Annotated in this window: 58 protein-coding genes (1 of these 58 cut by a window edge); 25 read left to right on the top strand and 33 right to left on the bottom strand. The window is 31.6% G+C overall.

The window, feature by feature from the left end; genetic code table 11:
- Window positions 1-783: the 5' portion of a tyrosine-type recombinase/integrase gene (locus GGR97_RS09485; RefSeq protein WP_167898271.1), read on the bottom strand. It extends 453 nt beyond the left edge of the window; the window shows 783 of its 1236 coding nt (coding positions 1-783); its start codon is at window positions 781-783; its stop codon lies beyond the left edge, outside the window.
- A gap of 505 nt (window positions 784-1288) precedes the next feature.
- Here GGR97_RS09485 and GGR97_RS09480 point away from each other — a divergent pair.
- From GGR97_RS09480 to GGR97_RS09455, 6 genes are all read left to right on the top strand, one after another.
- A complete protein-coding gene (locus tag GGR97_RS09480) occupies window positions 1289-1984 on the top strand; it encodes a hypothetical protein (protein WP_167898270.1) in 696 nt (231 codons plus the stop codon).
- Between the two features lie 141 nt (window positions 1985-2125).
- Complete coding sequence (locus GGR97_RS09475) at window positions 2126-3595, top strand: sulfatase family protein (RefSeq protein WP_209272353.1); 1470 nt, start codon at window positions 2126-2128, stop codon at window positions 3593-3595.
- A gap of 24 nt (window positions 3596-3619) precedes the next feature.
- Complete coding sequence (locus GGR97_RS09470; protein ID WP_167898269.1) at window positions 3620-4843, top strand: putative glycoside hydrolase; 1224 nt, start codon at window positions 3620-3622, stop codon at window positions 4841-4843.
- 211 nt (window positions 4844-5054) lie between these two features.
- Window positions 5055-5372 carry an Hpt domain-containing protein gene (locus GGR97_RS09465; protein ID WP_167898268.1) on the top strand — a complete coding sequence of 106 codons (318 nt, stop codon included), beginning with the start codon at window positions 5055-5057 and terminating at the stop codon, window positions 5370-5372.
- An 11-nt stretch (window positions 5373-5383) separates the two neighbouring features.
- The gene (locus GGR97_RS09460; RefSeq protein WP_167898267.1) at window positions 5384-6118 is read left to right on the top strand and encodes a LytR/AlgR family response regulator transcription factor; all 735 of its coding nucleotides are present in this window, start codon (window positions 5384-5386) and stop codon (window positions 6116-6118) included.
- 496 nt (window positions 6119-6614) lie between these two features.
- A complete protein-coding gene (locus GGR97_RS09455) occupies window positions 6615-6812 on the top strand; it encodes a DUF4366 domain-containing protein (protein ID WP_167898266.1) in 198 nt (65 codons plus the stop codon).
- A gap of 39 nt (window positions 6813-6851) precedes the next feature.
- On the opposite strand, the gene GGR97_RS09450 is transcribed toward GGR97_RS09455, so the two are convergent.
- Complete coding sequence (locus GGR97_RS09450) at window positions 6852-7442, bottom strand: riboflavin synthase (RefSeq protein WP_167898265.1); 591 nt, start codon at window positions 7440-7442, stop codon at window positions 6852-6854.
- Window positions 7443-7492: 50 nt separating this feature from the next.
- On the opposite strand from GGR97_RS09450, the gene pdxA reads away from it, so the two are divergent.
- The 12 genes from pdxA (at window position 7493) to eno (ending at window position 17373) form a co-directional block, all read left to right on the top strand.
- Entirely contained in the window at window positions 7493-8530 is a 1038-nt protein-coding gene (gene pdxA, locus GGR97_RS09445; RefSeq protein ID WP_167898264.1) for a 4-hydroxythreonine-4-phosphate dehydrogenase PdxA, read from the top strand.
- Between the two features lie 72 nt (window positions 8531-8602).
- Entirely contained in the window at window positions 8603-9127 is a 525-nt protein-coding gene (locus GGR97_RS09440; RefSeq protein WP_167898263.1) for a YceD family protein, read from the top strand.
- 12 nt (window positions 9128-9139) lie between these two features.
- Window positions 9140-9334 (top strand): 50S ribosomal protein L32, encoded by a 195-nt coding sequence (gene rpmF, locus GGR97_RS09435; protein ID WP_010135057.1) that lies wholly within the window; start codon window positions 9140-9142, stop codon window positions 9332-9334.
- A gap of 166 nt (window positions 9335-9500) precedes the next feature.
- On the top strand, window positions 9501-10496 hold the full coding sequence (locus GGR97_RS09430; RefSeq protein WP_167898262.1) for a beta-ketoacyl-ACP synthase III: 996 nt from the start codon (window positions 9501-9503) through the stop codon (window positions 10494-10496).
- A gap of 46 nt (window positions 10497-10542) precedes the next feature.
- Window positions 10543-11025 carry an acetyl-CoA carboxylase biotin carboxyl carrier protein gene (accB, locus tag GGR97_RS09425; RefSeq protein WP_167898261.1) on the top strand — a complete coding sequence of 161 codons (483 nt, stop codon included), beginning with the start codon at window positions 10543-10545 and terminating at the stop codon, window positions 11023-11025.
- A gap of 46 nt (window positions 11026-11071) precedes the next feature.
- The gene (gene accC / locus GGR97_RS09420; RefSeq protein ID WP_167898260.1) at window positions 11072-12418 is read left to right on the top strand and encodes an acetyl-CoA carboxylase biotin carboxylase subunit; all 1347 of its coding nucleotides are present in this window, start codon (window positions 11072-11074) and stop codon (window positions 12416-12418) included.
- Between the two features lie 70 nt (window positions 12419-12488).
- The gene (locus tag GGR97_RS09415; protein WP_167898259.1) at window positions 12489-13448 is read left to right on the top strand and encodes an asparaginase domain-containing protein; all 960 of its coding nucleotides are present in this window, start codon (window positions 12489-12491) and stop codon (window positions 13446-13448) included.
- A gap of 104 nt (window positions 13449-13552) precedes the next feature.
- Window positions 13553-14365 (top strand): MotA/TolQ/ExbB proton channel family protein, encoded by an 813-nt coding sequence (locus GGR97_RS09410; RefSeq protein WP_167898258.1) that lies wholly within the window; start codon window positions 13553-13555, stop codon window positions 14363-14365.
- 8 nt (window positions 14366-14373) lie between these two features.
- Entirely contained in the window at window positions 14374-14814 is a 441-nt protein-coding gene (locus GGR97_RS09405) for a hypothetical protein (protein ID WP_167898257.1), read from the top strand.
- Window positions 14815-14825: 11 nt separating this feature from the next.
- Window positions 14826-15443 carry an ExbD/TolR family protein gene (locus GGR97_RS09400; RefSeq protein ID WP_167898256.1) on the top strand — a complete coding sequence of 206 codons (618 nt, stop codon included), beginning with the start codon at window positions 14826-14828 and terminating at the stop codon, window positions 15441-15443.
- 7 nt (window positions 15444-15450) lie between these two features.
- Window positions 15451-15924 (top strand): ExbD/TolR family protein, encoded by a 474-nt coding sequence (locus GGR97_RS09395; protein WP_167898255.1) that lies wholly within the window; start codon window positions 15451-15453, stop codon window positions 15922-15924.
- Window positions 15925-16080: 156 nt separating this feature from the next.
- Entirely contained in the window at window positions 16081-17373 is a 1293-nt protein-coding gene (gene eno, locus GGR97_RS09390; protein ID WP_167898254.1) for a phosphopyruvate hydratase, read from the top strand.
- A gap of 644 nt (window positions 17374-18017) precedes the next feature.
- Here eno and GGR97_RS09385 read toward each other — a convergent pair.
- The 8 genes from GGR97_RS09385 to GGR97_RS09350 form a co-directional block, all read right to left on the bottom strand.
- Window positions 18018-19577 (bottom strand): T9SS type A sorting domain-containing protein, encoded by a 1560-nt coding sequence (locus GGR97_RS09385; RefSeq protein WP_167898253.1) that lies wholly within the window; start codon window positions 19575-19577, stop codon window positions 18018-18020.
- A 381-nt stretch (window positions 19578-19958) separates the two neighbouring features.
- Window positions 19959-20567: a superoxide dismutase gene (locus tag GGR97_RS09380; protein WP_167898252.1), complete on the bottom strand. Its 609-nt coding sequence runs from the start codon at window positions 20565-20567 to the stop codon at window positions 19959-19961.
- A gap of 116 nt (window positions 20568-20683) precedes the next feature.
- Entirely contained in the window at window positions 20684-22003 is a 1320-nt protein-coding gene (locus GGR97_RS09375) for a glycosyltransferase 87 family protein (RefSeq protein WP_245229487.1), read from the bottom strand.
- A 75-nt stretch (window positions 22004-22078) separates the two neighbouring features.
- Entirely contained in the window at window positions 22079-23641 is a 1563-nt protein-coding gene (locus GGR97_RS09370; RefSeq protein WP_167898282.1) for a cellulose synthase family protein, read from the bottom strand.
- Window positions 23642-23694: 53 nt separating this feature from the next.
- Window positions 23695-24387: a glycosyltransferase family 2 protein gene (locus GGR97_RS09365; protein ID WP_167898251.1), complete on the bottom strand. Its 693-nt coding sequence runs from the start codon at window positions 24385-24387 to the stop codon at window positions 23695-23697.
- On the bottom strand, window positions 24380-25246 hold the full coding sequence (locus tag GGR97_RS09360) for a toxin-antitoxin system YwqK family antitoxin (protein WP_167898250.1): 867 nt from the start codon (window positions 25244-25246) through the stop codon (window positions 24380-24382). The genes GGR97_RS09365 and GGR97_RS09360 overlap by 8 nt, the downstream gene beginning before the upstream one ends.
- Entirely contained in the window at window positions 25239-26855 is a 1617-nt protein-coding gene (locus GGR97_RS09355; protein ID WP_167898249.1) for a 4Fe-4S binding protein, read from the bottom strand. The genes GGR97_RS09360 and GGR97_RS09355 overlap by 8 nt, the downstream gene beginning before the upstream one ends.
- Window positions 26856-26885: 30 nt before the next feature.
- Window positions 26886-28217: an NAD(P)/FAD-dependent oxidoreductase gene (locus GGR97_RS09350; RefSeq protein WP_167898248.1), complete on the bottom strand. Its 1332-nt coding sequence runs from the start codon at window positions 28215-28217 to the stop codon at window positions 26886-26888.
- Window positions 28218-28382: 165 nt separating this feature from the next.
- Here GGR97_RS09350 and GGR97_RS15325 point away from each other — a divergent pair, with 165 nt between their 5' ends.
- Both GGR97_RS15325 and GGR97_RS09340 read left to right on the top strand, forming a co-directional pair.
- Window positions 28383-29948, top strand: a complete 1566-nt coding sequence (locus tag GGR97_RS15325; RefSeq protein ID WP_245229485.1) for a DUF547 domain-containing protein — start codon at window positions 28383-28385, stop codon at window positions 29946-29948.
- A 39-nt stretch (window positions 29949-29987) separates the two neighbouring features.
- A complete protein-coding gene (locus tag GGR97_RS09340) occupies window positions 29988-31244 on the top strand; it encodes a POTRA domain-containing protein (protein ID WP_167898247.1) in 1257 nt (418 codons plus the stop codon).
- A 38-nt stretch (window positions 31245-31282) separates the two neighbouring features.
- Here the strand turns inward: GGR97_RS09340 and GGR97_RS09335 are convergent, their stop codons facing one another.
- The 12 genes from GGR97_RS09335 to GGR97_RS09280 all read right to left on the bottom strand — a co-directional run bounded on the left by GGR97_RS09335 (window position 31283) and on the right by GGR97_RS09280 (window position 43570).
- The gene (locus tag GGR97_RS09335; protein ID WP_167898246.1) at window positions 31283-31588 is read right to left on the bottom strand and encodes a DUF1330 domain-containing protein; all 306 of its coding nucleotides are present in this window, start codon (window positions 31586-31588) and stop codon (window positions 31283-31285) included.
- A gap of 3 nt (window positions 31589-31591) precedes the next feature.
- Window positions 31592-32407, bottom strand: coding sequence for a purine-nucleoside phosphorylase (locus GGR97_RS09330; protein ID WP_167898245.1), 816 nt, complete (start codon window positions 32405-32407; stop codon window positions 31592-31594).
- Between the two features lies 1 nt (window position 32408).
- Complete coding sequence (locus GGR97_RS09325; protein ID WP_167898244.1) at window positions 32409-33017, bottom strand: TIGR04282 family arsenosugar biosynthesis glycosyltransferase; 609 nt, start codon at window positions 33015-33017, stop codon at window positions 32409-32411.
- 9 nt (window positions 33018-33026) lie between these two features.
- Window positions 33027-33890 carry a metallophosphoesterase family protein gene (locus GGR97_RS09320; RefSeq protein WP_167898243.1) on the bottom strand — a complete coding sequence of 288 codons (864 nt, stop codon included), beginning with the start codon at window positions 33888-33890 and terminating at the stop codon, window positions 33027-33029.
- The gene (locus GGR97_RS09315; protein ID WP_167898242.1) at window positions 33872-35209 is read right to left on the bottom strand and encodes a sodium:solute symporter family transporter; all 1338 of its coding nucleotides are present in this window, start codon (window positions 35207-35209) and stop codon (window positions 33872-33874) included. Before GGR97_RS09315 ends, GGR97_RS09320 begins: the two co-directional genes overlap by 19 nt.
- Window positions 35210-35216: 7 nt before the next feature.
- On the bottom strand, window positions 35217-36656 hold the full coding sequence (locus GGR97_RS09310; RefSeq protein ID WP_167898241.1) for a SusD/RagB family nutrient-binding outer membrane lipoprotein: 1440 nt from the start codon (window positions 36654-36656) through the stop codon (window positions 35217-35219).
- Window positions 36657-36665: 9 nt separating this feature from the next.
- Window positions 36666-39872, bottom strand: coding sequence for a SusC/RagA family TonB-linked outer membrane protein (locus GGR97_RS09305; RefSeq protein ID WP_167898240.1), 3207 nt, complete (start codon window positions 39870-39872; stop codon window positions 36666-36668).
- Window positions 39873-39943: 71 nt separating this feature from the next.
- Entirely contained in the window at window positions 39944-40624 is a 681-nt protein-coding gene (locus GGR97_RS09300) for a TIGR04282 family arsenosugar biosynthesis glycosyltransferase (RefSeq protein ID WP_167898239.1), read from the bottom strand.
- Between the two features lie 2 nt (window positions 40625-40626).
- Window positions 40627-41676, bottom strand: a complete 1050-nt coding sequence (arsS, locus tag GGR97_RS09295) for an arsenosugar biosynthesis radical SAM (seleno)protein ArsS (RefSeq protein ID WP_167898238.1) — start codon at window positions 41674-41676, stop codon at window positions 40627-40629.
- 90 nt (window positions 41677-41766) lie between these two features.
- Entirely contained in the window at window positions 41767-42102 is a 336-nt protein-coding gene (locus GGR97_RS09290) for an arsenosugar biosynthesis-associated peroxidase-like protein (protein ID WP_073122529.1), read from the bottom strand.
- A 15-nt stretch (window positions 42103-42117) separates the two neighbouring features.
- Window positions 42118-42825, bottom strand: coding sequence for a DUF547 domain-containing protein (locus tag GGR97_RS09285; protein WP_167898237.1), 708 nt, complete (start codon window positions 42823-42825; stop codon window positions 42118-42120).
- Window positions 42826-42877: 52 nt separating this feature from the next.
- Window positions 42878-43570 carry a queuosine precursor transporter gene (locus GGR97_RS09280; RefSeq protein ID WP_167898280.1) on the bottom strand — a complete coding sequence of 231 codons (693 nt, stop codon included), beginning with the start codon at window positions 43568-43570 and terminating at the stop codon, window positions 42878-42880.
- A 108-nt stretch (window positions 43571-43678) separates the two neighbouring features.
- On the opposite strand from GGR97_RS09280, the gene fabD reads away from it, so the two are divergent.
- Window positions 43679-44560 (top strand): ACP S-malonyltransferase, encoded by an 882-nt coding sequence (fabD, locus tag GGR97_RS09275; protein WP_167898236.1) that lies wholly within the window; start codon window positions 43679-43681, stop codon window positions 44558-44560.
- 58 nt (window positions 44561-44618) lie between these two features.
- On the opposite strand, the gene GGR97_RS09270 is transcribed toward fabD, so the two are convergent.
- The 4 genes from GGR97_RS09270 to GGR97_RS09255 form a co-directional block, all read right to left on the bottom strand.
- Window positions 44619-45122, bottom strand: a complete 504-nt coding sequence (locus GGR97_RS09270) for a cupin domain-containing protein (RefSeq protein WP_167898235.1) — start codon at window positions 45120-45122, stop codon at window positions 44619-44621.
- A gap of 58 nt (window positions 45123-45180) precedes the next feature.
- A complete protein-coding gene (locus tag GGR97_RS09265) occupies window positions 45181-45594 on the bottom strand; it encodes an MFS transporter (RefSeq protein WP_167898234.1) in 414 nt (137 codons plus the stop codon).
- A 74-nt stretch (window positions 45595-45668) separates the two neighbouring features.
- Complete coding sequence (gene galE / locus GGR97_RS09260; protein ID WP_167898233.1) at window positions 45669-46685, bottom strand: UDP-glucose 4-epimerase GalE; 1017 nt, start codon at window positions 46683-46685, stop codon at window positions 45669-45671.
- 1 nt (window position 46686) lies between these two features.
- Complete coding sequence (locus GGR97_RS09255; protein ID WP_167898232.1) at window positions 46687-47823, bottom strand: DegT/DnrJ/EryC1/StrS family aminotransferase; 1137 nt, start codon at window positions 47821-47823, stop codon at window positions 46687-46689.
- A gap of 102 nt (window positions 47824-47925) precedes the next feature.
- Between GGR97_RS09255 and GGR97_RS09250 the strand changes: the two genes are divergently transcribed.
- Complete coding sequence (locus GGR97_RS09250) at window positions 47926-50289, top strand: penicillin acylase family protein (RefSeq protein WP_167898231.1); 2364 nt, start codon at window positions 47926-47928, stop codon at window positions 50287-50289.
- A gap of 37 nt (window positions 50290-50326) precedes the next feature.
- On the opposite strand, the gene GGR97_RS09245 is transcribed toward GGR97_RS09250, so the two are convergent.
- Genes GGR97_RS09245 through panB form a run of 7 tightly spaced genes read right to left on the bottom strand, consistent with a single transcriptional unit; the run spans window position 50327 to window position 56001 of the window.
- A complete protein-coding gene (locus tag GGR97_RS09245) occupies window positions 50327-51130 on the bottom strand; it encodes a DUF6503 family protein (protein ID WP_167898230.1) in 804 nt (267 codons plus the stop codon).
- Between the two features lie 10 nt (window positions 51131-51140).
- Entirely contained in the window at window positions 51141-52025 is an 885-nt protein-coding gene (cysM, locus tag GGR97_RS09240) for a cysteine synthase CysM (RefSeq protein WP_167898229.1), read from the bottom strand.
- A 5-nt stretch (window positions 52026-52030) separates the two neighbouring features.
- Window positions 52031-52876: a phosphatase PAP2 family protein gene (locus tag GGR97_RS09235; RefSeq protein ID WP_167898228.1), complete on the bottom strand. Its 846-nt coding sequence runs from the start codon at window positions 52874-52876 to the stop codon at window positions 52031-52033.
- Between the two features lie 9 nt (window positions 52877-52885).
- Window positions 52886-53662 carry a serine O-acetyltransferase EpsC gene (gene epsC, locus GGR97_RS09230; RefSeq protein ID WP_167898227.1) on the bottom strand — a complete coding sequence of 259 codons (777 nt, stop codon included), beginning with the start codon at window positions 53660-53662 and terminating at the stop codon, window positions 52886-52888.
- A 40-nt stretch (window positions 53663-53702) separates the two neighbouring features.
- Window positions 53703-54644, bottom strand: a complete 942-nt coding sequence (locus tag GGR97_RS09225) for a 2-hydroxyacid dehydrogenase (RefSeq protein ID WP_167898226.1) — start codon at window positions 54642-54644, stop codon at window positions 53703-53705.
- Window positions 54645-54671: 27 nt separating this feature from the next.
- On the bottom strand, window positions 54672-55166 hold the full coding sequence (locus GGR97_RS09220; protein ID WP_167898225.1) for a hypothetical protein: 495 nt from the start codon (window positions 55164-55166) through the stop codon (window positions 54672-54674).
- 16 nt (window positions 55167-55182) lie between these two features.
- Entirely contained in the window at window positions 55183-56001 is an 819-nt protein-coding gene (gene panB / locus GGR97_RS09215) for a 3-methyl-2-oxobutanoate hydroxymethyltransferase (protein WP_167898224.1), read from the bottom strand.
- 157 nt (window positions 56002-56158) lie between these two features.
- Here panB and GGR97_RS09210 point away from each other — a divergent pair, with 157 nt between their 5' ends.
- From GGR97_RS09210 to GGR97_RS09200, 3 genes are read left to right on the top strand one after another with little or no spacing between them, the layout of a single operon-like run.
- Entirely contained in the window at window positions 56159-56731 is a 573-nt protein-coding gene (locus tag GGR97_RS09210) for a sigma-70 family RNA polymerase sigma factor (RefSeq protein ID WP_167898223.1), read from the top strand.
- Between the two features lie 8 nt (window positions 56732-56739).
- Entirely contained in the window at window positions 56740-57006 is a 267-nt protein-coding gene (locus GGR97_RS09205; protein ID WP_245229484.1) for a hypothetical protein, read from the top strand.
- A 1-nt stretch (window position 57007) separates the two neighbouring features.
- Window positions 57008-57649: an O-methyltransferase gene (locus GGR97_RS09200; protein ID WP_167898222.1), complete on the top strand. Its 642-nt coding sequence runs from the start codon at window positions 57008-57010 to the stop codon at window positions 57647-57649.
- Window positions 57650-57671: the final 22 nt, after the last annotated feature.

Below are 57671 nucleotides of genomic sequence, written 5' to 3'. Positions count from 1 at the left end.
GTTAAGATCACTGATTCTTAGTCCTGTAAAAGCTCCCATGCAGTAAAAGTCTCTTGCTTTGTCTAATTCAATGTCATTGAATTTATAGTTGTAAAGAATCATTAATTCTTCAGTAGTTAAATAGATAACATCAATATCGTCTTCAGGGGCTTTAAATTTTTTGAAAGATAAGTTGTCATGGTATTCTCTTTCAAGACTCCAATTCATAAAGGTTTTTAGTACCTTAATTAGTTTAGCGAAGTAATTGTTTAGCGTTTGCTTTTCAGTAAAGCAATATTTTCCAAAGGCTTCAAAAAATTGAATATCTATTGTGTCAAATCTCAATACATAATTTTTTCTTTCACTAAAGTCTCTAAAGAATTTACCACAAGATTTATATTTTGTAATAGTTCCTTTAGCATGTGTATGAGTTCTAGATTCTATAAACTCCTCATATTTGTCAAAGAAATTGTAAACTAATTTTTCTTTCCCAAAATCATGATCTTGGAGTTTTTTTAAAATAATATCTTTAGTAGGTAATATTTCATTTAAATGGATAAACCTGAATATTGTATTTACTTTAGTTTCAAGATCCTCAAGTATTTTATTATATTCAGTATGAAAGTTATACTTTTCACTTTTAAGGTTTGGTTTTATTCTTTCTTTTTTCCAGTCTTTTTCCAGTACTCTAACCTCCTTTACGGTTTGTCTTATTTTTTGATTGTTAAAAGTAATGTTTAGTTGTATTGGCATTAAACCATTTTTGTTTTTTTTGTCTTTTCGTAGCGAGAATGATAATTGCATTTTTAATTTTTTAACTTCGGTGTCAGAATTGGTGTCAGAAATTCTATTAATATTTTTTTTAATAGCTTAAAAATTGTGCCATACCTTTCTTTTATGACTAATAAACACTGTTAAATGCTATTAAATAGAGTTAAAAAATAAATGTTGCCCATGTGGGACCACTACTTAAAGCTTTTAAACCATCTCGGATAGAGATGGTTTTTTTTATGCCTTACGTTTACTAACTTCTCTAAATTACTAACAAGTATAATTGTATGAAAACAGTAATTTTTTAAGTTTTAAATTTGAATACTTTGGTGATTGCCTAGTAAAATAATTTTATTGTTTTTACAGTATAAGATCCATTATTTGTATCCTAAATTCTTTTCAATCTTTTGTTTTCTAATGTAATAATAAGTATTTGCAACATTTTACACCTTAGTGTGATACCGTTGACCCCTAAGTAAAGAAGTCCTTTTGTGTAGTTTTAGTTTTAAATATTATCAATAAATAAAACTTATTTAAAATGAAAAAAAAATACTTATTACTATCATTATTGTGTATTAGCTCATTAGGGTTTTCACAAGATTTTAAAATTGACTTTGAAGGTGTAGATCCTCTTAATAATTTACCAGCAGGTGTTACTCATGTACATGCTAGTGGAGATATTGTTGTTGTAAACAATCAAGACCCTAATAAAGGAGATAATAACTTAGTAAATATTAGTCAGGTTAATAGCGAAGTTATTGTAGATGCTAGTAATAGTGAAAACAAAGTTTTGTTAATGGATTATCAAGGGTATTTAGTTCTAGATGAAACGGCTTTAGGAACAGAAAGTTTTACTGTAGGAGGATACTATGATCCAACAGATAATACAGGTCAGTTTACTGGTTTTATGACTATTGCTGGTAATAATGGAGCAAGTTGGAATAGATATCAATTAATCCAAAAATATGCAAATGGTACTATGGATGGTATTGCTAATTTAAGAGGAGCTAATGACAAAATGAACTTTGTAATTGCTGAGGATAATACTATTACTATAGAAAGTGTTGCCGGAGCTGTTGTTGTAACAGATGATGGAGGTTCTTTTTTCAATCCTGAAACACGTACCATAACACTTAATTATTCTTTTGAATCTAATGGAACAACTTATGTTGCAAATGATGTTTTAGAATTTAGAAATAGAGTAGTAGATGGTGTAAATCAAATAGGAATATAGTTATTGGTAGATTATAATTGTAAAAACCTCTTAAAAGTTAATTAACTTTTAAGAGGTTTTTTGTTTTAAATAGTAATATAAAAACAGTTTTTATAAAGTTTATGGCAAGGTAGGGGCTATTCTCACGATTTCAGCAAAAGTATGATTGATAAGAGTGCCTTTTCTAAAAGGCTTCAGAATAAGTTTGTAGTAATTAAAATAATAGATCTAAATAGAATGAGTAATTATAGTACAGCTCTTGTAAAAAGTTTAATAGTTTTAGTTGCTTTTATAAGTAATTTTAATGCAAACGCACAAAAAAACACACAACCCAATATCATCTTTATTTTTTCCGATGATTGGGGTTATGGAGATTTGGGAATTCACGGAAGTACATTTTGCGAAACACCTAGTTTGGATAAAATGGCTTCAGAGGGAATTGACTTTCAGAATTTTTCAGTAGTAAATCAAGTTTGTTCACCAAGTAGAGTTGGGGTAATGACAGGGCAGTATCCTGCTCGTCATAGTGTACATGGTCACTTTGCATCTGTAGAGTCTCACATAAAAAGAAATATGCCAGATTGGTTAAACCCAAAGGCACCAATGTTACCAAGAATGTTAAAAGAAGCTGGCTATACTACAGCTCATTTTGGAAAATGGCATTTAACAAATACCCATGTAGAAGAAGCACCGTCTCCTTTAGAGTATGGATACGATGAATTTGGAGCTTTTAATCTACCAAATAAAATGCATCAAATGCAAGTAGATTCTACGTTATATAAAACTATTGAGTTTGCTAAACGTAATAAAAACAAACCATTCTTTGTAAATGCTTGGATTCATGCCACGCATACTCCTCATTATCCAAAGAAAAAATACATGGATAAATTTGCCCATTTAGACGAGCAAAAACAAGTGTATGCAGCTGTTGTAGCAGAATATGATGCTCGTATCGGTGAATTGTTTCAAACGTTAAAAGACTTAGGAATTGATAAGAATACAATTGTTTTATTTTCTTCTGATAATGGACCAGAAATCACAGGAGATGTTACTAAGAAAATTACAGAAGACAATTCTACAGGACCTGGTTTTGGAACATATTATTCAGTAGGTGAATCTGGAGGTTTAAATGGTAGAAAAAGATCATTGTTCGCAGGAGGAGTTCGTATTCCTTTTATTGTTAGATGGCCAGGAACAGTACCTGCAGGTGTTATAAACAGAACTACAGAATTAGCAACGGTAGATTTACTTCCAACTTTTTTAGAGTTAGCAAATTCTGACTTGCCAAAATCTTATAAGCCTGATGGGGTCAGTATTGTAAAGGCTTTAAAAGGACAAGCAATGACACGTAATAGTGAAATCTTTTGGGATTGGAGATTTTCTAATCGCAAAGAATATTTTTGGCCATCAGCAGGTGTTCAAGATGGAGAATGGAAATTGTTAATCAATGAAAAACTAGGTAAAACAGAATTATATAATATCAATTCAGATTGGAGTGAGCAGATAGATGTTTCGGCTCAAAATCCAGAAATAGTAAAAACTTTAAAAGCTAAAATAAAGACTTTTAAAAAGACATTGCCCTTGTCAGCTCCTAAAAGCTGTTTCTCATCAGAAAGAAAAAAATTAAACTAAAACACTTATTTAAATATATTTATAATGATCCAAAACATTAAAAAACTTATTGTTTTATCGTTGATGGTACTTATTAGTTCATGCAGTACAACAAAAAATAATACAAGTACTCCAACAATCGTTAAGAACGAGAAAATAGATTTTTACGTAAGTGATGGTAGTAAGTTTGTTTCACAAGATTTTTATCCTAAGTTTAGTTGGGAGACAACACCACAATATGTGATGTTTGGTGATGGATCTAGGTTATTAAACTCTAAAGAAGTGAAAACAATAGCGGCAAAAACAGATTTTATTTGTGTCGAAAAACATCATGCATACAGAACTTTAAAGTTTGCAGAAATTGGAGCTAAAGAAGAAATTAAAAACTTTAAAGCCATAAAACCAGATATCAAAGCCCTATTTTATTTTAATTCTGCTTATGCATGGCCATTTACTTCATACAATCAAAATTTTGCAAAGAACAAAATTAAAGACCATCCTGAATTAGAGAAATTTTTAATTCATAATAAAGAAACAGGAGAGTTAGAACATAGAAAAAACATCTATAATTTTGATGTTTTAAATCCTGAGTTTAGAGCTTGGTGGGTAAAAACAGTTGCGAAAGGAGTAAAAGATTCTGGAGCAGATGGAGTTTTTATAGATCAGATGCATGGTTTTGTTTGGTTACGAAAATCTCAAAAGGAGGAAGTTGAAAAAGCCATGGGTGAGATGATGACGAACTTAAAAGCAGCAATTGGACCAAATAAAATATTGTTAGGAAATAATGCTTCAGGTGTAAAAGATGTTTTTCCTGCCGTTGATGCCGCTATGTTTGAACATTATAATAATAAAAAGTTAAGCAAAGAAAACCTTCTGAAAGAATGGGAGTATATGTTAGCAAACGCCAAAGCAGGTAAAATGTCTATTTTTAGAATAGGTGTGGAAGCTGAAAAAGAAGAGGCGAGTCAAACATTAATAAAAGGTTCAAGAGGGGAATCTCTTGAAGAATTGTCCAAGGAAAGATTAGAATATTACCAAGCATGTTTTTTAATTGGTGCACAGCCTTATTCTTACTTTCAATACGGTTGGGGTTGGCGTTTAAATACTGGGCCATTGGTAGATTATCCTGAACTACAAAAATCACTAGGAACACCAAAGGGAGCATATAAACGTGTTGTAGAAAATGGATGGGAGTTTACTCGTGAATTTGAACATGCAAAAGTATGGGTAGATACAGAGAAAAAAGAAGCTAAAATTACTTGGTTTTAGTCCTTTTATAAAAACAGAGTGTATAGTTTTTTTAGTTAATAATCTTATAATAAAATTATATAGTATAATATTCAAAACTTTTTATAATTTAGTCCCCTTTATAAATTCAATCAGGTAGATTTACATTTAAAATTCTATTTGATTGAATTTTAAATGTAAATCTATAAGTGTATCTTATAGATTTATGTTTATTTTTACCCTAAAAATAATTATGGAATCACCTAATTTAAATTATATAAAGGAACTTTCTGGAGGTGATACAGCCTTTGAAGAACAAATTATTAATATTATTAAAGATGAGTTTCCTAAAGAAAAAGAAACGTACTTTAGTAGTGTTAATGCTGAGGATTTTAATGCACTAGTGGAAATAGTCCATAAATTAAAACATAAAATCAGTATTTTTGGACTTACAAAAACGTATGAAATAGCAGTTTCATATGAGAGCAGCTTAAAGGATAATAAAATGGATTTTAAAAAGGAATTTGAAGATGCTCTAGTGGTAATAACTTCTTATTTAGAGACTATATAGATGATAGAAAGATGAATTGCATTATAATTGATGATGAAGCAACCGCAAGATTAGTAATTAGACAATTGTGTAAACAAGTTGATAGCTTGAACATAGTTGGTGAGTTTCCTGATGCAATTGAAGCAATTAAATTTTTAAATCAACAAGAGGAAGTAGATCTTATCTTTTTAGATATACATATGCCTGGTTTAACAGGGTTTGATTTTATTCAAACAATTAAAAATCCACCTAAAGTAGTATTAACAACTTCTGATCCTCAATTTGCAATTGATGCTTTTGAGTATGAGTGTATTGTAGATTATATTGTAAAGCCTATTGTATTACCTAGGTTTTTAAAAGCAGTACAGAAAGTTGAGAACCTTATTTCTGTAGATGTAAAGGAAAAGCCTATAGTTGTTCAAAAAACTGAAGTAGAAAAAGAGAATGCTCCAAAAGGAAATGATCTATATGTTAATATAGATAGGAGATTGGTGAAAATTGACATTCCTAGTATTTATTTAATAGAAGCTAAAGGAGATTATATTCAGATTAAAACAGATAGCAAAAGTTACGTAGTACATTCTACTTTAAAGAAAATAGAAGATAAATTACCTGATGATTTATTTTTTAAAGTACACAGATCTTATATTATTAACACAACTATGATTGTTGATATAGAAGATAACAGTGTTTTAATTAAAAAAGATGTTGTTCCTGTTAGTAGATCTAACAAACCAGAATTAATTAGAAGACTAAATCTTTTATAGTCTTTGTTATATTAGTATTTGTCCCTATATTTTATTATATTTATTAGTCTAAGAGCTTGTTGTGGAGTCTCTTGGTAACTTTTATATTGTTTAATAACTAAAAACAAATGCTATGAAAACGTTGTTAGTTGTATTGTTGTTGTGTATAATAGGTTTTGGAAATAAAGCAATAGCTTCTCCTAGGCCTCCTTCACCACCTGGTTTACAAAAAAAAGCCCCAATAAATTCTGGATTAATTTTTTTGACTCTCTTAGGAGTTGTTTATGGAGTTAAAAAAATAAGCAAGGTTTCGTAAATAAGTTGTTTTTATTTTACAAGATAGTTGTTTTGTTTTGTGTAATCGTCTGTTTTTTAGTTGGTTATTGACTTGATGTTAACATTTGTCTATATTGCGGTTAATTTGTTAAGAAAAATTTTTTTTAATAAGCTAAGGGTGTTACTTTTGGTCTCAGGAATAATTTAACATGTGTTAGTTGTTTTCTAGATATAGAATATTATGAATAAAGGTTTATATAAAATATTATTTATCACGGTTATAGGTTTGTCTGTAGAGGCAATTGCATCACCTAGGCCACCTTCACCTCCTGGTAAAGATAAAAAAGCACCAATAGATATGGGTATTGCTTTATTATTAATAGCAGGATCGGGATTGGGGATATCAAAAATTAGAAAAAATAAAAAAGACACTCTATAGTTAGAGTGTCTTTTTTATTTTTTCTAAGAAAGTTGCTTATTAGATACTGTATTGAGATATTTTTTTAACATACTTACCTACAACATCAAATTCTAAATTTACAATTGTATCTTTTTTGTAGTGCTTAAATCTAGTGTGCTCAAAAGTATAAGGTATAATAGCTACGCTAAAAGTATTTTCACCTGAGTTTACAACGGTTAAACTTGTACCATCAATAGTAATAGATCCTTTCTCAATAGTTAAGTTTCCTAAAGATTTATCATATTCAAAAGTAAAGAACCAACTTCCATCTTTATTTTCTACGTTTGTGCATTTTGCTGTTTGATCAACATGTCCTTGTACAATGTGTCCATCTAGTCTGTCACCTAGTTTCATGGCTCTTTCTAAATTTACTTCATCATTAACGGTTAAAGTATTAAGATTAGTTTTGGTTAAGGTTTCTTCAATGGCAGTAACGGTATACTCATCTTTGTTAATATTTACAACCGTTAAGCAGACTCCGTTGTGTGCAACACTTTGGTCAATCTTTAGTTCATTAGTAATAGCAGAAGATATAGTAATGTGTAAATTTGTATTTTCTTGTGTTAATTTTTTAACAACCCCAGTAGTTTCAATTATTCCTGTAAACATTATGTATATGGTTTTAAATGACTAATTTCGTACCCCAAAAGTAATATATAATGAGTGATAATCGTATAATAAGAATTGGAATCTCTGTTGGTGATTTAAATGGAGTAGGAATTGAGTTAATTCTAAAAACATTTGAAGATAAGAGAATGTATGAATTGTGTACTCCAGTTGTTTTTGCTTCAGAAAAATCAATAGCTTATTATAAAAAAGAGTTAAAGTACAATTACCCAACTTTTAATATAAAAGATACTTCTAAAATTGAAGATGGTAAGTTAAATGTAGTAGCTGTTTGGAATGATTTAGTTCAAATTCAACCAGGAACTCCTACAGAAGTGTCAGGTCAAAAAGCATTTGAATCTTTAGAAGCAGCTACAGAGTCTTTAAAAGAAGGAAGTATTGATGTTTTATTAACGGCACCAATCAGTAAAGATAATATTCAGTCAGAAAGTTTTAAATTTCCAGGACATACAGAATATTTAGAATCTAAAATTGCTGGAGAAAGCTTGATGATTTTAATGTCAGATGAAATAAAAATAGGATTGGTCACAGGCCATGTTCCGGTTTCTAAAGTGTCTGAATTATTGAATAAAGAGTTAATTTGTAAAAAAATTGACATCATGTATCAATCTTTAGTGCAAGATTTTGGGATTACTAGACCTAAAATAGCCGTGTTAGGATTGAATCCTCATTGCGGAGATAATGGTGTTATTGGAAGTGAAGACAATGAATTAATACAGCCAATATTAGCTGAATATCAAGAAAAAGGAAAATTAATTTATGGTCCTTATGCTGCAGATGGATTTTTTGGTAATCAATCTTATTTAAAGTTTGATGCTGTTATTTCTATGTATCATGATCAGGGTTTAGTAGGGTTTAAGGCTGTTTCTTTTGGAAAGGGAGTTAATTTTACAGCAGGATTAGAAAAAATAAGAGTCTCTCCAGATCATGGAACTGCTTTTGATGTAGCAGGAAAAGGAGTGGTAAATGAGTCTTCTTTTAAAGAGGCTTTAGAACAAGGAATTTTAATAGCGAAAAAAAGATTTGAACACCAAGATTTAATGGCTAATCCATTAAAAATTAAAAAGTAATAAATTAGTTGATTACTTTTTGAATCAATAAAATGTTTTTATATCTTTGCCCGCTCAAATTGATGTTTGTATATGAAAAACCTAAACGAATTTAAGATTCCTTTTGTGGGTTTAAAGGAAGGTAAACACCAATTTGATTATCAAATTGATAAGAAGTTCTTTGATGCTTTTGGATATGATGAGTTTGAAGAAGTTGCTTTTGATGTTAAGATAGAATTTAACAAAAAAGAAACTTTGTTAGAGTTAGATTTTGTAATTAATGGAACGGTTAACGTACCTTGCGACATTACAGGAGAAGACTTTGATTTGGAAGTGAATGGTGATTTTTCGTTAATTGTTAAGTTTGGAGAAACTTTTAATAACGAAAATGAAAACTTATTAATCTTACCACATCAAGCATATCAAGTAGAAGTAGAGCAATATGTATACGAATTAATCGTATTATCTATTCCTCAAAAAAGAATAAAACCTGGAGTAACCCGAAAAGGTATTAAAGCTACAGAAGAATTAGAAGAGCAGTTAAGAAGTAAAGAAGATAAAAAAGAACAGGTCGATCCGCGTTGGGATCAATTAAAACAATTATTAGATAAAAAATAAAAATTTATAGCAATGGCACATCCAAAGAGAAAAATCTCAAAAACAAGAAGAGATAAAAGAAGAACTCATTACAAAGCTGTAGCTCCTCAAGTTGCTGTAGATCCAACTACTGGAGAAGCGCACTTATATCACAGAGCTCACTGGAATGAAGGAAAATTATATTACAGAGGACAAGTTGTAATTGATGCTACTGAAGCAGAAGCATAATTTTGTCTTTATTTAGATATTGAATTAAAACCCTCATTTTATGGGGGTTTCTTTGTTCATTTTAATGAAATAGATCAAAAAAATGAGTTTTTTTACTCAACTTTTAGAAATAAATTTTATTACTTTGGCGTTCAATATTGTTTAAAGATTTCTTAACAATCAATTTATGGCAAAAATAAATGCTGCTATTACAGCTGTTGGTAAATATGTTCCTGACTATGTCTTGACTAATAAAGAGTTAGAGTCGATAGTTGAAACTAACGATGAGTGGATTACCTCACGTACGGGAATAAAAGAACGTAGAATCTTAAAAGATAAAGACAAACCAACATCTTATTTAGCTATAAAAGCTGCCGAAGATTTAATTCAAAAGAAAGGATTAGATCCAAAAGAAATAGATTTGGTTTTAGTTGGAACAGCTACACCTGATATGAATGTAGCATCTACTGCAGTATATGTAGCTACTCAAATTGGAGCAGTTAATGCTTTTGGGTACGATTTACAAGCTGCTTGTTCTAGCTTTTTATATGCAATGTCTACAGCAGCTGCATATATAGAATCTGGTAGGTACAAAAAGGTTTTAATTATTGGTGCAGATAAAATGTCTTCTATCATAGATTATGAAGACAGAGCTACTTGTATTATTTTTGGTGATGGAGCAGGAGCTGCATTGTTTGAACCAAATGAAGAAGGCTTAGGATTACAAGATGAGTATTTAAGAAGCGACGGAATAGGTCGTGAATTCTTAAAAATGGAAGCAGGTGGTTCTTTAAACCCAGCTACTCACGAAACTGTAGATAATAAACAACATTACATAAGACAAGAAGGAAGAACGGTATTTAAATATGCAGTTTCTAACATGGCTCATGCAGCTGTAAAAATTCTAGAAAGAAATAACTTGTCTAAAGATGATGTTGATTGGTTAGCTGCACATCAAGCAAATACTAGAATTATTGAGGCTACGGCTAAAAGAATAGAATTAGATAAAGAAAAGGTAATGATGAATATACAGTATTATGGAAATACTACATCAGGAACTTTACCTTTGTTATTGGCTGATTATGAAAAACAATTAAAAAAAGGAGACAATATAGTTTTTGCTGCTTTTGGAGGTGGTTTTACATGGGGAGCTACGTATTTAAAATGGGCTTATAACTCATAAGCTAAAAAAACTTAACTTTAAAGAACACTTACTTAATATAACTATTATGGAATTAAAGGACATTCAGAATTTAATAAAATTCGTTGCTAAATCAGGAGCTAACGAAGTAAAATTAGAAATGGAAGATATTAAAATCACCATTAAAACAGGAGAGGGTAAAACCGAAACTACAATTTTACATCAAGCACCTCTTTCTATGGCAGCACCTGTTGCTCAACCATCATTTGGAGCTGCTCCAGTAGCTGATGCAACTCCAGTAGCACCTGCAGTAGTAGATGAAGATTCAAAATATGTAACAGTAACATCTCCAATGATTGGTACTTTTTACAGAAAACCATCACCAGATAAACCTTTGTTTGTTGAAGTAGGAGATACAGTACAACCAGATTCAGTTGTTTGTGTAATTGAAGCAATGAAATTATTTAACGAAATCGAATCTGAAGTTTCAGGTAAAATAGTGAAAATATTAGTAGAAGATAGTACTCCAGTTGAGTTTGGACAACCATTATTCTTAGTAGACCCATCATAATTTATAGGTCATAAGATTTAAGTACTAATTTTCTAAAAGAAATACTATGTTTAAAAAAATATTAATAGCCAACCGTGGTGAGATTGCTTTACGTGTGATTAGAACATGTAAAGAAATGGGAATTAAAACTGTAGCAGTATATTCTACTGCAGATCAGGATAGTTTACATGTACGTTTTGCAGATGAAGCTGTTTGTATTGGACCAGCACCAAGTTCGGAATCTTACTTAAAGATGTCTAACATTATTGCTGCAGCAGAAATTACAAATGCAGATGCTATTCATCCAGGGTATGGATTTTTATCAGAAAATGCTAAGTTTTCTAAATTGTGTGAAGACCACGAAATTAAATTTATTGGAGCTTCTCCAGAAATGATTAATAGAATGGGAGACAAAGCGAATGCTAAGTCTACCATGATTGCTGCTGGTGTACCATGTGTACCAGGTAGTGAAGGAGTAATTGTTGATTTTGCACAATGTGAAAAATTAGCAACAGAAACAGGATATCCTGTAATGTTAAAAGCTTCTGCCGGTGGTGGAGGTAAAGGTATGCGTGCTGTTTTTAAAGCTGAAGACTTAAAAGATGCATGGGATTCTGCTCGTCATGAATCTAAAGCTGCCTTTGGTAATGATGATATGTATATGGAGAAGCTTATTGAAGAGCCTCGCCATATTGAAATACAAATTGTTGGTGATGCATACGGTAAAGCATGTCACTTGTCAGAAAGAGACTGTTCTGTACAAAGACGTCATCAAAAGTTAACAGAAGAAACCCCTTCTCCATTCATGACAGATGAATTAAGAGAAGCTATGGGTAATGCTGCTGTTGCCGCTGCTGAATATATTAAATATGAAGGAGCTGGTACTGTTGAGTTTTTAGTGGACAAACACAGAAACTTCTACTTTATGGAAATGAATACTCGTATTCAGGTAGAGCACCCTATTACAGAAGAAGTTGTAGACTACGATTTAATTAGAGAGCAAATTTCTGTTGCTGCTGGTATTCCTATTTCAGGAAAAAATTATTTCCCAAAACTACACTCAATAGAATGTAGAATTAATGCAGAAGATCCATTTAATGGATTTAGACCTGCACCAGGAAAAATTGTTTCTTTCCATGCACCAGGAGGACACGGAGTACGTTTAGATACTCATGTGTATGCAGGATATACAATTCCACCTAATTACGATTCAATGATTGCTAAATTAATTACTACTGCTCAAACAAGAGAAGAAGCTATTAGCAAAATGAAACGTGCTTTAGATGAGTTTGTAATTGAAGGTGTAAAAACAACTATTCCTTTCCATAGACAATTAATGGATCATCCAGATTATGTTAGTGGAAATTATACAACTAAATTTATGGAAGACTTTGTGATTGAAAAACCAGTCTAAATCTCATAATTAAAAATAAAAAAGAGAGCTATTATAGCTCTCTTTTTTATTTTTAATTACATTTATAATCATGAGTATATTATTGATTTATACAGGAGGAACTATTGGAATGGTTCAAGATAAGTTCAATCAATCTTTGGTGCCAGGTGGAGTAAAACCTATCAAGGAATTCTTAGAGAAAGAAGAACTTGTTAATGGGGTTGATATTGTTTCTACTTCAGATGTCATAGATTCTTCTAACTTTGGATTAAAATATTTTAGGGAACTAACCGTTATTATTGAACAAGAATATCATAATCATGATGGCTTTTTAATTTTAATGGGAACTGATACAATGGCTTATGTTAGTTCTTTACTAAGTTATAGTATAGAAGGATTAACAAAATCAATTGTATTTACTGGTGGGCAACTTCCTTTATTAAATAAAGATTCTGATAGTAAGAATAATTTAAAAAATGCCATTAAAGGATTAAAAGAATGTACATTCCCAAAAGAGGTTGGAGTTTACTTTCATTACAAATGGCATAGGGCAGTATGTGTCACAAAAATAGATTCAGAAGCTTATGATGCGTATATTTCACCTACATATAGGTTAGAAAACATCTTAAAAACGCAGGAAAAGTTTAAAATAAGCAACAATATTCAAGCAAATATTGTTGTTGTTAAGCTAATTCCATTTGGTAATGATGAAATTTTAAGGCTTATTTTGGAGGCAAATTCATTTGATGGAATAGTTTTAGAGGTTTTTGGAGCTGGAAATATGCCCGAATTTAGTCCAGAATTAAAAAAAATGTTTAAAAAAAGAATTCAATCTGGGGTAAAAGTAGTGGTGGTTTCACAATGTTTAAAGGGAGGAGTATCTATCGGAAGGTACGCTTCAAGTACAGTAGCAAAAGAGCTTGATTTTGTGAGTGCTGGAAGTATGACAATAGAATCTACTGTTGCTAAAATGTTATTTTTACATCAAAAAAAATTGAATATTCAACAATATCAAAGAATTTTTGAAGAATCCATTAGAGGAGAGACATAAAAATGTTAAGAAGATTTAACAATATAATATTTTTTAAAGTAAACATTTTTTTGTTACTTGCTCAACGTTTATCAATTATCATTAATAGTATTAATTAAATAGAAATGAAAAAAGTTTTTAGTATCCTAGCTGTTGCAGGATTAATGTTTTTAGGAACTTCTAATGCGTTTGCACAAGAAGAAGGAGCTACTGTAGATTCTACAAGTGTAGCAGCAACTGAGAATGTTGCAAATGAGGAGCCAGCTGATGAAGCTTCAGCTCCAGTTGAAGCAACTCCAGAAAAGGAGGCAACTTTTCACCAAATTTTAAAACAACGTTTTATTGAAGGAGGTGCAGGATTCATGGGAATTGTATTAGTTGCTTTAATTTTAGGATTAGCTATCGCAATCGAAAGAATTATTTATTTAAACTTAGCTACTACAAACACTAAGAAATTAGTTGCAAAAGTAGATGAAGCATTAGCTTCAGGAGGAGTTGAAGCTGCAAAAGATATTTGTAGAGATACAAAAGGTCCTGTTGCTTCTATCTTTTACCAAGGTTTAGATAGATCTACTGAAGGAATTGATGCTGCTGAAAAAGCTGTTGTTGGTTATGGAGGAGTTCAAATGGGATTATTAGAGAAAAACATTTCTTGGTTATCTTTATTTATTGCTTTAGCACCGATGTTAGGATTTATGGGAACAGTTATTGGTATGATTGATGCTTTTGATGCAATTCAAGTTGCAGGAGACATTAACCCAGCCGTAGTAGCAGGAGGTATTAAAGTAGCCTTATTAACTACAGTATTCGGATTAGTAGTAGCAATTATTTTACAAGTTTTTTATAATATCATCATCGCAAAAGTTGATAGTATTGTAAACAAAATGGAAGATGCTTCTATTTCTTTGATTGACTTATTAGTTAAATACAAAAAATAATATTCATTATGAGTAGTAAAATATCAAAAATATTAACCGTTGTAATACTTGTTATTGCAGTTATTGGAGCTGGATTATATGCTGGTGTCCTAATGGCTGAAGGTGACGATGTTTATGACAGTGTAAGTCCTATTGTAGAATTCTCAGCATGGTTGTTATATGTTGCCTTAGGTATTACTGTTATATTTGCAATTGTTAATATATTTAAGAACCCAGAAGATTTAAAGAAAATTGCTTTTAACGTAGCTATTTTAGGAGCTGTTTACGCAGTTGCATATTTTACAGCATCAGATGCTGCTGTATTAGATGTACAAGGACAGGTTTTAGAAGGAGGACAAGCTGGAGCAACTTCAAAATTAATCAGTACAATTATTAACTATAGTGTATACTTAGGAGTAATTGCAATTGGAGCTGTAGGGGCAGGAGCCGTTAAAACAGCAATTAAATAAATTAACCAGATATGGCAAAAAGAGATATACCAGAAATCAATGCAGGTTCTATGGCAGATATTGCTTTCTTGCTGCTTATCTTTTTCTTGGTAACAACAACTATGGATACTGATTCAGGTGTTTTTAGAAAGTTACCAGAAATTCAACCAGAAAATACAGAAGCTCCACCCGTTAAGGAGAAGAATATTTTAGAAGTTAACATCAACCGTTTTGACAAATTATTAGTCGATGACGAAGAAGTAACGATCAAAGATGTTCGTCAATTAGCTATCGATTTTATTGATAATGGAGGAGGTACGTACGAAGGTAGACCATGTGATTACTGTGAAGGAAAGAAAGATGAATCATCTTCTGACCACCCAGGAAAAGCAATTATTTCTGTACAAACTGCACAGACAACATCATATGGTATGTATATATCCGTTCAAAATGAATTGTTAGCTGCATATACTGAGTTGAGAAATAGATACGCAAAAAAGTATACAACAGGTAAATATCAAGGTCTTTCTTATACTGATTTATTGAACATTCAAAAAGCAGATAAAGAAAATGCAGACGTAAAAGTTGCATTGGACAAAATTAAGAAAGCATATCCTGAGATTTTATCAGATGCTGAACCTATAAAATAATAAGCAGATGTCTAAATTTGGAAAAAAGAAAAAAGATGTGCCAGCAGTAAACACTGCAGCATTACCAGATATTGTATTTATGCTTTTGTTTTTCTTCATGGTTGCAACAACTATGCGTGAAACAACGCTTTTAATTAAACCACCAAAATTGCCAAGTGCAACAGAGGTAAAAAAATTAGAGCATAAGAGTTTAGTGAGTACAATTTATGTTGGAAAAGCTAAAAATTCATCTGATGGTAAAGGAGACAAAATTCAGCTGAATGATAAAATTTCTACTGTAAATGATGTAACAAACTTTATTTACTCTGAAAGAGATAAACATGATGCTGAAGAGCAAAAAGCAATGGTAACATCTATCAAAGCAGATGTTAAAACAAATGTTGGTACTGTATCAGATATCAAGCATGAATTGCGAACAATCAATGCATTAAAAATTAGTTACTCTTCAGGAACTGGAGATGTATCAAATAACTTTAATTAATAAAAAGGCAGTGTGTAAAACACTGCCTTTTTTATATAAAAACAATAAAATAAATTAACGAATAGGTTTTCGAAACTTATGTTTTTTATTTTATTTTTCATTTGCAATGTTCTGTATATTGCACACGAAAAATAATAACAATTTAAATCTAAATATATGAGCGTTATAGTTAACATTCACGCAAGACAAATTTTTGACTCAAGAGGTAATCCTACTGTTGAAGTAGATGTAGTTACAGAAAATGGAGTATTAGGTAGAGCAATTGTTCCTTCAGGAGCATCTACTGGAGAACACGAAGCTGTAGAATTAAGAGACGGTGGTTCTGACTTTATGGGTAAAGGTGTTTTAAACGCTGTTAAGAACGTTAACACTACTCTTGCTGAAGAATTAATTGGATATTCTGTTTTCGAACAAAACGCTATTGATAAAGCAATGATCGATTTAGACGGAACTCCAAACAAAGCTAAGTTAGGAGCTAACGCTATTTTAGGAGTTTCTTTAGCAGTTGCTAAAGCTGCTGCTAACGAATTAGATATGCCATTATATCGTTACGTTGGAGGTGTTTCTGCTAACACTTTACCAGTACCAATGATGAACATTGTAAACGGTGGTTCTCACTCTGATGCACCTATCGCTTTCCAAGAGTTTATGATTATGCCAGTTAAAGCTAAAAACTTTACAGAAGCATTAAAAATGGGAACTGAAATTTTTCACAACTTAGCTAAAATCTTACACGGACGTAACTTATCTACAGCTGTAGGTGATGAAGGTGGATTTGCTCCAACTTTTGATGGAACCGAAGATGCTATTGAAACTGTATTATCTGCTATTGAAAAAGCTGGATACAAGCCAGGTGACGAAGTTATGTTAGCTTTAGATTGTGCTTCTGCTGAATTCTATGAAAATGGAAAATACAACTACGCTAAATTTGAAGGTGAAGGTGGAGCTGTACGTTCTTCTAAAGAACAAGCAGAATACTTAGCTGAATTATCTGATAAATACCCAATCATCTCTATTGAAGATGGTATGGATGAAAATGACTGGGAAGGATGGAAATACTTAACTGAATTAGTTGGTGATAAAGTACAATTAGTTGGTGATGATTTATTTGTAACTAACGTTGAGCGTTTATCTACAGGTATTGAAAAAGGTATTGCAAACTCTATCTTAATTAAAGTAAACCAAATTGGTACTTTAACTGAAACTATTGCAGCTGTAAACATGGCACACAATGCTGGTTACACTTCTGTAATGTCTCACCGTTCAGGAGAAACTGAAGATACTACAATTGCTGATTTAGCAGTTGCATTAAACACAGGACAAATTAAAACAGGTTCTGCTTCACGTTCTGACCGTATGGCTAAATACAACCAATTAATTAGAATTGAAGAAGAATTAGGAGAGGTAGCTTATTTTCCTCAAACTAAAGCTTTCAAAGTAAACAGATAATAGCTGTTTTAAATAAAGTAAAAAGCACCTCATTGAGGTGCTTTTTTTATTTTATAAGAGAGATTTATAATTGTTAGTTAATTCGAATATATGTTGTTATCAATTTCCAAAATGTACATCCTTCTTCTTCAATAATTTTTTAATTTCATTTTCTGATACTCCATCTTCTCTTTTAACCTCTGCAATATTAGTAATATCAGTAAGAATTAATTTATCTCCACTAATTGTAAATATTGGACTACTATCAGTTTTAGGTTTAAAAATAAGTTGTCCTTCCTTAATTGTATTACTAATTAAAATTCCTTTTCTAAACTTTTAACACATTGATCATTTTTGTCTAAGTCAAAATTTTAAATATTTCGACTCCTTTCTACATTTACTTAATATTTCATTAGGACTAGCAGTACTCGTTTGAGCTGTTAATTGCCATCTACCAATAAATTCTTCTCCAATGAATCATCATTATTTTACTACAACTTGTTAAATAAATACTAATGATATGATAACCCGTTAATTGAGTCTTAAAGCGATGTTAATACTTAAATACTTTAATTTGTTGAATGATGATTGTAGTTTTAATAACAAATACCCCTGTGAATTATATTCACAGAGGTATTATTTAAAGTATTCTATTAATTTTTTTATTACAATATTACTATTTTTTGATTTGTAGTTTCTACATCTGATATTATTTGTAGAATATATGTACCTGGTTTTATACTAGATGTATCAATTGTATTTTTATATCCAGAGTTTTTAATAGTTGTAATTAACTGTCCACTATGTAAACTAAAGATATTAACAACACTGTTGATAACTTTTGTTTCTACAAATAACTTACCATTAGAAACCGGATTAGGGTAAACTTTATCAACTGGTTCGTTAAACTCTGTTGATAACTCACTAATGTTATTATTGGTAATAATTCTTTTTACAGGACAAACATTATTTTTATCATTATCATACACTACTTTAGGCGAACAATTTCTAAAACCACTATATGTTTGTGTATTAGAAGCATGACCAGACTTTCTAAATGTAACTTTATATTTACCTCCCCCAGAGAAATCAGTAGCTGTATTTTGTGCATCAAACAAAATAGGTGCTATAGATGGTGCTTTTCTAGCTATAGGATCTGTACCTGCAGTAAATGGGAAAGAACTAAATGGATTTGCATTTCTAAATTGAGTTGGATAAAACCCATAGTGTTTTTGTTTAATCTGTGCTAGATTTTTTGTTTCATCAGAATTACGAGAAATTTTAATCTTTCCACCTACAATTACGCTATTATATTTTCCAGCAGTAAAACCTGCTTCATCAAAACCTTTGTCTATTCTGATACCGAAACTACAGTTTTTTGATGTTACATTTTTTATAACTGCTGTACCTTGTCTTTTAGTATGTGGAGATACCATTACAGCAGCATTACCATTTATACCTGTAATATTTAGTCCATATAATTTTGTAGATGTAGCAACATTTATACCTGCATCTCTCATAGATTTCCATCCACTTTCAAATCTCAATGTTACACCTCCGTAACCTTTTAAATTTTTAAATAAGACATTCTCTGCTGCTTGTACTTGTATTAAACCATATCCATAATCGGCACCTGTAATTGTACAATTATTGATAATTCCATTTTTAGCAATTCTATTCCAGTTACCACCACTTGGAGGACTTAAACTTAAACCAGAAAGAAATGTTTGATTATCTTTAAGTAGTACTCCTTGAATTAAAAAGTTTTCTACCCAACCTATAGTAAATCCAGATACTTTATCTCCAGGATTAAATTTAGAATAGTCTATGATAAACTTTCCAGATGTAGATGATATTTTTACATTTTTAATTTTTTGTTGAGTACCTCTTCCATTAGTTCCTATATTAAACATAAAGAATGCTGTTGTAGGCTTTAAAACAGCATTTTTAGCGATTAATATATGTGTATTTGATTTTAGGTTAATAACCTTGTTGATGTTATGTGTACCAGCTGGAATGTTTATAACAACTCCACCATTATTAATAGCGTTATTAATTTTATCTGCCGTTACTGGTAAACTTATATCTTTACTTACCGATGGGGTTGTGCCTGTAAAAAAGTTATTATCATCTGGTATAATAATTTCTTGTGCTGTTATTGTGTTAAACACAATAAAAAAGAGCAAAAATGATTTAAAATGTTTTTTTAAAGATGTTGTAATCATAATTTAGTTTTTAATTGATTAATTAATTATCGATAATGCAATTTATCTATAAAAACTAGTTATGATGTACTTCTCAGTTAATAATGTTATAACTTATTGCTTATGAGTTTATTGAATGTGTTAGTAAGTATTAAGCGTAATGTTTATTGGGGCTCCCGAATATTGATTTAGAAGTTTATTTAGAAAAAAATATAGATTTTTTGTTAAAATTATTGCTTTAAGCAGAAGAGAAGCCATAAATAAAGGTTTTATAATTTTATTAAATTGGCTATTTTTTGTTAGTTTAATTATTATACTTTTAATTTTAAGACTAAAAAAAAAAGTTCTAAAGCAATTACTGCCTTAGAACTTTTTATTGTAAATTAATTACTGTGAAACTAATTACTTAGCAGTTTTGTAATTTTCAGAAACAGCATTCCAATCAATTACATTAAAAAATGCGTTAATGTAATCAGGTCTTCTGTTTTGGTAGTTTAAGTAGTAAGCATGTTCCCATACATCTAATCCTAAAATAGGTTGGTTACCACAAGTAACACCTGGCATTAATGGATTGTCTTGATTTGGTGTAGAACATACGTTTACAGCCCCTCCTTTAGCAACACATAACCAAGCCCATCCTGAACCAAATTGAGTTGCTGCAGCCTTAGAAAAAGCATCTTTAAAAGCTTCAAAAGATCCAAAAGCAGCATTAATAGCCTCAGCTAAAGCTCCAGTAGGTTCTCCTCCTCCGTTTGGAGACATTGTAGACCAGAATAAAGAGTGATTGTAAAAACCTCCACCGTTATTTCTAACTGCTTTGTTTTCCATATCTAATCCACCTAAAATAGTTTCAATAGATTTTCCTTCTAAATCAGTTCCAGCTATAGCGTTGTTTAAATTTGTAGTGTAACCGTTATGGTGCTTACTATGGTGAATTTCCATAGTTTTTGCATCAATATTTGGTTCTAATGCATCGTATGCGTAAGGTAATTTTGGTAATTCAAAAGCCATTTTGTTATGATTTTTATTGTTTCGTACTCAAAGATAATTAACTATTATTTTCTAAAAGAATAAATGAGTCTATATTTCTATAGAGTATAAATATGATAGAATAAGAATTCTTTATACTAAGTTTTAAGATCTTGTTTTGTTGTTGATTTAGGCAAATAATAAGTTTGATACATGATGTAACCAAACAGAAGGCTGTATTCTAGTCCAACCAACCAAAGATTTTCTTTGTATGTATTACTAATGTAAGCACTGTAGCTAAGAATGATTAGATAAGACCAAAGAATAGGATAGTTGTATTTTACAAAAATGCTTAAGAATAAAGGTATTGCCAAATACCAAGGATGAACAATACTAGATAATAAATAATAAAATGTAATTACAAATAGCATACTTTCTATAAGTGTTATTTGCTTGTTGTTTTTTCTGAAAAAGGAAATAATTAAAGTAAATAGAATAACAATTATTGGTGTTATTTTTCCAACTGTTTGTATAATGTTGTAGCCTTTTACATGATAACCAATTTCTCTAATGATGTAGTAAATACTCGCATTAAATTCAAAGTTTTGAAAATACAATTCAATACTAGACATAAAGTTGGTATATAATTCTGTACTCATAAATGGTAGAAATAGGAGGATATTTACCAAGGTAGTAATAGCTCCATACATGACTGTTTTCTTGAATCCCAACCATCTGTATAATACAGGTAAAAAAATCAATGGAATTAATTTGATAGAAATAGCACTTGCAAATAAAATAGCTGAAACGTGATTTTTATTTTTTAGTAAGTAATAAATACTCGCACTTAAAAAAGCAAGCATCATTCCTTCGTAATGTAAATTTCCTGTAAGCTCTATGATAATATATGGATTGATAAAATACAATAGAATTTTACGAGGGTTTAGTTTTAATTCTCTAAGTATTTTTATTCCAAAAAAGAGTGTAATTATATCTGATAGAATTAAGGTAAGTCTCATTACCACAGTACTGATTAATAAATGACTATCAGAAAAAATAGCTGGAACGGTAAAAGCAAACTGATTTAGTGGAGGGTAACAAGTAAAATGGCTCCCATTCATAGCTCCCATTCCTTTGTACAAGTTGATTCCATCATTAATTAATGTGGGATTGTTCTCTGGTAATATTAAATAAGGATTAATTCCATTAAAAATTGCTCGTCCATCCCACAAAAAACGATAGAAGTCATCAGATAGATTTGGAATAGCAATTAAAAAAAGGACTCTAAAAAAGATTCCAGTAATAATAAGAGTCTTTAGGTTTAGTTGGCTGTAATTGTATAGTAAAACAAAGCAAGTAAACAATAAACTATACCATCCTAATACCTGAATAAAATCGGTTCTTACAGTTTTGTAAGCAAATAAGTAATAAGCTATAGAAGAAAATAAAATGACCAATAAACTAAGTTTATTGGTCATTTTATAATTTTTTAGAAAGGATATCATAAGGTTGTTTTAAAGCTTATAAGTCGATAGAATAATCTAAAAGTTACATTAAACCTTTGAGAATACGGATTTGTAAAAAATAAATCCAAAACCTAAGAAAAGCATAACGTGAAAAATAATCAATCCACTATCAAAAGGAACGTACCAAGCATCGCAAGGTAACAAGCCAAACCAACATTTTTCTGAATAGGTTTTTAAATGATTATTTCCAATATCTCTAACCAACCAAGCACTTACAATTCCAAAGAAAAAGTAAATAGTTAAAATTCCTTCGTAGATTACATTCTTAGAAGGTTTTTTACGCATGTATATATTTTTCTTCCAACCATCAATAGATTTAATGTTGAATTTAGGAGTTCTTACAAAATCACTACGTTTACGTCTGTGACCTTCAATAACAGCCCCCGTATTATTTAAAGATAAGCCCATGGCTACACTAAAAAAGGTAAAAAAGGTTCTGGTGTATTGAATAAATCCTTTAAGTCCACTTTTTTTCTGTACGTTTTTATACATGTACCAGTAACAGATAAAAAAGATTAAAGTACTAATGGCAAAGAAACTCATGGCAATAAAATAGCCTTTAAAATCTTCAAAATAATTTTTAATGTACAACATAGGAACACTTAACACTCCTACAATAAATACATTTAAAAACATAGTACTGTTTAAAAGATGGAGTACACAATGTGCTTTTGTTTTAAAAGGTAAGTCAGAATTAAGAATCTTACGAAACATTTTCTGAAAGTTTTCTGCACCTCCTTTGTTCCATCTAAATTGTTGAGATCTGGCAGCACTAATTACTACAGGTAATTCAGCAGGAGTTTCTACATCTACCAAATATTTAAATTGCCAACCTTTTAGTTGAGCTCTATAGCTTAAATCTAAATCTTCGGTTAAAGTATCTCCTTCCCAGTTTCCTGCATCGTAAATACATTCTTTTCTCCAAATACCTGCCGTACCATTAAAGTTGATAAAATGTCCTTTAGAATTTCTACCCATTTGTTCTAAGGTAAAATGTGCATCTAAAGCAAAGGCTTGTATTTTGGTTAATAAAGAATAATCACGGTTAATATGTCCCCAACGAGTTTGTACAACTCCAATTTTATCATCTTTAAAATAAGTGATAGTTTTATGTAACCAATCGCTTTCTGGTAAAAAATCAGAATCAAAAATGGCAATAAACTCACCTTTGGCAATGGCTAGTCCTTCTTTTAAAGCACCTGCCTTAAAACCTTGTCTGTTGGTTCTTGTAATGTGAACAATATCTAATCCGGTAGCGACTAATTTAGCAACTCTTTCTTTGGTCTTAATAACGGTATCATCTGTAGAATCATCTAATACTTGAATTTCTAGTTTTTCTCTTGGATATTCCATCAAAGCAATGTTTTTTAACAATCGCTTCATTACATATTTTTCGTTAAAAACAGGTAGCTGAATGGTTACATAGGGAACCTCATCAGGATTGTTTAAATCAAACTTTGGACAGTTTTCGTTTTTTTTAGAACGATTGGCTTTTAGGTAATTAAATAACAGATTTAATTGAGCCAAAGCATAAAAAAATACCATTACCAAAGATACAATGTATATAACCAAAAGAACGCAGCTGATCATATATAGTGCGTTGTTTGTTGGTTTTGATAGTAAGAGTAATAAGTTGTTTACCATTATTTTAAACTATATTTAAAGATCCAACTTAGGATTTTAATTCCGGCAAAGATAGTTCCTTTTATTGTACCCGACACCTTAGAAACTCCTATTCTTTCTCTGTATTTAACAGGTACTTCTGTATAGTTAAAGTTGCTTTTAACAGCTTTTAGTTGCATTTCTACCGTCCATCCGTAAGTTTTGTCAGTCATGTTTAATTCTAACAATTTTTGATATTTGATAGCTCTAAAAGGACCTAAATCTGTAAAGTTAGCTTTAAAGAAAAGTTTCATTAAAGAGGTAGCTAACCAATTTCCAAATACTTGCTGAGGAGTCATAGAATTTTTGGCTCTTTGGGAGTTGTTTCTAGATCCAATAACTAAATCAATATTATCATTTAAAATAGGAGCAACAACTAAAGGGATTTGTTCAGGATAATCTGAATAATCTCCATCTAAAAACACAATAATATCTGGATGTAAATTTTGTTGAGCTATGTATTCCATTCCTTTTAAACAAGCATATCCATACCCCATTTTAGATTCTAACAAAACATTAGCACCTGCATGGGTGGCAACTTTAGCTGTATTATCTGTAGAATTGTTGTTTACAACAATAATGGTGTCAACAATATTCTTAGGAATATCGTTCACCACATTGGCAATAGACTGCTCTTCATTAAAAGCAGGAATAATTACAATAATTTTAGTCATTTAGTTTGTTATAATCTTTTCTAAAAGAACTCCAGTCTTTCCACTCTTTGGTTTTTACCCCTTTTTTATAGTATCTTCCTTTAACAATTTTGTTGTTGCTGTAGTATATACAATAACCGTGTAACAAGTTTTCTTTTAGTTCACATTTGTGAGACAAAGTTCCGTCTTTATTAAAAAAAGACCACCATTTAGTTTTTTTATTTTCTTTAAAATCTCCTTGTTCCAATACCTTTCCTTCATCGGAGTAAAAGTGCCAGTAGCCTTCTTTTAAACCGTTTTTAAAATTTCCAGAAGTTTTTAAAACTTGTAGCTTAGAGTAAAATTTCCAATAGCCATTTTTTTGATGATTTATGTAGGTTCCTTCAGCCTCTAAAGTTCCGTTTTTACGATAGTTTTTTACAGTATAGTTTTGACTATTGTTCATATATCTTTTCTCGCAAACCAATTGATTATTTTGATAATAAAACCAATTTTTGGTAGGTGTATTAATATGATAATCTCCTACAGAGTCTAAATGTTGATGGGTATAATATCTCCAAGTTTTCTCTTTTAAATTATTCTGATAATGTCCGTTAGAAGAGCAACTATCCTTATAATATTCTATGGTGTACCCATTTTTTAAATTTTTAGTGTACCAACCTTCCGAAGTGATTTTACCTAAAGAAGTGTAGTTTCTTTGATAGTAATTAACAGAGTCTAAATAAAAGGTTTTCCAATATTTTATAGGATGTTTGTTAAGGGTATACCATTCGTGTTGCAGTTCTCCATTTTTAAAATACTCTTGATGTAAAACTTCCTTTTGTTGTGCTAATACAACAAAAGGAAGAAATATATATATGTAGGCTAGCCTACTAATCATTCTTTTTAGTCATGTTTAACAAATCAATGTCGTTTCCTAAAAGCACATCACTTATTTCTGTTCTGCTAGCTCCTGTATCTGGACCGTTTTCTAATTTTAAAACTCCACGAGGACATACAGCAGAACAAACACCACAACCTACACAAGAGGAACGAACAATATTTTGTCCTTTTTGTGCATATGAACGTACATCAATTCCTTGTTCACAATAAGTAGAACAGTTTCCACAAGAAATGCATTGACCTCCGTTGGTGGTAATTCTAAATCTAGATTTGAATCTTTGTACCAATCCCATATATGCAGCTAATGGACAACCAAAACGACACCAAACACGATTTCCTAAAATCGGATAGAATCCTGTACCAATAACTCCAGAAAAAATAGATCCAATAAAGAATCCGTACCAGGTTTGTATATCGTATACAGAAATTCCCCAGAAAAGTTCTTTCCAGCTAGGAATTTCAGCAAAGTACACATACAGCGTTAATCCAGTCATTACGGTAGCAAATACCAAAACACCGTGTATTAACCAACGTTCAATTTTCCAAGAAAATAAAGATTTGTCAGATAGTTGTCTATATGGATCTCCTAAAGTTTCGGCCAAACCACCACATCCACAAACCCAAGAGCAATACCATCTTTTTCCATAAAAATAAACCATTACAGGAACTATAATAGCCGTTAGAACAATTCCCCATACCAACATAAAAACACCTAAGTTTCCGCTGTTTACTAAAGAATCTAAATTCCAATCAAAAAAGAAGGTATAGTTTAAAGGCCAAGCATTTTTAAAGTCGAACCAAGGTTTGTTAAAAGCTACTAAGATTTCTGGAATTAAAAAGGCAAAAGCAATTTGAAAGAACAAAACAACGGCTGTTCTAATCATTTGGTATTTGTTATGACGGTATTTGATAAACATTCTAACGGCAAAAACAGTCATTACCGAGCAGTACATAAATCCGTATAAAAACCACTGACTAGCAGGATTTCCACTTAAAGCTTTACTTACTCCGTTTACCGCTAAAATTGGGTTGACAATATAGTTGGGAAAAAAGTATAAAAAGATGTAAAATCCAACAAAAAAGAAAGCAGTTATAAATCCAATAATTCCTCTATTGGTAGCACTGTGCTGAAAAATTCCGTTGTTTTTAATTCCTGCAGGTCCTAATAATTTATAATCGGGAATAAAAACTAGCAATCCTCCAATAATAGCCAATCCAAAAGTAAGGAAAAACCATAACCCCGTGTTGTTTGTAAACCATCCTATGGCAGATTCTCTAACCAAAGGATACACAAATTCTTTTGAGGTTTTACTCCATTTTAAATGAAGAATTTTGTTCCAGTCTACTTCTGGTTGACTGTGTTGATATTCATTAGATGCTTTGGCACTGCTAATTATTTTAGAAGATAATTCCCAAGCACTTAATTCTTTGTTTACAATTTTATTTTTGGTATTTCTTATAAAGTGTTCACTTTTTACACCTTTGTTTTCTATCCAACTTTTGTATGTTTCTGGAGTAACTTTGTAGGTTCCTGTGAATATACTACCTACAAAAAAGGCAAACCCTAAAAAGGTTAAAATATATCCTATGTTTTTTATTGTCTTCATTTTATATTCTATTGATGAGGGGATTCTTGTTTAGGCTAAGTTTAAAATTCGTTTCCAACTTTTCTTTTTAGGAACCAATTGAGTGTTGTTTTCTTGATTGAATTTTTGTAGAATTTCAGCTTCGTATTGCTTGTAGAATTCAGGATCAAAATTGGCATCTTTTAAATGTTCCAAAACATATTCAACACTGCGTTCATCAGTTAACCATTTGTCAAAAACCTTGTGTCGTAATCTAATTCCAAACGTATTTAATCCTATAAATTTTCTAGAAATTTTGTCATAATTAAAGTGTACACATATTTTACCGTCTTTGTGTTCCCAATAAAAACGAGCTTCATTTTCTCTAGGTTGTGCCCAAATCCATCCGTATGTTTGGTATTCTATATCTAAAAATTTAGCAGAGTTAAACCAATGTCCTGGTTGGTATTCTGTAGGTACACCACAAATAGTTCTAGCTACAGTTTCTCCCATCATTCTACCCGTGTACCAAACAGCTTCAATAGGTCTGCGTTCTCCAATACCTTGGTGTTGTTGTGCGCAATCTCCAATAGCATATACATTTGGAATGTTGGTTTCTAAGTGTCTGTTAACCAAAACACCTCTACCCAATTCAATTCCAGATTCTTTTAAAAAGTTTATGTTAGGACTTACTCCAGCAGTTAAGCCAACCAAATTACATTCAATAGTTTCTCCTTTGTCGGTAACCACTGCTTTGGCTCTTCCGTTTTCATCAGATAAAATTTCTACCAAATTGGTTTCTAAACGTAAATCTATATGATGTTCTCTAATATGTCTGTTAATCATTTCAGATTCCTGAGCAGGTAACACTCCATTCCAAAAGCTTTTTTCACGTACTAAAAAAGTAACAGGTATGTTTTTAGAAGCTAACATTTCGGCCATTTCAATACCAATTAATCCACCACCCACAATAACGGCACGTTTGCAATCTTTAGCATATTCTGTAATGGTATCTAAATCTTGTCTAGAATACATTCCTGTTACTGCTTTTAAATCCTGACCTGGCCAACCAAATTTGTTAGGTGTAGAACCTGTGGCAATAATTAAATCATCATATACAATAGTTGTGTTATTGTCTAACAATAAAGTTTTGTTGGTTGTATCTACGCTTTTAACAAAAGCTTTTACTAGGTCTATTCTGTTTTTTTTCCAAAACCAATTTTCGTAAGGTTGTGTATGTTCAAATTTCATATGTCCCATAAAAACGTACATTAAGGCGGTTCTAGAAAAGAAATAATCTGTTTCTCCTGATATGATGGTGATTTTATGATCTGAATTTTTTCTAATATGCCTTGCAGCAGTAACTCCTGCAATTCCATTACCTATAATGATGACGTTTTTCATATGCCTAAAATTTGATTTAGTTTCAATTTACAAGCATTCTGTCGCAACTTTTTTAAACTTCTTAAAAAATACAAGCTATTTATATTCTATTTAAATAAAGTGATGCTTGTGTAAGCAATTAAAAAAAGAAACAACAAATTAAAGGTTCATTAAAAACACAACCCCATGAAACACAAGATTTTTATAGTGCTATTTATAGCTACAACTGCATTAACTAATGCACAAAACCATACCGCTGAGTTTTTTAAAAAGGCAGATTCTTTTTTTAAATCCTATGTAGATAATGGTAAAGTAGTCTATCAAAAACTAGCAGATGATGATTCTGATTTAAAAGAAATTATAGAGATTTCTAATCAAATTTCAATAGATATAGACCATAAAAATCTATACAAATCTTTTTGGATAAACGTATATAACTTAGGAGTAATAGAGCAGGTAGTCGAAAATTATCCTGTAAATTCTCCCATGGCTATTCCTGGTTTTTTTGACGGAAACAAAAGGTATTTAGGAGGAATAAAAATTACACTAAATGATATTGAAAACAAATTGTTAAGAGCCAACTTTAAGGAACCTAGATTTCACTTTGTATTGGTTTGCGGAGCAGTAAGTTGTCCTCCTATTGTAAACTATGCTTACACTCCAGAACAGTTAGAAAATCAATTAGCAACCCAAACAAAACTAGCGTTAAATAATTCGGATTTTATTAGAAATACGAATGGAAAAACAGCAATTTCTGAAATTTTTTCTTGGTATAAAGAAGATTTTGGAACCTCAAAAAACAACATTGTTACGTTTATCAATAAATATAGAACTCAAAAAATAAATACCTCTTTTGACTATTATGCTTATAATTGGCAATTAAATGGTCAAAACTCTGCTGTAAAAACAAAAGAAAATACATCAACAGCCTTGTCAAATATTCAAACATTTACTCCATCAAAATTATTAGCAAAAGGTCAGTTTGATGTAAAATGGTTTAATAGTGTTTACACACAAACCAGACAAACATTAGGAGAGTCTTCTGAAGCAATAGATATTCCAAGACAAAGTTTTTTTACAAGTACCTTAGAGTTTTACTACGGGGTTAGTAAAAACGCAAGAATTAACGTTGGGTTTATTACCCAAGCAAGAGCAAATACTTATGGAGATGCTAACACGCTAAGTGTCTTTAATTTTAAAGACAATGGAAACGGAGCAGGTACAGCACGTTCCGGTTTTACCACATTTGCACCTTCTATTAGAGTACAACCTATTGCATCTGTTCCTAATTTTTCTTTTACAAGTTCTCTTTATTTACCCATTTTTGAAAAAGATAAGGCAGGTTATTTAGATAAGAATAGTACGTTTTGGGAAACAAAATTCTTTTTTGATAAAACGTTTGGAGGAAATCAATGGCAAATATTTACAGAGGTAGATTTAGGCTTTAATTTTGGAGACAAAGGAGGGAATGAGCAATTTGCAAACAACAGTTTAGGTTTACCTGTTAGTGCTTTTTTAAGTTATTTTCCAACGAATAAATCTACCATTTTTGTAAACGCACAACAGTTTTTCTTAATTAGTTTTGGAAACGATTTTGAACAAAATTATACCTCAGTTGGTTTGGGAGGAAAATATCAAGTTACAGATAAATTAAATCTAGAGGCTTCTGTAGGAAAATTTGTAAGGGGATACAATTTTCAAGGATTAGGTCAGACTTTTAGTTTAGGACTACGTTATTTATCAGCTAATTAATAGTAGTTTTAAACTTAAACTTAAACTAAACTAAACTAAATGAAAACGAAACTAACTATTTTTTTCTTCGGTTTTATACTATTTCAACTAAATGCTCAAGTTGTAAAAAGCATTCGTTACCAAGGAAATCAAAAAACAAAAACAACGGTATTAAAGAAACTAACCCGTTTAAAAGTCGGAGAAACACTAGATTCTATAACTTTAAATAACGATGCCACTTTGTTAAGCAGATTGCCTGTTTGTAATACATCTAGTTATGTTGTTACAACTAATGATGATGGAAATTATGAGGTGACTTATAAAATAGAAGAAACCAATACGATTATTCCAACTATTAATTTTTGGACAGCTAATAATCAACAATTTTCATATCAGTTAGGAGTTAAAGAATTTAATTTTTTAGGAGAAAATAAACAAGTAGGTGCATTCTACAGAAATAATGGATTTCATTCTTTTTCGGTAAACTATACAGATCCGTTTTTGTTTAATGCTACCACAGGACTTTCTTTAACCGTTCAAAGTCTAACTAGCTTAGAACCTTTATATTTTGATGGAGGTAGTGCAAATTATGAATATACTAATACCTCTATAGAAACATCTGTTACCAAACGATTAACCTCTTTTCATAGGATAGATTTAGGATTAAATATTTTTAAAGAAAAGTATCGTTATTTTGATGGATTTCAGTCTACAGAAATACCTACAAGTTTAAACGAGAATAAATTTTTATTTAAAGCCGGTTTTGATTACAATACACTAGTGTTTAATTATCAATATGTTGATGGCTTTAGAAGTTTATTAAGCACACAGTATGTAATGCCTATAGATACCAATCAAAAAAGCTTTTACATTTTATGGAATGATTTTTTTTATTACAAAAGAATTAAAGAAAGAGGAAATTTTGCGACTAGATTAAGATTGGGAATTGCTAGTAATGATGATAACCCTTTTGCACCTTTTGCGTTAGATAATAATATAAATATAAGAGGAGTAGGAAATATTATAGACAGAGGAACAGCAGTAATCGTTTTAAATACAGAGTATAGACACACGATTATAGATAAAGAATGGTTTGCTTTACAAACCAATGTGTTTGTAGATGCGGGGAATTGGAGATCAGCAGGAGGAGAAATTAATGAGATTCTAGAAGGTAAAGGAGCAAGAGTTCACCCTGGAGTAGGACTTAGATTTATTCATAAAAAAATATACAATGCCGTTATAAGAATAGATTACGGAAGAAGTGTAATTAACGGAAAACAGAAAGGATTGGTTTTTGGAGTAGGACAGTATTTTTAAAAACAAAAAACCTCAGCAATTTGCTAAGGTTTTTTATGTTATAATTTTTCTCCTTTGTAAATATAACTAAGTCTAAGACTCTCATTTTTTAAAGCATCAAAAGAAGCTCTTTTAGAATCTTGTAAATAAGCTTTAAAATGCTGATCAGAAGCAAAAGAAATTAAATGAATTTCATAAGGTTGCTCTTCGGTTGAGGTTCCAATATAGTTTTCTTCTAAGGGTCTTAATCTATGAATTAAAACTCCGTTATGCTCCTTAAGAATAGGAAGTACAGCGTTTTCGTATTCTACAAATACTTTTTCTTTTCCTTTTTTTACGTATAATAATACTGTTAAGTATATCATCAATTATAAAGTTTTAAGCAATTCTTTAAATAAAATGCTCAATTGTGGTTCTGCTTTAGCTGCCATTTCAAAAATTTCTGGAATATTGATGGGGTTTAAATTCTCTGGATCACATTCATCTGTTAATACAGAAATGGCAATACAAGGTAGCTCTAGTTGATTGGCTACAATAACTTCAGGAACGGTACTCATTCCCACAGCATCGGCACCAATGGTTTTTAAATAACGATATTCTGCACGAGTTTCTAATTGAGGTCCAACCACAGATGCATACACCCCTTTGTGTAGATTAATGTTGTTATCTGTAGCTATTTGTTCAATTCGATCATTTAAAATTTTGTTATAGGGAGTAGACATGTCTACAAAAATATTTCCAAAATCTTTTGCATTTTTAAAGGATAGAGGAGAACCACCTTGTAAATTAATATGATCATCTATTAACATTAATTCTCCTTTGTTAAAACCTAAATTTACAGCCCCTGCAGCGTTGGTAATTAACAGTTGTTCTATTCCTAAGGCTTGCATTACTCTAACTCCGTAGGTAATTTCGTTAAAAGAATACCCTTCATAAGCGTGAAAACGACCGCTCATGACTACGACGTTTTTGTCTTCTATAGTTCCAAAAATTAGTTTACCCGCATGAGACTCTAAAGTAGCACTTACAAAATGTGGAATGTCTTCGTAATTAACCACTCTTTGTATGTCAATATCATCAACTAGTTTAGCCAAACCTGTTCCTAAAATAATTCCTGTTTCGGGAATTGTAACTCCTTGTTTGTGTAGAAAGTTTACGCTTTCTTGAATGTTTTCTAAGGTCATTTTATTTATAATTTTTAACGTGATGATATAAGAAAGAATCTTCTTCTATATCTTCTAATACATCAATATCATTTAACTCATCAAGAATTGCCACTTCTTCGTCTGACAAATCTAAAAAGGTATCTCTAAGTACCGAATCTGTTCCCCATTCTTTATTGGTAAACACATCGGTTCTAGGTTCGTTTAAACCTAATAAATAATAACCTCCATCTTCAGACGGACCTATAACGGTTTGTTCTTTTACTTGCTCAAAAGCATCTTCTATAATTTCTGTGGTTAGGGTTTCTATATCACTACCAATAATGACAATTTCTAAGTAGCCAGCACCAAAACCTTTAAAAAAAGCTTCTTGCATTTTAGCTCCTAAATCTCCTTTGGCTTGAATCAATTTCATAAATTCTCCTTCATCCCAAAGGTCATCAAATTCAATTTCGTCTGTATAAAACACCCATTTATCAACCTCTAAATTTTTGGTAATGTTGTGTGTGTGGACTAATAAATCTTTATAAACAGCCAAAGCAACTTCATCAGAAGTGTCTTTAGCCAAACGTGTTTTTACTTTTCCTAATTCGGGTCTGCGTATAAATATAATTAAGAGTTGGTTGCTCATTTTTATTGATTATTTTTTTATTGAAATCGGGTTTGTTTTGCTCTTTAAAATTAGAGAATCTAAAGTTATTTTTTGTCCTTGTAGCTTACTTTCTTTAGTTGGTAAAATATCCATATTGTCCCAAATACCGGAGCTTAATGTTTGGGCATAAGAATTGGGTAAGTTGTGTTGTAACATAAGCTTTGCAGCTCTAGAAAAATCATAATCAAGTTGATGGTAGCTAATGGTGATTTCTTGTTCTTTTTGTTCTAAAATAGCATACCAAACTTTAGGTGTTCCATCATTAGCAGGCATTCCTATGACTCCAGGATTGATCCAGTATTTGTTTTCTTGATAATCGTAAAAAGGCAATCCACTATGTCCAGCAATAATCACATCACTTTGTGTGGTGTTAAAACTTTGTTGTTTGTTATGCCAAGGAGTTGAATTAAACACAAATTCTGATGTATTGGCATGGGAACCATGAACCGTACTTATTTTTAGATGGTTCCATGTAAAATGCAAATGTTCTGGTAAAGTTTTTAAAAAATCTAAAGAATCTTTAGAAATGTTTTTTTGAGCATAAGGATACCAAATATTCGATAATACATCGCATTTAGAACCTTTAGAAAAATCGCAACCACAATGCAAAGCTTCGTTAATTAATTGAATTTCTACATTTCCTAAAATACTTTTAGCTCCCCAATTTTTAAATGTCTGAATGGTTTCTTCTGGTGAGGCACAATACCCCACAATATCTCCTGTACAAATACAATTCTCAGCAGGAATGTTTAATTTTTCTGCTTGTTTTATTAAAGATTGTAATGCTTGTAAATTGCTATAGACTCCTCCAAAAATAAGTAGTTTGTCCGATGTTATTTTTTGTGCATCCATATAGGTGTCCAGTATAAAATTGTACATAAAAGAATTCCCCAAACATTCACCCAAAGTAAATCGGCATAAGGACCTTGGGTTAGTATTAAAAAGGTTGGAAATAGATTAAAAAGAAGTAAAAATCCAAAAAGTAATCCGCTGGTTAGACTTAGGAAAAAACTGAGTTTTGGAGCTTTTATGTGCCAAAACATAAAAATAGGAGTCAGTCCTATTACCATGGTTCCAGATATGGTTGTAGCCGTTAAAACTTCGGCATTTAAAAAAATAGGGATGGTTCCTAAAATGGCTAATAAAATCATAACAAGCCTACCTAAAGAAACGCTTTTACTCTTTTTTAAATCAATTACAATCAATTTAGAAAAAGAAGAAAAGGTAGAATCTAAGGTAGATGATGCAGAGGTAATCATAATAAAATTAATGACTACTAAAAGTCCAACACCTAATGTTTTTCCTACCTGTACAGCTGCTTGTCCTTGCAAGCCCATATGTTTGGCATAAATACCTACAACACTAAAAAGGGCAATACAAATAAAACCAACAATTCCTGCTGCAATAAAACTTTTTAAGGTGGTTTTGGGTTTGCTAATAAAACCTCTATCTGTTAACACAGGATCGTGAAAAGGATAACTAAAAGATTGCAATACGGCCGCAAAAAGTAAATTTAAGCCCATATTAAAACTCCAATCTCCAGAATTTAGAACTGTTTGTGTGGTAAATTCGGTTATGCTAAACAATTGCCATAAAATAATTCCTAACAATACAGAAAACAATCCCATTTGAATGATGTCTGTAAAAATGGAACTACTCAAGCCTCCTTTTAAAGAATAAGCAAGGGTAAGAATGGTAAATACAACAATGGCAATGTAGTAAGAATTGGAATTTACATCTCCAAAATAAGAACCTATCACCATGGTATTGCTCCAAACTTCGTTGAAAAGTCTAAAGGCAATTAAAATAGAAAATAGATTGATAGCTTTTTGTCCGTATTTGCTATAAATAAAATGATGAATACTAGTAAAGCCTCCTTTGGTTCTTAAATAATAAATAACAACACCTGCTACAACAAAAGAAAGATAGTAGGCAGCATAGGCCAATCCACCTACAATTCCATAAGCCAATCCTAGGTTAGCAGCATTGGTAATACTTTTAGAAAAAATCCAAGAAATAACCAAGCTACCTGTAAGCACAAAAGTAGTTGGCGATTTTAGTTTGGAAGTAGCTTTGTAAAAAGCATTGCTAGTTTTTACAAACGGAGAAAACAGAAATAGCAACAAACTAGATCCTATAACTAAACTCCATTGTAGGGTGATTATATTCATATTTTTATTATTCGTTCCACCAAACAGGCACGTTAATACTATTGTTATTTGTCTTAGAAGCTACTTTATTGTAGTTCTCTTGGTTCAATGTAATTTCATCTGTAGGGTAGGGCATTCTTGCAGGAATGATATTGTTATTTAAACTAGCAGAAATAGTTTGCAATTCAGGAAATCCTGTTCTTCTATATTCTGTCCATCCCTCATAACCATTTATAATATTGGCAATCCATTTTTGCGTACTAATTTGTTGTAGAGGAGTAGTACCAGGGGCATTAAAATTGGCATTGTTGATTAAATAATCATCAGGTAAGGAAGTGTTCCAATATTCAAAAGCTAGCGTTACACCTTGTTCGTATAAATTTTTGGCATCTGCCGTAATCAATCCTTTTTGAGCAGCCTCTGCCAGTATAAAATAGGTTTCCCAAGCAGTAATGAAATTTGCTTTTAAGCTTGATGAATTTTCTCTAAAAAGAGAACTGGCCAAAGAATAGTCGGCTAAATTTACTTGAGTTACAGAGGGGTTGATTCCGTTAAATAATCCCTTAAAATCCTCTGAGTTTGAATTTTCAAAAGGTCTGAACAAAGTATTTAGCCTAGGATCGTTTAAAGAAGTTAAAATATTTTCATAAGTTTCTGATAATACAAAATTGTTAAAGTCACCAATTCTTAAACGAGACAGTCTAAAATTATTAGGAGCATTGGCAGAAAAATTAAAAACAGCATTCTGATGATTTTCTTTGATAAAATAATCTTCCGTAAAAAGAGCTTGCATTTTTTCGGAGACATCCATCTTTTTAGAAATTCGTAGTAAATATTTTAACTGTAAAGAATTAGACATTCTTTTCCATCCGTCTAAATCACCATTAAACAAAAGATCTCCATTTAAAGGAATACTTCCCGTATAGGCATCTATAGCTGTGTTTGCTTTTTCTAAGTTATCAAGAATTCCTAAAGGAGCTGTGTAAATAGCTTGTTGGCTGTCATAAGCTGGAGTTACTTCTTTGTTAATGCCATCAAAAGCATCAAAATAAGGAACATCTCCAAATAAATCTGTGAGACCAGCAGTCATGTATGCTTTTAAAATTAATGAAGGTCCTTTATATACTGTTTCTGAAATTTGTGTTTTAGACTGTTCTAAAAGAATTTGATTGTCTCTAAGATTGGTGTAAAAAATAGCCCAAGGATTACCGCCTAATTGAGGTGATTTTAAATCGTGCCTGTCAAACAAATTAAAATCCAAAGCAGTTCTGTATTGCCCTAATAAATCTCCAGCAACAAAACCTTCGTAGCTCATTTCTTCTGCAAAATTATAAACCACTTGTCTTAACAACAAATCAGAAGTTACCCGATTTGGAGCATTTGGATTGGTATTAATTTCCTCAAAATTATGGGTGCAGCTTACGAATGATAAACCTAAAATGATGAATGTATATATGTAATTTTTCATGATGTTTTCTTAAAATTTTAATCCCAAATTAATTCCGTAACTTTTAGTGGTAGCATAGCTTAAATCTTCTACACCACTTACAAAACCATTTCCTTGTACGGCAATTTGTTCAGGATCAAAATGTGGATTTTCTGTAAAGGCAAATAAATTTTTACCAATAAGAGATACTTTAATATTAGCTCCATCTTTTAAGCCTAAACTTCCCTTTTTTAGAGGAAAACTATACCCAATAGAAATTTGTCTTAATTTTAAAAAGCTAGCATTGTAAATATTATTTTCTTCATGATTACGATCGTAATATTGTCTGTAATAACTTTCGGCACTAATAGCGGTAGTATTGGCCACATATATTGGGTTTTCAGCCGTTCCAGTATTTACCACTCCTTTGGCTACAATTCCTTCTGTAGGTCTATGGCTTGTTTCTGCCAATTGCCCTCCTACATTTCCTAAAGCACGTGTTCTAGATACAATTTTTCCTCCTTGACTCCAATCAAACACAAAGTTTGCATTCCAGTTTTTGTAGCTAAAATTGTTGGTCCATCCTAAGGTAAAATCAGGATTGTAGTTTCCTAGTTTTTTTAATGTGTTGTCTGCTATAAAATTTCCATCTCCATCAATTACAAAATAACCATTTTCATTTTTTAAATAACCCGTTCCATAAAAATCACCAATACGTCCACCTTTTTCTACCTGAAAGTATACGGTTTGGTTAGCACTATCGTAAATACGACTGTAAGCAAGTGTTAAAGAACTGTCTTGTTGAGGTAAATCTAATATTTTAGAACGAGTACTGTTAAAGTTAAAAAGTACATTCCAAGTAAAGTCTTTTGTTTTAAATGGGGTTGTGTTTAAAAGTATTTCAACACCTTGTGTTCTTACTTTTCCTCCATTAACTACTTGTTGATTGTATCCTGAGGATACAGGTATAGGCAAAGAAATAATTTGATCTTTGGTAGTGGAGTTGTAATAAGTAACATCAACATTAAAACGATTGTTAAAGAAATTTACAACACCACCAATTTCGTAAGCCGTAGTAGATTCAGGTTTTAAATTCTCGTTAGGAATAAAATCTTGACTGCTAAATGTAGGATTTCCATTTACGGTTGTTTGTGAGTTAAATACGCTAGAGGTTTGATACGGATTGGTGTCGTTCCCTACTTGTGCAACACTAGCCCTAAGTTTGGCAAATGAAATATACTCTGGCAATTTAACTGCATTGGATACAATAAAACTAGAAGATATAGAAGGGTAAAAGAAAGAAGTATTATCTGCTCCAAAAGGAGTTGCCAAAGCACTAGACCAATCATTACGTCCGGTAATGTCTATATAAACCAGATTTGAATATTTAAACTTGGCAATACCATAAAGCGAGTTTATTTTTTTTGTTGCTGTTTGCTGAAAAACATCAATAGGGCTTGCAGCATTGTTTAAATTAAAAATGCCAGGTTGTGCCAAACTAATGGTTTGTGCTTGGCTGGTGTTGGCAGTTTGTTTTAAAGTGTTTCCTCCAAAAGAAACGTCTATTTTCCATTGGTTGTATTTGTTTTTATAGTTGATTAAAAAATCGGAATTGATTTCTTTGTAATACACATTGTGTTCTGCATAGCCTCCGTTTTTAAAACGATTGCTACTAAATGCACGTCTAAACTGACGGATTTCAGAAGAATAATCAATACCCGATCTTAGTTTTAAAGACCAGTATTTGTTAAAGTTTTGTTGAATATTTATGTTTCCAAAAACACGATCTCTGTTAAATGAGTTTCTGTTTTCTTGTAAAATAAAATAAGGATTATCAAAAAAAGTATAATTGTAAGAAAACTGTTGTCTGTCTTCTAATCCTGGTTGCCAATAATTTTTTAAACTATTAATGTTTAAAGATCTGGGGCCCCAAGCAACCAAAGAATAATTTACGTTTTCACTTCCATATCCGTTAGAAGGTCTGTTGTCACTTTCTGATTGTGTATAACTTGCCGATACATTTACTACAGTGTTTAAACTAGGTTTAACGTTTATTTTAGCAAAAGCAGTTTTTCTTTTTAGGTTTACACCCGGTATAATAGATTCGCTATTTAAATCGGTAAGTGATAGTCTGTAATTTCCTTTATCAAAACCGTTAGAAATAGCAATGTTGTTTATAGTTGTAAAACCAGTTTTGTAAAAATCTTTTAAATTGTTTGGGTTAGATGTAAACGGGGTAGCTGTAATAGGCAAGTTGTTATACAAAGAAGTATCTCCACCTCTTACAATAGTTCCATCAGGCAAAGTAACAGGACTATCAAATTGAGGAATTAAAATATTGGTATCTAATTTAGGTCCCCAAGAATAAGTAATATTATCGCTAATACCAGCACCCAAACCATCTTTAAATTCAAAAACTCCCGACTGTCCTTGTCCGTATTGATTTTGAAATTTAGGAAGTTTAAAAGCCGTATCAATAAAAGAACTGCTGTTAATTTCTATTCCCAACCCGTTGCTTTTTTCTCCATTTTTAGTGGTAATAACAATAACTCCGTTCGCAGCCCTGGTACCATACAAAGCGGCAGCACTAGGTCCTTTTAAAACCGTAACAGAGGCAATATCATCTGCATTAACTTCCATAGCTCCGTTACCAAAATCTACTTCCTGAAAACCAGCAGCAGCCTCGTTGGTGGTGTTAAAAATTGTATTGTTGTTAATAGGAGTTCCATCAACAATAAACAAAGGATTGTTATTAGAAAAAGAAGATTCTCCTCTAATGGTTATTTTAGAAGAAGAGCCAACACCTGTAGCTCCTCTAGTTACTTGTACTCCTGCAATTTTACCAGAAAGATTGTCTAAAAAATTAACAGTTTTAACTTGTGCAATATCTTTAGGTCTTAGGGTTTGAACACTATAGCCCAATTCCTTTTTTTCTTGTTTTACTCCTAAAGCAGTAATCACAATTTCGTTTAGTTCCGTTGTGTTTTCTGTAAGAAAAACGGTTAAAGTGGTTTTGTTTTTTACAGAGAGTGTTTCATCAATAAACCCAATAGAAGAAAACGTAAGTGTATTTTGATTTGTTGTAATGGTAAATACTCCATTCTCATTAGAAATGGCTTGATTTCCCTCGGTATCGTTAATAGTTACAAAAGCAATGGTACTTTTATCTTTCTTGTTAAAAATAGTTCCTGTAATTGTTTTTTGGGCAAATAAAGACAATGACAAAATGAACAAAACACTAGTAAATAGTAGTTTCATGTATAGTTTGTTAAAATAATAAAATAAGAATGCTAGCTAACTATAAAAGAGATTGTAGTTAGTTTTGTAGATTATAAAGAAAGAAAAATAGGAGATCCTTTGTTGTAAAAACAAGTATTTATAAAAGAAGTAAAATGTGAGTTTTTATAAAAGACTTTGGTTTTTTTTATAAAAATTAAAAGTTTAAAAAGCTCTTTAAGAGCTAGGGAAATATGATTGTGTTGTAAAAAAAGAGACGTTAAATCGGTAAGGGTGTCTATATCTTTTAAAGGAGATAAAAGAACTAATTTGTGATTAGATTTATTGTTTAAAAGGAGTAACGTGTTTTTAACTAAGGATGAGGTTTGCCAAGGTAATTTTTGATATTCTTCTGACTGAAATTCTTTTTTAGAAAATGTCATTAAATAAAATCCACCATCTTTAGATGGACCAAAGGTTAGCTTTTTTTTAGCGGTGTTTTTAATAGATTTTTTTAAAATACCTGTAGTAATTTCGGGAGTATCGTTCCCAACGGTAATTACATAATCGTACCCTTTTTTAAAAACTTTAGACAATGCATTGGTTAGTTTTGCACCAAAATCATTACCTACCTGATCTTGTTCATTACTAACAAAATAAGGCATGTTGGTTTGCCTCACTTTCTTAAGAATGTCTAGGTTTAGTTGCTCAAACAGCAATTCTGCATTGGGAATCTGTTTAGATTCTGCAGTGGCTGATTGCGCAAAAATTAAAAAAGCAGTTTTGTGGCTCATCTTTATGCTACACTTCCTTGACAGCTACTCCCAGCACCGGCTGTACAACCGTAACAATGTTGAGAAACTATAATTTGTCTATTACTTAAAGCTTCTACATCAAACTCTGATAAATGTTTTCCTTTGGTAGCTACTTTTAAATCTAATTGCTGATTAAAATCGCAATCGTATAAATTTCCGTTCCAATCTACAGAAATGGTGTTTTTACACATTAAATTTTCTACGGCCGATGGATTGTAAGCATCTACCAATTCGTCCATGTAATCTTCGTAGTTTTCAGAAGCTACTAAAAATTCTAAAAATCGACTTACAGGTAAATTGGTAATGGCAAATAAATTGTTAAACGTAATGCCAAAATCTTCTTTTAAAGCTGTTTTAAATTCCTGCTCTAGTTCTGCCTGGTTTCCTGGTAAAAAAGCACCAGAAGGATTAAAAACCAAATCTAACTGCAAGCCACTTCCTTCTATTCCGTAACCTACTTTGTTTAATTCTTTTAAAGCTTTTATAGAATCATCAAAAACACCATTTCCACGTTGTTTGTCTGTTTTACCACGTTTGTAAAAAGGCAAAGAAGACACTACATGAATGTTGTGTTTTTTAAAAAAGTCAGGTAAATCGTAATATTTTTTATTGGCTCTTAGAATGGTAAGATTAGAACGTACAATAAAATCTTGCACTCCAATTTTACTAGCCTCTTCTACAAACCATCTAAAATTCGGATTCATTTCTGGAGCACCTCCTGTTAAATCTAAAGTAGTAGCACCAGATTCTTTTAACTTGTCCAAACACAATTGCATGGTTTCGGTAGTCATAATTTCTTTTCTGTCCGGACCAGCATCTACATGGCAATGTGCACAAACCTGATTACACATATACCCAACGTTTACCTGAAAAATTTCAAGTTTTGTAGGTTTTAATGGGTATTGATTGCTTTCTGAAACTTTTTGTTTAAAAGTGGGTAATTCTCCGTTAGCAAAAGCTCCACTATTGAACAAGGCCAATTGGTTTTTAGGATCTGCTAAACTATCTTTTCTTTTTGCGAGTGATTTCATTCATAAGGGTATCAGGTATCAGGTATCTGGTAGCAGGTATTTTAAAGAGTTTATTCTAGATACTTGCTACTTGTTACTTGATACTAATTTCTACATCGACAGTTTGTCGTATTTTTTCATCATTTGTACACCGTGTACCAAAGTTGCTCCAGATTTTATAGCAGCAGCCACATGCACGGCTTCCATCATTTCTTCTCTTTCTAATCCACGTTTTAAACCGTCAGAAGTATAAGCATCAATACAATATGCACATTGTACGGTATGCGAAACAGCCAAAGCAATTAAAGATTTTTCACGAGCAGTTAACGCTCCTTCTTCAAAAACTTTTCCGTAGTATTCAAAAAACTTCTCTCCTAATTCTTGATCCCATTCGCTAATTTTTCCAAAATCTTTTAAATCTTTTGGATCGTAATATGTCTTTTGCATGTACTGTGTTTTAGATTATTTTTTATTTAAATTCCAATTGTATTCCAAGTAGCTAATAGTTGCGTTTGTAGAAACGTTAACCGTACTGTATTGGTTTATAAATGTAATTAAATCTCCTTGTTGGGTAAAGTCATCTTTAAACCAATTAAAAATTTGAGACAATTCTAATTTTGATTCTGTAATTGTATTTCTATCTCCTTGATTGATAAAGTTTTTGATTCCTTTGGTTAATAAATTATCAATGTTTTTTTCTGTAAAAGCCGTATTTGTAAGTGGCGGACAAGAAATAGAAGCACAATTTACACCTACATGAATGCGAGGATCTTTGTATTGCTTTCTTAATATTTCGTGCTCAATATGGTTTAAAGTATAGGTTTTACCTCCAACTTTGGCAAACGGAATTTCCCAAGCGTTTTTATCATTTTCGTTAATCTCTAAAATTGATGTTACAGGATAATTGTCTAAAATTATTTTAACGGTATATGCATTGTATGCATTGATCCAAAAAGCTTTGGTTTTATTTGCTGACCAGGAAGTATTTGGAGTTGTATTGTTTAAATATTCTAAATAAGTATCTAGTTGCACTTTGTCTTTTGTAAAAGAATCATAATCAACCCAACCGTTATCATCAACGTGTTTTTGTAATAAATTGTTCCAAACAGAAGTTTGAGAAAAAGAATGTAGGCTTATTAAAAGTGCCCCAATAAAAAATAAATGTTTCATAAATCTAGAGATCAATAATCTTTAGACCTTAGTTGGGAATTGAATAGAAACATTACAACTTTAATGATTTTATTTCATCGTTTACATTTAAATGAAACTTCTTTTTTAGATAAAAAACAATTGCATAAAGAATTGGAGTGTCTATAATAGCAATAATAGCCTTGAATAAAAAGCCACTAATGACTAAAGCAGTAAAGGAACTCCAAGGTAAAACGTTAAAAAAGCACAGAAGTCCTACCACTAAAGAAGTATCTATAAATTGAGAAGTAAAAGTTGAAAAATTATTGCGCAACCATAAATGTTTTCCTTTGGTATAAGTTTTCCAAAAATGATAAATACGAATGTCTACAAACTGAGCAGTTAAGTAGGCTAGCATAGAGGCCAATACCCCTAAAGGAGACAATCCAAATACTTTGGAAAAAGTAACATCATCCACAGGAGAATTTGCAAGTGCAGGAACGTAATTAGCCAAGAGAATAATTCCCATAGAAAAAACAGAAGCAAATATTCCAACAATCACAACCTGATTGGCCTTTTTCTTTCCATAAATTTCAGAAATGGTATCGGTAATTAAAAAGGTAATTGGATAAGGAAGTATTCCTGCAGAAATCTCAAATCTATACCAACCAAAGGGTTCCCAATAAAAGAATTTTTGAAAAATTAAATTAGAAACAACTAAGGAAGTAATAAAAAGAGTGGCTAGTATTAAGTAAATAGCCGAGGCTTGTTTTTCTTTTGTAGTCATCATAAACAGTAGTTCTATCATCGAAAATAGAACTCTTTGTTTGAATAAACTTACGTTTAGGGGTTTTTTCCTATTTTTGCCCCACAAAATTTAGAAAAACTAATTTTTATGAAAGCATATGTATTTCCTGGACAAGGAGCACAGTTTACAGGAATGGGGAAAGATTTGTATGACAATTCTCCATTAGCTAAAGAATTATTTGAGAAAGCAAATGAGATTTTAGGATTTGAAATTACTAAAATTATGTTTGAAGGTTCTGCTGAAGATTTAAAGCAAACCAACGTAACTCAGCCAGCTGTATTTTTACATTCTGTAATTTTGGCAAAAGTTTTAGGAGATAATTTTAAAGCTGATATGGTAGCAGGTCACTCTTTAGGAGAATTATCGGCCTTGGTTGCTAACGGAACTTTATCTTTTGAAGACGGATTAAAATTAGTAGCTAAACGTGCAGATGCTATGCAAAAAGCATGTGATTCAGTACCTGGAACTATGGCAGCTGTATTAGGATTAGAAGATGCTGTGGTAGAAGAAATTTGTGCAGCTATTGATGGAGATGTGGTAGCCGCAAATTATAACTGTCCTGGACAATTAGTGATTTCTGGAGAATTAGAAGCAGTAAAAGCAGCTTGCGAATTGGCAACTGAAAAAGGAGCACGTAGAGCTTTATTATTACCTGTGGGAGGAGCATTCCATTCGCCTTTAATGGCACCTGCAAAAGAAGAATTAGCAGCAGCTATTAAAGCAACTCAATTTAACGAGCCATCTTGCCCAGTATATCAAAATGTGGTAGCAAAAGCGGTAACGAATGCTGATGAAATTAAAGAAAACTTAATTGCTCAGTTAACAGGAGCTGTAAAATGGACACAATGTGCACAAGCGATGATTGCCGATGGAGCTACTGAAGTGATAGAAGTAGGACCAGGTAAAGTATTACAAGGTTTATTTGCTAAAATTGATAGATCTGTGGCTAGAAGTAGTGCAGAGATCTAAAAAATTAGAATTTAAGATAACAACAAAATCCCTTACAATTTGTAAGGGATTTTGTGTTTTAAGCTTTTGTAAGCTTGGTAATAATATGTGTATGTTGCGGAAACTCTTGTAGTAAATCTTTTCTGTTGGCTAAGGTAAAATCTTTAAAATCAAATCCAGGAGAAACAGTACAACCTACCAAAGTATAACTGTTGCTGTTTTCTACAGTAGCACCAAACCAATAATTTGCAGGAACTACATGTTGAAATTGTTGGTTGTGTAACACATCGTTTCCTAAAACAACGGATGAATAAATTCCATCGGGAGAAATTTGATGAATTCTGATAGAAGCTCCTTCATGAAAATGCCAAACTTCATCTTGATTGATTTTATGAAAGGCAGAAAAATCTTCAGAGGTTAATAAAAAATAAATACTGGTACTGTAACATCTATTTCCTTTAAACTCAATAGGTAAATTATGGTTAATAATAATACCGCTACTTCTATAAGTTTCTTTAAAATATCCTCCTTCTGGATGAGGAGCTAGGTTTAATTCCTGAATTAATAAATCGGCTCTATTCATATTTTAATATAGTAGACAAGATAAATTGTTTTAAAAGGAGTGTTTTCATGGTTAGGGCTTACCCAATATGTTTTAAGTCGCTCTTAATTTTATTTTCGGTAGGTCTTAGCAAAAGAATATAAATAATTAAAATAATCCCTAAAAGAGCAAAGTCACGTTGTAAAATAAGAATTAGAAAACAAGTTCCTTCTAGAATAGCAAATCTAACAATAGCCGCTGCTTGATAGGGAGCTATTTTATCTTCTAAAGGTAGGTTTGTGTCTATTTTTTGAATTTGCAAGCGAAATAAAACAGAACTTAAAATAACGGCAACTAAGGGGATTAATGCATAAATAACAGAGCCTTTAGTTATTTTAGGGATTTGAGTAAGTTGTTCTAAAGATTTAAAATCTCCAATTACATAATAACCTACGCAAATTCCTAAAACAATAGCAAGATGAATTGTTTTGATAGTTTTTAATTTCTGTTCCATATTTTTTATTTAAATATAGCAAAAAACCCTTTCTATTAGCTAGAAAGGGTTTTATAAATATAAAGTAATGTATACTACTTGTTTTGTTTTAATTGCCATTCCCAAGCAGATTTTAAAGCAGTTTCTAAGCTAAGCTCAGTTTTCCAGTTTAATTCTTTATTGGCAATAGTTGTATCTGCATAAGCAGCAGTAATATCTCCAGCTCTACGATCTACAATTTTGTAGTTTAATTTTAGGTTATTAGCTGTTTCAAAAGCGTTAATTACTTCTAAAACAGAACTTCCTGTTCCTGTACCAACATTAAAATATTCAAACTTTTCTTTGTTGTTTCCATCAATTAAACGCTGTAAAGCTGCAATGTGAGCTTTGGCTAAATCTACTACGTGAATGTAATCTCTAACAGCAGTTCCGTCAGGAGTTTCGTAATCATCACCAAAAACAGACAATTCAGCACGTAAACCAGCGGCTGTTTGTGTAATAAAAGGAATTAAGTTTTGAGGAACACCAATTGGCAATTCTCCAATTTTAGTAGTTGGGTGTGCTCCAACCGGATTAAAGTAACGTAATGCAATTGCCTTAAAATCGTGAGCTTTGGTTGCATCTTCTATAATTTCCTCACCAATTTGTTTGGTATTTCCGTATACAGATTCTGCTTTTTTAACAGGAGCTTTTTCGGTAATAGGTAATTCATCAGCTTGACCATATACAGTACAAGAAGAAGAAAAGATAAAGTTATCTAATTTTCTGTCTCTCATCTCTTGCAATAAGTACACTAAAGAACCTAAGTTATTTTCGTAATAATCTAAAGGCTTGTGCATGCTTTCTCCAACTGCTTTAAAAGCAGCAAAGTGAATAATACCATCAATTTGGTATTTGTCAAAAAAAGCTTTTACATCTGCTTTAATTCTTAAATCAATTTGTTCAAAAGCTGGTTTTGTTCCAGTAATCTCTGTAATTTGATCTAAAACTTTGATGGTTGTGTTTGATAAATCATCAATCACTACTACATCAAATCCTGCATTCTGTAATTCCACTACGGTATGAGATCCAATGAATCCTAAACCTCCAGTAACTAGTATTTGCTTAGCCATGTTAATATGTGTTATTTAAATATTTAAGTATCGTGTTTGTAATAAACTCTAATTGCTCTGTTTCTAGAGCAGTGTGCATGGGTAAAGATATTACTTGTTCAATTAATCTATTGGTGTTGGTAAAGTTATCTTCTATAACGTTTTCATTATAGTAAGCCTTTTGCTTATGCAATGCTACAGGGTAATAAATAGCATTGGGAATGTTTAATGATTTTAAATATTCGTGTAATCCATCTCTTTTCCCTTGTCCTATTTTTAGAGTGTATTGATGAAATACATGTGATGAAAATGTTGAGGTAACAGGAGTGGTAATTACATCACAATTTTTAAAAGCGTTGTTGTAATATGCGGCTGCTTTTTGTCGGGCTTTGTTGTACGTGTCTAAAAGAGGTAATTTAGTATCTAAAATAGCTGCTTGTATGCTATCTAATCTAGAGTTTACACCCACCACATCGTAATAATATCTTTTATACATTCCGTGGTTTACAATTCCTTTTAGTTTGTGAGCTAATTCATCATTGTTGGTAAAAATAGCACCACCATCACCATAACAACCTAGGTTTTTAGATGGAAAAAAAGAAGTAGTTCCTATAGTTCCCATAGTTCCCGCTTTTTTAATAGTTCCATCACTAAAAGTGTACTCAGCTCCTAGAGCTTGTGCAGTGTCTTCTATTACGTATAAATTATGTTCTTTGGCAATGTTTAAAATAGCTTCCATATTAGCACATTGACCAAATAAATGTACAGGAATAATGGCTTTTGTTTTTGGAGTGATTGTTTTTTTTAAAGCATCAATACTTAGGTTAAAAGTATCAGCTTCCACATCTATTAAAACAGATGTTAATCCTAATAATTGAATTACTTCTACGGTAGCAGCAAAGGTAAAATCTACCGTAATAACTTCATCACCTGGTTTTAAATCTAAAGCCATTAAGGCAATTTGCAAAGCATCGGTTCCGTTAGCACAAGGAATTACATGGTTTACATTTAAGTAGTTTGCTAAATTGTTTTTAAAAGAAGCTACTTGTGGACCATTAATAAAAGTAGAGTTGCTTAAAACTTCCTGAATAGAAGTGTCTATTTGTTCTTTAATGTCTAGGTATTGACTGTTTAGGTCAACCATTTGTAGTTTCTTCATTTAGGCTAGGTTGATTCACAAATTAACAAAAATTAAGCGATTTTTCCTAAGTCAAAGAAACTAGAATCTTTATATTTAAAGACGATTAAAATCATTCAGAAAATGAAAATTTTTAAAAGAATTTTATGGGGACTTCTTTCTATAGTTATTTTGCTAGTGGTAGGAGTTTATTTGTATGTAGAAAGTTTAAAACCAGTATATAATGGTACTATAAAAATTGATGGCTTAACCAATACAGAAGTGTATTTTGATACCATTGGAGTCCCTCACATTTTTGCAGAAACAGAGCAAAATGCTATGGTTGCTTTGGGTTATGTACATGCACAAGAACGTTTGTGGCAAATGGAATTGTTAAGAAGAATTGCAGCGGGTAGACTTGCTGAGATTTTAGGAGAAGATTTGGTTGAGGTTGATGTGTTTTTTTCTTCTTTAGGAATAGATGAAACAGTAAACAAACAAGTACAAGCACTAGCTAAAAATCCGAAAGTACAAAAGTTGGTAGCAGCTTATTTAAAAGGGGTAAATGCTTATATAGATACAGGAAAAACTCCTGTTGAATTTACGCTTTTAGGAATTGATAAAGAACATTACACTACAAAAGATATGTATTATGTAACAGCTTATATGGCTTTTAACTTTGCACATGCTTTTAAAGTAGATCCGTTATTAACATATATTCAAACTACATATGGAAATGAGTATTTAAAAGATTTGGCTATTGATGTTGATGCCCGTACGGTGTATCAAGAAAATTACGATGCACGAACTCAGAAAGCTTTAGCGAGTGTTACAACGCTTCTTAAAAAGTTACCTTTTCCACAATTTATAGGAAGTAATGCCTGGGTAGTAGCTCCTCAAAAAACAACTACAGGTAAAGTGTTATTTGAAAATGATCCACATATTGGATACGCACAACCTAGTGTATGGTACCAAGCACATATTAAAACTCCTAAGTACGAACGCTACGGTTTTCATTTAGGATTAATGCCTTTTCCATTATTATCTCACAACAGAGATTATGCTTTTGGCTTGACTATGTTTGAGAATGATGATATGAATTTTTATACCTTAAAAAAACATCCTACAGATAGCACCAAGTACGAAATCTCTACCGGAATTCATACGTATGATTATGTAAACAAAGTGATTAAAATTAAAGGAGGGACAGAGAAAAAAATACAGATTAAAAAATCCATTTTAGGACCTGTATTTAACAGTCAGTTAAAAACCTTAGATTCCGTAAATCCTATAGCTGTACAATGGGTGTTTAACGAAAAGCCCAACACGGTATTACAAACATCTTATGGAATTAATCATGCAAAAAATGTGTATGATTTTGAAAATCAATTAAGAGGTTTTTCTGCTCCTGGGTTAAATTTTGTGTATGGAGATAAGGAGAACAACATAGCTTTATGGTCAGTAGGGCAGTTGTATAGATTTAAAGATCCTGTTAATACTCGTTTTGTGTTAAATGGTATGGATAGTATTCATACAGAAAAAACATGGGTAAATTTTGATAAAAATCCAAAAGCGATTAACCCACCTAAAGGATATTTAGTAACCTCTAACACACAGCCCGCTGCTGTAGATGGAGAATTGTATCAAGGATATTATTTGTCCGAGGATAGAGGAGTGGCTATTCATAAAGAGTTAGAAAAAAATGAGAAAATAGGTATGAGTGATATGCTAAGTTTGGCTACAAGTCATACAAGTCCTGTAGTTTTAAACAATATAAAAGCCATTGTAAAAGGAATTGATATAGAAAAGTTAAGCCCTTATGAATTGTTGGTTTTAGATAGATTAATCAAATGGAAAGGAAATCACGGGTTGTTAAATGTGGGGCCAACTATTTACAATAAACTGAATTTTAAATTGTTAAAACATACCTTTAAAGATGAATTTGGAGCTACGTTTTTTAAGGATTATGTGGATTCTCATTTAAGCAAAAGAACACAGAATAAATACATATACAATACTACTTCTGTTTGGTGGGATGATATTACTACCGATGAAAAAGAAACTTTTGAAACTATTGTAATGAAAAGTTTTAAAGAATCGGTTGCAGAGCTAACTTCTCAGTTAGGAGATAAGGTGGATGAATGGCATTGGAAAAAAGTACACACCGTAACACACGAACATGCTTTGGCAAAAATAGACTTGTTAAAGAAATTATTGAATGTAGCTGAAACTCCAATTACGGGAGGAAACGAAACCATTAATAATACCATGTTTGATTATACAGAAAATGGTTTGTACAAATCTAATGCAGGACCTTCAGCTCGTAGAATTATAGATTTTTCGGATGTAGAAAATTCATACGCAGTAGTTCCTACAGGTCAATCTGGAGTTTTTAAAAGTCCTTACTATAGCAATCAGGCAAATTATTACAATTCAGGAAGATATTTTAAAATGTTGATAAATGAAGAGGAAATTAAAAAGAGTAAAAATAAATTAGTATTTAAATAAAAAAACGAGACCCAATTAGGTCTCGTTTTTTTTGTTTTTATTTTTCGATGAAGTTACTTGGAGGAGTAAATAGGTTTTTATTAAAATCTATAAATTGAAAGTTACTTAAAGTAGCTTCTCCAATTTGTTTGGTTAAACCTTCTTTTTTATTCCATCCCCAATAAGTCCAATGGGTAGCAAACGGAATTCCATCTACTAGATTATAATTGCCGTATTTTATAGCATGAGGGTCTTGTTCTGCCTCTTCTTTTGTTTTTCCAAGGGTAACAATGTAAGCTGCTGCAGAAATTAAATTAGTTTTAGGATCAGAATAAATATAATACCAATCATCGGGAGCATCACCTGTACCAGAAGTAAAGGTTAAACGCTGACTATTTTTTTCTTCACCATTTAATGTTGTTTTTTCAAACTCATCCCATTTAGTTCCTTCGTCATAAAGTTTATAGGGTAGTAAAAAGAAATAAGCCCAAGTGTAGGCATTAAATCGAACTCTATTTTCGTTTTTAATGTTGGGTGTGTGATATACCTTATTATCTAAAGTATATATTTTACTACCATCTTCTAAGGTAATCACTCCTTTAGAAGAATCTGTAGTTAATAACATGTTTCCTTTTAATATTTCATTGCCTCCAAAAGAGATGGTAATATCAAATTGAATGGCTTCTTTTGTTAGAAAATGATTTTTATGATGTGCATTTTGAATGACATCAATTTCTGGAATACTAGTTTTTTGAACTTGAGTATTCTGAGTTTTTTGTTCTTGTTTAGGAGCTTCTTTACAGGCTGTAAATAAAGATGCTACACCAAAAACAGTCGCAATAAATAAGGTTGTAGTTTTCATAAGAGGTTAATTAATCGAACAAGTCCGATGATAAATATCTATCCCCTCTGTCGCAAATAATAGCAACAATTACACCGCTCTCTAATTTATTTGCCAACTTTACAGCTGTGGCAACAGATCCACCAGAGCTCATACCTGCAAAAATACCTTCTTCATTAGCTAAACGCTTAGTCATGGTTCTTGCATCAGCTTCAGAAACCTCCATAATAGTATCTACTTTTGATCTATTAAAGATTTTAGGTAAATATTCTTCTGGCCATTTTCTAATTCCTGGAATTTGAGAACCATCACTAGGATGTGCTCCTACAATTTGTATGTTCGGGTTTTGTTCTTTTAAATAAGTTGAGGTTCCCATAATAGTACCTGTAGTTCCCATAGCAGATACAAAATGTGTTACTTCTCCATGGGTATCTCTCCATATTTCGGGTCCGGTAGTGTTGTAATGTGCTTTCCAGTTGTCATCGTTAGCAAATTGGTTTAACATTACATATCCTCCTTGAGCTACTTTTTCATCAGCATAATCTCTAGAACCAATAATTCCTGTTTTGGCAGATGTTAAAGTTACTTTAGCCCCGTACGCACGCATAGTTTGTACACGTTCTACTGTAGAGTTTTCGGGTAATACTAGTTCAATATCAATATTTAAAAGTTGGGCAATCATGGCTAAAGCAATTCCAGTATTTCCACTAGTAGCTTCTATTAACTTGTCTCCATCTTTAATATCTCCTCTTTCCAAAGCTCCTTTGATCATGTAATAAGCTGCACGATCTTTTACGCTTCCTCCAGGATTGTTACCTTCTAATTTTAATAATAATTTTACGTTTGGATTTTGTACTAAATTGGTAGTTTCTACCAACGGAGTGTTTCCAATATATTCTAATAATTTATGATACATAGTTGTTAATTAAAAGTGTAACTAATTTTAAAATTCATAAGTCCACCATCTAGTTTCCATACGTTGGTAAGTTCTTTTTTAACTTGTTCTCCTTCGTATATTTTGGTTAAATACTTATCTATACTGTCTACGGTAATAAAACCTATAAAGGTTCCTAAAGCTACATCAGAAAACCAATGAGCACCATCCCATAACCTAGAAACAGGTGTAATAGCTCCCACAGCATAAATTCCTGCTTTTGCCCAAGGATTGTCTACTTGGCGGGCAATACTATGTGCAAAAACCGTAGCTACCACAGAGTGACCCGATGGGAAAGAGTGATATTTAGCTAGTGGGGTAAAAGGCTTGTAAGCTCTGGCACCTACTTCTGCAGAGGGTCTTGCTCTACCTACCATTGTTTTAATAGTAGTTTGTAAAAAACCTGCAGCTGCAATAGAAGACATTAGTAAGATTCCTGTTTTTTTAATTTTAGGTTTTTTGGCAATGTATCCGTAAGTAAATAAACCTCCAGAAAAAACCACTGCATTAATAGGTCCTCCAAACCAATCTCCAAATTCTCTTATAGGAGTAGGAACTTTAGGTTGTAGTTTTTTAAAAAAAGGATTTACGGGTTCATCAATAAAAGTTAAAGCAGCATAGCTTCCTAAAACCAATCCTGTTTGTAGAAATTGCTTTTTTTTCCATTTAAAAGGAGATGCGTAAAAATTGGCAATCCCTTTCCAGGTGTATCCAAAATCTTCTTTAAGCGATTGTTCTCTAGCTACTACACTTTCTAAAGACTCTTGTGAATACGACAATGTTGTGCATAACAACATAAATAGAATGACTATTTTTTGAGGTAAGTTTTGCATACTTAGTAATTATCTAGATTTAATATTAGCTTCTATAGTGTTGTATACAACGGAGTTGTTAGGAACTGATTTAGTAACCCAAACGTTACCTCCAATAATAGAGTTTTCTCCCACAACGGTTTCCCCTCCTAAAATAGTAGCATTGGCATAAATACAAACGTTAGATTTTACGGTAGGATGTCTTTTGGTATCTTGTTTATCTTTACTAACACTTAATGCTCCTAAGGTAACTCCTTGATAAATTTTAACATTAGGTTCAATAATACAAGTTTCTCCAATAACAATTCCCGTAGCGTGATCTATAAATACAGGTGCGTAAATTGTAGCTCCAGGATGAATGTCTGTTCCTGTTAATCTATGAGCATATTCACTCATTAATCTAGCAAAAAGATATAATTTTTGATTGTATACTTCGTGACTTAAACGGTGAATAGCTATGGCATAAAACCCAGGATACGCAAAATAGATTTCTTCTACTCTTCTAGCTGCAGGATCTGATTCCATAAAATAGGCTGCATCTTTATTTAAATCTTCTAAAATAGAGGGCAGTTTTTCTGCAAAATGAATCCATGTTTTGTCACAGATTTCTTGAGTAGAAGCGCATGAAATTTTAGCTGCTTTTTTAAATAAAAGTTCTAATTCTTTAAATCCGTTGGCTAAATCTATGCTATCATCAAATAAAACACTAAATATTTTTTCAGTAAAATCTTCAACGCTAGTTTTTACACTATAGTTTAAATCAGTGTTTTGTTTAATGCTTTGTAGTTGTTTTATTATTTCTTTCATGCTAAAGTTGTCTAAGCATAAAAGTAAACATTACAATTCTTTAATTAAAAAAATGTTGATGTATCTTTTGAGTGATGGTTTTTGCTAATTTAAACTTAGATTCTACAGTCCAACCAGCAATATGTGGAGATAATAAAACATTATCTGCGTGAATTAAATATTCAAAAGCAGGAGGTAGTTGATTGTTTTCAAAAAGATTTTCAAAAGATAGTTTTTCGTACTCTAAAACATCTAAACAAGCACCTAATACTTTACCAGATTTTAATCCATCTACTAAGTCATTCGTTACAATAGCAGTTCCTCTTGCGGTATTGATAATGTAAAATGATTTTTGAAATCCATTGATGAAATTTGCATCAATCATTTTAAAAGATTGCTCGTTGTGTGGGGTATGAATGCTTAAAACATCTGTTTGTGCTTGCAATTCTTCCAAACTAACTTGTGAGCAATTTTCATCACTTACATGATCTTTTAAATCGTAACAAATAACTTTACAATCAAAACCTTTTAGTTTTTTAGCAAAGGCTTTTCCCATGTTTCCGTAGCCAATTAATCCAACGGTTTTACCCTCTAGTTCTAAACCTCTATTGGCTTCGCGCAACCATTGTCCTTGTCTTATTTCTAAATCTGCTTTTTTAAGATTGTTAAATAAACTTAAAATCATTCCCAAGGCATGCTCTCCAACAGCATTTCTGTTTCCTTCTGGAGCTGCAATTAAAACAATTCCTTTGCGTTTTGCATAATCACAATCTATACTTTCTAAACCAGCACCTACACGTGCTATAAATTTTAAATTGCTAGCTGCATCTAAAAATGTTTTATCAATGTTAAAACGACTGCGGATGACAATTCCATCGTATAAATGAATTTTGCTTTCTACTTCTGTTTTAGTCGAAGTATAATCTTCGTGATTTTCACAACCAAAAAGTGCTAAATCTTCTTGTAATATAGCGTGGTTAGAATCTATGTGAAGTATTTTCATAATTGGAAATTACTGGCGGTTTTATTCTTAAAAACAAGGTTTGCTACTATAATTGTTTGAGTTATGATCAATAGTGAAATTGAATTCTTTTTGATCTTTTCCTCTAATATATTTTACATAATCCCATATTCCAGAATGTGTTAAAATATATTGTCCGTTTATTTTACCGTTATATAATTCGTTGTAATGAGTAATTATAGTAGGATGTGCTCCTCCTTTTAGAAACTCTTCTTTAAGGTAGTTAAGGCTGATAGCTGTTTTTGATCCTTTGTATTTTACGCTAATAGCTTTGTTGTTGTGAAACCTAATCCAAATTTTTAAGTTTTTATTATTGTCTGCATTGTAACAGATATAATGTTCTTTAGTGGTTGTTGCCGTATTTTCTAAAGATTGATTTTTTAATAAAACGTCTTCTTTTTTTGTAATAGTATCTGAAACTATTTTATTGGTGTTTCTGTTTTTTTCTTTACAAGATGTTAGAAACAATGTATTAATCAGAAGTATTTTAAAAAATAGTTTCATGTAGGTTGTATAAAACTTAATATTGTTCTTTTTCGTTAGGAAAATCAACAGATTTTACATCTTTGGTATATTGTTCTACGGCATTACTCATATCATCATACAAGTTTAAATATCTACGTAAAAAACGAGGATGAAATTCATGAGTCATTCCTAACATATCGTGAGTTACCAATACTTGTCCGTCTACAGCAGCCCCCGCACCAATTCCAATAACAGGAATACTTAAACTATCTGCTACTTTTTGTGCTAATTTTGCTGGAATTTTTTCTAAAACCAAAGCAAAACAACCTTTAGATTCTAAAAATTTAGCATCGGCAATTAATTTTTCTGCTTCTTGTTCTTCTTTAGCTCTAACGGTATAAGTTCCAAATTGGTAAATAGATTGAGGAGTTAATCCTAAATGTCCCATAACAGGAATTCCTGCCTGAATAATTCTAGATAAGGCATTTTCAATTTCAATACCACCTTCTACTTTTACAGCGTGAGCTCCAGATTCTTTCATAATTCTAATAGCAGAACGCAAAGCCTCTTTAGAGTCTGATTGATAACTTCCAAAAGGAATATCTACCACCACCAAACTTCTTTTAGTAGCTCTTACCACACTACTGGCATGGTAAATCATTTGATCTAAAGTAATAGGTAACGTAGTTTCGTGACCGGCCATTACGTTAGAAGCAGAATCTCCAACTAATATTACATCAACACCTGCTGTATCAATAATTTTAGCCATGGTAAAATCATAAGCCGTAAGCATAGAGATTTTTTCTCCTTTGCTTTTCATTTTGATTAGCGTGTTTGTGGTAATTCTCTTGTATTCTTTTTTTATTGCAGACATAATTTTATAGAATCTAAAAAATTCAGTGTGTAAAATTACTCTTTTTTAAGGAAACACCGTAATTAATTAAAGATTACTGCGATTAGATTCTAGGTAGTGAAGTGGCACATTTGTTGAGAAATACCTTATCTTTATCACGTAAAACCTACAAGGGAACATGTCAGAAGAAACTAAAATACATACACTAGATCCGGATAAATGGATAGATGCTTATGCGGACTATCTTTTTAATTATACGATTGCTAGGGTTAGTGATGCTGAAAAGGCGAAAGACTTGGTGCAAGAAACTTTTTTTGCGGGTCTAAAATCTATGAAAAATTTTGAAGGGAAAGCAAGCGAGCGAACTTGGTTGATTTCTATTTTAAAAAGAAAAATTATAGATCACTACCGTAAAATAAATTCCAAAAAAGGAAAAGCTGAGGTTCGTATGAACTTTTATCAGGATAGTGAAAGAGAAGGTGATTGGATAGAAGAACGAGTTCCTCAAGAATGGAATGGAGGAGCAGATGCAGAAATGGAATCGGAAGAATTAGGAGCTGCTTTACAAGCATGTATTCAAAAATTACCAGAAAAATATAGAATGGTTTTTGAAATGAAAACGATTCAAGGTTTTGAGACCGAAGATATTTGTAATGAGTTGGATATAACCTCGTCTAACCTTTGGGTTATTATCCATAGAGCTAGAACTCAACTAAGAAAGTGTATGGAAGATAATTGGTTTAAAAAGTAAGTATGGCCATGGGAAAAATGAAAATTACATGTGAGGAGGCTACTGCAATTTGTACTAAATCGCAATACGGAGCAGCCACATTAACAGATAAAATTAAATTGAATATACATTTTATGTTTTGTAAAGTGTGTAGGTTGTTTAGCAAGCAAAATTCAGAATTGTCTGATATGTGTGCAATGGCTAAAAGATATCAAGAAACACATAAATGTTGTTTAAGTGCAGAAGATAAAGAAAAGCTAAAAGCACAAATTAAAGAATTCGATAAAGAAAAATAGCATGCACTTTTTACCAGATGAGATAGATCAATACGCAGTAAATCATTCTCAAAAAGAGCCTGAACTTTTACAGGCATTAAATACAGAAACTTGGCAAACGGTACTAAATCCGCGTATGTTAAGTGGTACTTATCAAGGTAGATTATTATCAATTATATCTAAATTAATCAATCCTAAGAACATTTTAGAAATAGGTACTTATACCGGATATTCTGCACTTTGTATGTGTGAGGGAATGAAATCTACAGGATCCTTACATACCATTGATAAAAACGAAGAGTTGTTTGATTTGCAACGTAAATATTTTGACTTATCTCCTTGGGGAGCACAAATGCATCAACATGTTGGAAACGCCATAGATATTCTTCCTACTATTGATGAAAAGTTTGATTTGGTTTTTATAGATGCAGATAAAGCTAATTATTCTAACTACTTTGATTTGATTATTGATAAAATGAATCCAGGTGGAGTAATTTTATCAGACAATGTGTTGTGGAGTGGAAAAGTGGTTCAAGAAATTGACCCTAAAGATATAGATACTAAAGAACTTGTTATTTATAACAAAAAAGTAAATGAAGACGATAGAGTGGAAACAATACTACTACCTATTAGAGATGGATTAACCATTACAAGAGTAAAATAAAATTCTTTTACATATTAAAACA

Source organism: Wenyingzhuangia aestuarii (assembly GCF_011927765.1).
Lineage (GTDB): Bacteria > Bacteroidota > Bacteroidia > Flavobacteriales > Flavobacteriaceae > Wenyingzhuangia > Wenyingzhuangia aestuarii.
Note: the sequence above shows the minus strand (reverse complement) of the source record. Positions and strands in the feature narration are given on the sequence as shown.

What these genes read in the sequence shown, in the direction of transcription:
- GGR97_RS09480 (WP_167898270.1), top strand. Translation starts at nt 1,289, where the DNA reads ATGAAAAAAAAATACTTATTACTATCATTATTGTGTATTAGCTCATTA.
- GGR97_RS09475 (WP_209272353.1), top strand. Translation starts at nt 2,126, where the DNA reads ATGATTGATAAGAGTGCCTTTTCTAAAAGGCTTCAGAATAAGTTTGTA.
- GGR97_RS09470 (WP_167898269.1), top strand. Translation starts at nt 3,620, where the DNA reads ATGATCCAAAACATTAAAAAACTTATTGTTTTATCGTTGATGGTACTT.
- GGR97_RS09465 (WP_167898268.1), top strand. Translation starts at nt 5,055, where the DNA reads ATGGAATCACCTAATTTAAATTATATAAAGGAACTTTCTGGAGGTGAT.
- GGR97_RS09460 (WP_167898267.1), top strand. Translation starts at nt 5,384, where the DNA reads ATGAATTGCATTATAATTGATGATGAAGCAACCGCAAGATTAGTAATT.
- GGR97_RS09455 (WP_167898266.1), top strand. Translation starts at nt 6,615, where the DNA reads ATGAATAAAGGTTTATATAAAATATTATTTATCACGGTTATAGGTTTG.
- GGR97_RS09450 (WP_167898265.1), bottom strand. Translation starts at nt 7,442, where the DNA reads ATGTTTACAGGAATAATTGAAACTACTGGGGTTGTTAAAAAATTAACA.
- pdxA (WP_167898264.1), top strand. Translation starts at nt 7,493, where the DNA reads ATGAGTGATAATCGTATAATAAGAATTGGAATCTCTGTTGGTGATTTA.
- GGR97_RS09440 (WP_167898263.1), top strand. Translation starts at nt 8,603, where the DNA reads ATGAAAAACCTAAACGAATTTAAGATTCCTTTTGTGGGTTTAAAGGAA.
- rpmF (WP_010135057.1), top strand. Translation starts at nt 9,140, where the DNA reads ATGGCACATCCAAAGAGAAAAATCTCAAAAACAAGAAGAGATAAAAGA.
- GGR97_RS09430 (WP_167898262.1), top strand. Translation starts at nt 9,501, where the DNA reads ATGGCAAAAATAAATGCTGCTATTACAGCTGTTGGTAAATATGTTCCT.
- accB (WP_167898261.1), top strand. Translation starts at nt 10,543, where the DNA reads ATGGAATTAAAGGACATTCAGAATTTAATAAAATTCGTTGCTAAATCA.
- accC (WP_167898260.1), top strand. Translation starts at nt 11,072, where the DNA reads ATGTTTAAAAAAATATTAATAGCCAACCGTGGTGAGATTGCTTTACGT.
- GGR97_RS09415 (WP_167898259.1), top strand. Translation starts at nt 12,489, where the DNA reads ATGAGTATATTATTGATTTATACAGGAGGAACTATTGGAATGGTTCAA.
- GGR97_RS09410 (WP_167898258.1), top strand. Translation starts at nt 13,553, where the DNA reads ATGAAAAAAGTTTTTAGTATCCTAGCTGTTGCAGGATTAATGTTTTTA.
- GGR97_RS09405 (WP_167898257.1), top strand. Translation starts at nt 14,374, where the DNA reads ATGAGTAGTAAAATATCAAAAATATTAACCGTTGTAATACTTGTTATT.
- GGR97_RS09400 (WP_167898256.1), top strand. Translation starts at nt 14,826, where the DNA reads ATGGCAAAAAGAGATATACCAGAAATCAATGCAGGTTCTATGGCAGAT.
- GGR97_RS09395 (WP_167898255.1), top strand. Translation starts at nt 15,451, where the DNA reads ATGTCTAAATTTGGAAAAAAGAAAAAAGATGTGCCAGCAGTAAACACT.
- eno (WP_167898254.1), top strand. Translation starts at nt 16,081, where the DNA reads ATGAGCGTTATAGTTAACATTCACGCAAGACAAATTTTTGACTCAAGA.
- GGR97_RS09385 (WP_167898253.1), bottom strand. Translation starts at nt 19,577, where the DNA reads ATGATTACAACATCTTTAAAAAAACATTTTAAATCATTTTTGCTCTTT.
- GGR97_RS09380 (WP_167898252.1), bottom strand. Translation starts at nt 20,567, where the DNA reads ATGGCTTTTGAATTACCAAAATTACCTTACGCATACGATGCATTAGAA.
- GGR97_RS09375 (WP_245229487.1), bottom strand. Translation starts at nt 22,003, where the DNA reads ATGACCAATAAACTTAGTTTATTGGTCATTTTATTTTCTTCTATAGCT.
- GGR97_RS09370 (WP_167898282.1), bottom strand. Translation starts at nt 23,641, where the DNA reads ATGATCAGCTGCGTTCTTTTGGTTATATACATTGTATCTTTGGTAATG.
- GGR97_RS09365 (WP_167898251.1), bottom strand. Translation starts at nt 24,387, where the DNA reads ATGACTAAAATTATTGTAATTATTCCTGCTTTTAATGAAGAGCAGTCT.
- GGR97_RS09360 (WP_167898250.1), bottom strand. Translation starts at nt 25,246, where the DNA reads ATGATTAGTAGGCTAGCCTACATATATATATTTCTTCCTTTTGTTGTA.
- GGR97_RS09355 (WP_167898249.1), bottom strand. Translation starts at nt 26,855, where the DNA reads ATGAAGACAATAAAAAACATAGGATATATTTTAACCTTTTTAGGGTTT.
- GGR97_RS09350 (WP_167898248.1), bottom strand. Translation starts at nt 28,217, where the DNA reads ATGAAAAACGTCATCATTATAGGTAATGGAATTGCAGGAGTTACTGCT.
- GGR97_RS15325 (WP_245229485.1), top strand. Translation starts at nt 28,383, where the DNA reads ATGAAACACAAGATTTTTATAGTGCTATTTATAGCTACAACTGCATTA.
- GGR97_RS09340 (WP_167898247.1), top strand. Translation starts at nt 29,988, where the DNA reads ATGAAAACGAAACTAACTATTTTTTTCTTCGGTTTTATACTATTTCAA.
- GGR97_RS09335 (WP_167898246.1), bottom strand. Translation starts at nt 31,588, where the DNA reads ATGATATACTTAACAGTATTATTATACGTAAAAAAAGGAAAAGAAAAA.
- GGR97_RS09330 (WP_167898245.1), bottom strand. Translation starts at nt 32,407, where the DNA reads ATGACCTTAGAAAACATTCAAGAAAGCGTAAACTTTCTACACAAACAA.
- GGR97_RS09325 (WP_167898244.1), bottom strand. Translation starts at nt 33,017, where the DNA reads ATGAGCAACCAACTCTTAATTATATTTATACGCAGACCCGAATTAGGA.
- GGR97_RS09320 (WP_167898243.1), bottom strand. Translation starts at nt 33,890, where the DNA reads ATGGATGCACAAAAAATAACATCGGACAAACTACTTATTTTTGGAGGA.
- GGR97_RS09315 (WP_167898242.1), bottom strand. Translation starts at nt 35,209, where the DNA reads ATGAATATAATCACCCTACAATGGAGTTTAGTTATAGGATCTAGTTTG.
- GGR97_RS09310 (WP_167898241.1), bottom strand. Translation starts at nt 36,656, where the DNA reads ATGAAAAATTACATATATACATTCATCATTTTAGGTTTATCATTCGTA.
- GGR97_RS09305 (WP_167898240.1), bottom strand. Translation starts at nt 39,872, where the DNA reads ATGAAACTACTATTTACTAGTGTTTTGTTCATTTTGTCATTGTCTTTA.
- GGR97_RS09300 (WP_167898239.1), bottom strand. Translation starts at nt 40,624, where the DNA reads ATGAGCCACAAAACTGCTTTTTTAATTTTTGCGCAATCAGCCACTGCA.
- arsS (WP_167898238.1), bottom strand. Translation starts at nt 41,676, where the DNA reads ATGAAATCACTCGCAAAAAGAAAAGATAGTTTAGCAGATCCTAAAAAC.
- GGR97_RS09290 (WP_073122529.1), bottom strand. Translation starts at nt 42,102, where the DNA reads ATGCAAAAGACATATTACGATCCAAAAGATTTAAAAGATTTTGGAAAA.
- GGR97_RS09285 (WP_167898237.1), bottom strand. Translation starts at nt 42,825, where the DNA reads ATGAAACATTTATTTTTTATTGGGGCACTTTTAATAAGCCTACATTCT.
- GGR97_RS09280 (WP_167898280.1), bottom strand. Translation starts at nt 43,570, where the DNA reads ATGACTACAAAAGAAAAACAAGCCTCGGCTATTTACTTAATACTAGCC.
- fabD (WP_167898236.1), top strand. Translation starts at nt 43,679, where the DNA reads ATGAAAGCATATGTATTTCCTGGACAAGGAGCACAGTTTACAGGAATG.
- GGR97_RS09270 (WP_167898235.1), bottom strand. Translation starts at nt 45,122, where the DNA reads ATGAATAGAGCCGATTTATTAATTCAGGAATTAAACCTAGCTCCTCAT.
- GGR97_RS09265 (WP_167898234.1), bottom strand. Translation starts at nt 45,594, where the DNA reads ATGGAACAGAAATTAAAAACTATCAAAACAATTCATCTTGCTATTGTT.
- galE (WP_167898233.1), bottom strand. Translation starts at nt 46,685, where the DNA reads ATGGCTAAGCAAATACTAGTTACTGGAGGTTTAGGATTCATTGGATCT.
- GGR97_RS09255 (WP_167898232.1), bottom strand. Translation starts at nt 47,823, where the DNA reads ATGAAGAAACTACAAATGGTTGACCTAAACAGTCAATACCTAGACATT.
- GGR97_RS09250 (WP_167898231.1), top strand. Translation starts at nt 47,926, where the DNA reads ATGAAAATTTTTAAAAGAATTTTATGGGGACTTCTTTCTATAGTTATT.
- GGR97_RS09245 (WP_167898230.1), bottom strand. Translation starts at nt 51,130, where the DNA reads ATGAAAACTACAACCTTATTTATTGCGACTGTTTTTGGTGTAGCATCT.
- cysM (WP_167898229.1), bottom strand. Translation starts at nt 52,025, where the DNA reads ATGTATCATAAATTATTAGAATATATTGGAAACACTCCGTTGGTAGAA.
- GGR97_RS09235 (WP_167898228.1), bottom strand. Translation starts at nt 52,876, where the DNA reads ATGCAAAACTTACCTCAAAAAATAGTCATTCTATTTATGTTGTTATGC.
- epsC (WP_167898227.1), bottom strand. Translation starts at nt 53,662, where the DNA reads ATGAAAGAAATAATAAAACAACTACAAAGCATTAAACAAAACACTGAT.
- GGR97_RS09225 (WP_167898226.1), bottom strand. Translation starts at nt 54,644, where the DNA reads ATGAAAATACTTCACATAGATTCTAACCACGCTATATTACAAGAAGAT.
- GGR97_RS09220 (WP_167898225.1), bottom strand. Translation starts at nt 55,166, where the DNA reads ATGAAACTATTTTTTAAAATACTTCTGATTAATACATTGTTTCTAACA.
- panB (WP_167898224.1), bottom strand. Translation starts at nt 56,001, where the DNA reads ATGTCTGCAATAAAAAAAGAATACAAGAGAATTACCACAAACACGCTA.
- GGR97_RS09210 (WP_167898223.1), top strand. Translation starts at nt 56,159, where the DNA reads ATGTCAGAAGAAACTAAAATACATACACTAGATCCGGATAAATGGATA.
- GGR97_RS09205 (WP_245229484.1), top strand. Translation starts at nt 56,740, where the DNA reads ATGGGAAAAATGAAAATTACATGTGAGGAGGCTACTGCAATTTGTACT.
- GGR97_RS09200 (WP_167898222.1), top strand. Translation starts at nt 57,008, where the DNA reads ATGCACTTTTTACCAGATGAGATAGATCAATACGCAGTAAATCATTCT.